The organism is Ensifer sp. 1H6, assembly GCF_001976035.1.
Lineage (GTDB): Bacteria > Pseudomonadota > Alphaproteobacteria > Rhizobiales > Rhizobiaceae > Ensifer > Ensifer canadensis.
Map to the genome: position 1 here is coordinate 1 of NZ_MOAI01000034.1, position 57,671 is coordinate 57,671.

Consider the following 57,671-nt stretch of genomic DNA (forward strand, 5'->3'; position numbering starts at 1 on the left):
GTATCTACGTGCAGGACAAGGTCTATGATGCCTTCTCCGACAAGCTGGCGGCGGCCGTTGCCAAGCTCAAGATCGGCAATGGTCTCGACCAGGGCGTCATCCTCGGCCCGCTGATCGACAAGGCGGCACTGGAGAAGGTGGAAGAGCATATCGCCGATGCCACCGCCAAGGGCGCGCGCGTCATCCAGGGCGGCAAGCGCCATGCGCTCGGCGGCACCTTCTTCGAAGCAACGGTTCTGGCCGATGTCACCCAGGCGATGGCAGTCGCCCGCGAGGAAACCTTCGGCCCGGTCGCGCCGCTGTTCCGCTTCAAGGATGAGGCCGATGTCGTCGAACAGGCCAATGACACCGAGTTCGGGCTGGCCTCCTATTTCTATGCCAAGGATCTGGCGCGGGTGTTCCGCGTGGCCGAGGCGCTGGAATACGGCATGGTCGGCGTCAACACCGGGCTGATCTCCACGGCGGAAGCACCGTTCGGCGGCGTCAAGCTCTCGGGCCTCGGCCGCGAAGGTTCGAAGTACGGGATCGAGGAGTTTACCGAGATCAAATATGTCTGCCTCGGCGGCATCGCCTGACGCATTTGCAGTCCGATACAATCTGATCGCGAAACCGGCCGGAAAGCTCTGGCCGGTTTTTTCGTTTGCCGGTACAGAAGTTGACGTCGTGAAAAGAGGAGATGACGCGATGCCGGCACCAACCAACCCCTTCAAGGCCGCCCTTCGCGAGCAGCGCTTTCAACTCGGGCTTTGGGTCGCGCTGGCGAGCCCCTATGCGGCCGAAGTCGTCTCCAACAGCGGTTATGACTGGCTGTTGATCGACGGCGAGCATGCGCCCAACGACCTGCCGCTGTTGTCGGCGCAGTTCCGGGCAGTGACGGCATCCGCCAGCCACCCGATCGTTCGCCTTCCTGTCGGCGATACCGCGCTGATCAAGCAGATCCTCGATGTCGGCGTCCAGACGCTGCTGATCCCGATGGTCGAAAGCGCCGAGCAGGCCAGGGAACTTGTTCGAGCAACCCGCTATCCGCCGCATGGCATTCGCGGTGTCGGCGCGGCACTGGCGCGTGCATCGCAATTCGGCCGGATAGCCGACTATCTCCACACCGCAAATGACCAGATCTGCCTTCTCTTGCAGATCGAGAGCCGCGCCGGCCTGGCGGCGATCGATGAGATTGCCGCTCTTGAAGGCGTCGACGGCCTGTTCATCGGACCGTCGGATCTCGCCGCGGATATGGGCTATCTCGGCAGCCCAGGACACCCGGATGTACGGGCGGCGATTGTCGATGCCTTCGCGCGCATCGACAAGGCCGGAAAAGCGCGCGGAATCATGACGCTCGATCTCGCGCAGGCACGCGAGTATCGCGATCTCGGGGCCGATTTCATGGCGATCGGCACCGATGTCACATCCCTGGTTCGGGCGACACAGGCGCTGCGCCAGGAATTTACCGACGAGCAGGGGCATAAACCCGACAAGCTGGAAGCCGGCTACTGATCGCAGATCGCGCTGAGCATCGGCATGGCAACTTCAGGGCTCCAGCGCCGGAGCTCGGCAATCCGTCGCACGATCTTTTCAGTGTGATGGTTGGCGATATCGCCCATGCGATGGTCAAGGAACGGATTTCGGAAGCGGTCGAGCGTCGTTGCGACATAGGCACTCGCCTGTCGCCCGAGGCCCTTGGCGGCAAAGGCAGGAACGACTTCTTGTGCGTAGATATCCTCGAGCCGCCTGGCGACGTCCGCATCGGCAAGGATCTGCCGGACTGTTTCGTCGGGATCGCGGCCCTGCCTCAGCCAGATATCCGCGAGCACCGTGTGGCCGAGGTTGAGGATATGAAGCTTCAATTTTTCGTAGTGCGTCAGGTCGTCGACCAGTATCACGCATTCGTGCGCGCAAGGCGCTCTCAACCCCCGCTGTTTCTCGATCGCCCATAAAGCGTAGGGTTCGGCCACGGCGCCGGCGGGCTCGATCGGTTCCGAGACGATCCGGTCCACCAGCGTGTTGGCCCAGATTATCGCGTTCGCCAGCCAGAACACGAATTGCGGGTCGCCGAGGCGCTCGCGCGCGAGCTCCAGCACGATGGCTTTCAGCACGTCGCCATTGCGCGACACCAGTTCGCACGGAAGGATGGTCAGCGGTTTGCCGCCGGCATCGAAGCGGGCTTTCAAAAGCAGGAGAAGTTTGCCGGGAAAAGACAGCGGCACGTATGTCGACAGGTCGTCGCCGGAAACGTCGTAGCCGGTATCACCGGTGTTCGAGATCAGGAATTCGGCCTCGTCCGCCACGATATGGCAAACAGCATCCCAGTTGTCGTTTGTTGACACGGCCCGGACGACGCTCTTGACCCGCTCGATCTTGTCCACCGGCTTGCCGTCGGCAAGGCCACGGATCATCACGGGATAACCATCGGGTTGCGTCAGTGCCACCAGGCGTCCCGACCGTTCCGCTGAGCCGGTCGTCTGTACCACCGTGATCCGCCCCGGTGCTTCCTGCCTTTCCAGCGCCTCGCTGATGAAGAGATCGGCATGCGCCTGAAGAAAGCGGCTCGTTCCAAACTGCACAAATGGGGTCTTCATGCCGGTGCTCCGGTAGCTGGCTATGGAATGGATTGCAGCAGGGTCTCGCGTGCCGAGCGCAGGTGTCGCCGGCAGGCTTCCTCGGCACGTTTTGGATCGTGAGACCTGAGCGCTTCGATGTAAGCAAGGTGCTCTTCAAGCGCGCGCGCATTTCGCTGCCGCGCGTTGGTCTTGTTCCATTGGTAGTGATAGTGGAACACGATCGAGATGATGTCGTAGAAATCGACGATGAAACGATTGCTCGACGACTTGTGCACCAGGAGGTGGAAGCGCTCGTCGAGTTCGGAGAATTCCTTGTAGCGGTTGTCGATGTCGGCCAGGATTTCGTGGTGCAGCGCCTCGATCCTGTTCAGCTCCTGCCAGGCCGGATGGCTGTCCGGCAGCGCAACGAAACTTGCAGCCGAGCGAAGCTCGAACATCTCGCGGACCTCGGTCAGTTCCAGCGCAAACTCGCGGGTGAAACCTTTGAGGATCCAGTGGCTGTTCGGTCGCTTCTCGATCAGCCCGAACCGGCTGAAGCGGATCAGGAACTCCCGCACGCTCGTGGTACCGGCGCCGATCTCGCGTGCCAGCTCCAGTTCGTTGATCTGCATGCCAGGCTCGGCGCCGCCGGCCAGAATCCGGCGCATGAAGCTGCGCTCGATGATCTCGGCCAGCGAATCCGTTTCCTCCGTCGGGAAATAGTCGTCCGGTTGCGGCTGGCGCAGCACGATCTTCTTGCGCTTGTCCCAGGTGATCAGCTTCGCCTCTTCGAAGCGGCGGAGAATGGCACGCACCGTCGTCCGGCTCACGCCGAGCACCTGACCGAGTTCCGGCTCGGAGGGCAGGGAAGATGTCTCCGCCAGCACTTTCAGGCAGCGGTTATAGGCATCCTTGAAGACGGTGTTCTGTTTTGCCATTGCCAGGATCCGGACGGTTGGGGTTGCGCGAGCGATGAGCCGCTGATCGGAAGATCAGCTTTCGTCGGCCGCCGATCTAACCTGCCGGCGCGCGCTTGTCTTTGGCTCTCGCACCAAAATCATGACGTTTCTCCCCTGTTGCTGCTGTGCCTGCGGGCGGGCGGCGCTGTCTCGTTTCATAATACCCATTGACGGCGATCTGTCTATTGTGGATAAAAGACAAATAGACCCTTCTCAAAATCGCAGCAGTTTTCACGGAGAAATTCAGAGTGTCTGTGCCGTCTTCAATCCTTCTGGCTCCTGAGGACAATGTGGCCGTGGCGACGTTGGCAATCGCTGCCGGCGAGGCCCTGCCGGGCGGAGTTCGCACCGCCACGAAGATCGATCTGGGGCACAAGGTCGCCATACGGCGGATTCGTGCGGGCGACCCCGTGGTCAAATATGCCCAGGCGATCGGACGCGCGACCAGCGATATAGAAGCCGGCGAGCATGTCCATTCCCACAACCTCTCCTTCGATCAGGATCGCTTGGCCATCAGTCCACAAGGCGCGCCGGAAGAGGCGAGCGCCGCCGACAGGGCGCGCACCTTCATGGGCTATCGGCGCAAAGACGGACGGGCGGCGACGCGCAACTATATCGGCATCATTGCCAGCGTGAACTGTTCCACCACCGTCTGCCGGGCAATCGCCGAGGAGGCCAACAGACGCATCTTGCCGAAATATGATGGCATCGACGGATTCGTGCCGATCGTGCATGACCAGGGTTGCGGCATGTCTTCGACCGGCGACGGCATGATGAACCTGCACAGGACCTTGGCGGGCTACGCGCGCCACGCCAATTTCGGCGGGGTGCTGATGGTCGGGCTCGGCTGCGAGGTCAACCAGTTGACGCTTTACGGGCAGAGCGGAGCCGGGCAGGAAAAGCGCCACTTCAACATCCAGGAGGCCGGCGGATCCCGACGCTCGGTCGAGCGTGCACTCGGCATCCTCGATGAAATTGCCGAGGAAGTCGGCAGGCAACGTCGCGTCGCCATTCCGGTCAGCGAAATCATCGTCGGTCTGCAATGCGGCGGCTCGGACGGGCTGTCTGGCATCACCGCTAACCCGGCGCTGGGAGCGGCGGTGGATATCCTGGCGGCTGCCGGTGGTACCGCCATCCTTTCCGAAACGTCAGAAATCTACGGCGCCGAACATCTGTTGCGCAGCCGTGCCGCCAGCGCGGCGGTCGCCGCAAAGCTCGACGGGCTGATTGTCTGGTGGGAAAACTACGTCGCGCTGCATGGTGCATCGCTCGACAACAATCCTTCGCCGGGCAACAAACGCGGTGGCCTCACAACCATTCTGGAGAAGTCGCTGGGTGCGGTCGCCAAGGGCGGGCGCTCACCGCTCAATGCGGTTTACGGCTATGCCGAACGCGTCACTGAACACGGGCTCGTCTTCATGGATACGCCCGGCTACGATCCGGTGTCGGCGACCGGCCAGGTGGCCGGCGGAGCCAATGTCATCGCCTTTACCACCGGCCGCGGCAGTTGTTTCGGCTGTCGGCCGGCACCGTCGATCAAGCTGACCAGCAACACCGCGCTGTTCCGCGCGATGGAAGAAGACATGGACATCGATTGCGGCGTGATCGCATCCGGCGAGGCGACGATCGCCGACCTCGGTCGCGAGATCTTCGATCTCATCATCGATACCGCTTCGGGAAAGAAGACCAAGAGCGAACTCTTCGGCTACGGCGACAACGAATTCGTGCCCTGGCATCTCGGGGCAACACTCTGATGATGTGAGCTTGCGCATCCTAGGAGGGAGGAGACAGGGAATGCAGACGAGAAAGATCGGTCGAACCGACCTGCCGGTGACCGAATACAGCTTCGGCGCCGCCGGACTTGGGGGGCTCTACCGCGAATGCACGCGCGAAGCGGCGATCGAAACGCTGGACGCCGCTTGGGGCTCTGGTTTGCGCTATTTCGACGTCGCACCCTATTACGGGCTCGGTCTTGCAGAGCGGCGGGTCGGCGATTTCCTGCGCGACAAGCCGCGCGGTGACTATGTGCTGTCCACCAAGGTCGGACGGCTGCTGCATCCCGTGCCTGAAGGCGCCGTGCCGGACTATTCCTACGTCAAGGCGCTGAACTTCGACGTGCGTTACGACTACAGCTACGATGCCATCATGCGTTCGGTGGAATTCAGCTATGCGCGCCTCGGCCTCAATCGCATCGATATCCTCTATGTCCATGATATCGGCGTCTACACGCACGGTGTCGCCCGCAACGCCGTCTATCTCAGGCAATTGCTGGATTCCGGCCTTAAGGCGCTGGAGGAACTAAAGGCTGGTGGCGTGATCGCGGCCTATGGGCTTGGCGTCAACGAGGTTCCGGTTTGCCTGGAGGTGATGCGCCGTGCCGACATCGACTGCATCCTGCTTGCGGGGCGCTATACGCTGCTTGATCGTTCCGCAGTCGCCGAACTCCTGCCGCTCTGCGAGACAAAGAAGACGTCGCTGATCGTCGGCGGTGTGTTCAACTCGGGCATCCTGGCGACTGGCCCGGTCGATGGCGCGCATTTCGACTATATGCGAGCAAATGCCGAGGTGCGCGAAAAGGTCGGCGCGATGGAACGCATTGCCCGGGAGCGTGGTGTGCCGTTGGCCGCTGCCGCCATGCAGTTCCCGCTCGACAATCCGGTGGTTGCCTCGGTCCTGCTTGGGACAGCGAAACCGGAAAGCTTGAGGCGCAACATCGATGCGCTGCGGCATCGTATGTCAAAGGACGATTTCTCGGCTTTCGAGCCCTACACGCTTGTGGCGCCGGAGCTTGGATTGGAGGCAGTCCGGGCCTGATGCTTGAGGGTGCCGAGCCCGCGGGTCCTTGCAGGCACAACCCGAATTTCACATAACGAAACGTAATCTGGGAGGAGACAGTGCAGTCACGTAAATCGCAGCAACGACTGCTTGCAAAGCGGACAGCGTTGTATTAGCGTTTCAATATGTTTTTTATCGATAAAAGATCGATATGCAAGCACCTGGCGAATCGATCTCCATAAGGTGGAACGAGGTGCACTGAGAGGAGAACCCCAATGAGCATAGCCAAGCACATTCTTTCCCGCCGTGCCTTCACTGCCCTGGCCGGCGCGACGATGATCGCCGCGATGGCACCCGTCGCGTCCTTCGCGCAGGATGTCACGATCCCGATCATCGTCAAGGATACCACGTCCTTCTACTGGCAGATCGTGCTGGCCGGTGCGCGCGCGGCCGGCAAGGATCTCGGCGTCAACGTTCCCGAGCTCGCGCCCAGTCCGAATCCGATATCAACGGTCAGATCAGCATCCTCGAAAACGCCGTTGCCGGTTCTCCGGCTGCCGTGGTGATCTCACCAACCGAGTTCAAGGCGCTGGGCAAGCCGATCGACGAAGCTGCCAAGGCGGTTCCGATCATCGGCATCGACTCCGGCGCCGATTCCAAGGCGTTCTCCTCGTTCCTGACGACCGACAACGTTCAGGGTGGCAGGATCGCGGCCGATGGTCTGGCTGCAGCGATCAAGGAAATGTCGGGCAAGGAAGAAGGCGATATCGCCATCATCACCAGCCTGCCCGGCGTCGGTTCGCTCGATCAGCGCCGCGAAGGCTTCCTCGACCAGATCAAGACGAAATATCCGGGCTTCAAGGTCGTGGCCGACAAATATGCCGATGGCCAGGCAACCACCGGTCTCAACATGATGACCGACCTGATCACCGCCAACCCGAATCTCGTCGGCGTCTTTGCCTCCAACCTGATCATGGCACAGGGTGTCGGCCAGGCGATTGCCGAAAACAAGCTCGGCGACAAGATCAAGGTGATCGGCTTCGATAGCGACGAGAAGACTGTCGGCTTCCTCAAGGAAGGCGTGCTGGCCGGCCTGGTCGTTCAGGATCCCTACCGCATGGGTTATGATGGCGTGAAGACGGCGCTTGCGGTCTCGAAGAAGGAGAAGGTCGAAGCCAATGTCGATACCGGCGCCAATCTGGTGACCAAGGCCAACATGGCTGAACCGAAGATCGACGCACTGCTGAACCCGAAGGTCAATTGACGGCAATCGGCGGCAGGCGCGAGCATTGCCTGCCGCCGAGAATACGGTTGCCAGCGGCCGGATACGAGGACCGGCCGCTGGCAGTCTGTGCGATTGGGAGGAGTGCGCAGATGCCAGGTCTCGATGAGGTCAGCGATAACAAGAGCGACGGTTTGAGGACGGCTGCCCGCCACCCAGTGCCGAGGGGCGAACCGATCCTGGAAATGCGCGCGCTTCAGAAGAAATATGGCGCCGTCGAAGCGTTGAAGCCCGCCTCCATCACCTTTCTATCAGGAGAAGTTCACGCCATCGTTGGTGAAAACGGTGCCGGAAAATCGACACTGATCAAGCTTTTGACCGGCGTCATCCGGCGCACGTCTGGCGAAGTCTATTGGTGCGGCAAGCCGGTCCAGCTCGACAATCCTCAAGAAGCGATTGCGCGCGGAATCAACGCCGTGCATCAGGAGGTGGTGCTATGCCCGCACTTGAGCGTCGCCGCCAACATGTTCCTCGGCGACGAGATCAACAGCGCCGGCCTGATGCGCAAGCGCGCCATGACCGAGGCGGCCCAGAGCGTCCTTGACGATCTCGGTTTCAACCTGCCGGCCGCGGCGCCGCTCGGCAGCCTGACGATCGGCCAGCAGCAGTTGGTCGCGACCGCTCGCGCCGCCATGCGCGGCACCCAGTTTCTGATCTTCGACGAGCCGACCGCCTATCTGACCCGTCAGGAATCCGCGCAACTGTTCCGACTCATTCGCCGGCTACAGGGCGAAGGTGTGACGATCGTCTATATCAGCCACCGCATGGAGGAAGTCTTCGAGCTGGCCGATCGTGTGTCGGTGCTGCGCGACGGCACCCACGTCGGCACGCGAAAGATCGGCGAGACCAACGACGCCGAACTGATCACCCTGATGATCAATCGCACCATCGAGCAGATCTACCACAAGGAACACTTTCCGGCCGGCGAAGTGATCGTCGAGACCCGGGGCTTGAGCGGCCCCGGTTTCGCGGATGTGTCGCTGACCGTTCGCGCCGGCGAGATCGTCGGCCTCTACGGTCTGATCGGTGCCGGACGCAGCGAGTTTGCGCTCGGCCTCTATGGTCGCCATGCATCGACTGCGGGCGAGGTCTACTGGCAGGGGCGCAAGGTCAATATCGCCAACGAGCGGATCGCGATAGACCTCGGCATTGCGTTGGCACCGGAAAGCCGGCGCGATCAGGGCCTCTGCCTCAATCTGCCGATCGGCCTCAACATCAACCTGCCGATCTTCAGTCGGCTGACGCGCGGGCTGACGATCAACCGTCAGAAGGAAATCGAGAATGCGGATCGGCAGATCAGGGATTTGAAGATCAAGACGCCATCGCGCCGCGTGCTTGTCTCGGCGATGTCCGGCGGCAACCAGCAGAAGATCGTCATCGGCAAGTGGCTGAGCCACGGCGCCAAGCTTTTCATCTTCGATGAGCCGACGGTCGGCGTCGACGTCGGCACCAAGGCGGAAATCTACCGGTTGTTCGCCCGGCTTCTGGAAAACGGAGCGGGGATCATCCTGATCTCCTCCTACCTGCCTGAAGTCTACGAACTGTCCGATCGCCTGCACGTGTTTCGCCGGGGACGGCTGGTCGCCAGCCACGACTATCACGCGGCAAGCCACGAGGAAGTGCTGACACAGGCGATCGGTGTCTGATCGCGACAATGACAATCAAGAAGAAGCAGGAGGACGACGATGAGTGCTGATACGGTCGACAGCGGAGCCGGCCCCGCGCCGCGGAAAGGCGTGAGCATCCTGTTCGGGCTCACGCTTCTCGGGCTCCTGCTTTTCCTCTGGCTGCTCTTGGGGCTTGCCACCAACAGTTTCTGGACGCCGAACAACATCAGCAACCTGTTGCGCCAGGGCGCCATGACGGCGATCCTTGCGGTCGGCCAGACCTTCGTCATCATCACTGCGGGCATCGATCTTTCCGTGGGTGCCGTTGTCGGCTTCACCAGCGTGATCGTCGCCTGGCTGCTTGCCGCCGGCGTGCCGCTCTGGATTGCGATCATCCTGACGCTCGCCTTCGGCGTGCTGATCGGCGCCTTCCACGCCTTCGGTATTGTCCGCATGGGTCTGCCGCCGTTCATCATCACGCTTGCAACCCTGACCTCGCTGCGCGGCATCGGACTGTTGATCACCAATGGCTCGACGATCTCGATCACCAACGAGGCCTTCACCAATTTCTCCCGCGCCAACTTCCTCGGGGTACCCAGCCTGTTCTGGATGGTGATCGTGGTGGCGATCCCGGCCTATGTCTTCCTGCACTTGAGCCGCTTTGGCCGCTATCTCTTCGCCGTCGGCTCCAACAGTGAGGCGGCCCGCCTTTCCGGCGTCAACGTGCATCGCACGATCTATCTTGCCTATATCCTGTCCTCGACCTGCGCGGCCTTTGTCGGCCTGCTGCTCGCCTCCCGCATCGGCATCGGCAACGCCACGCAAGCCGAAGGCTGGGAGCTGCAGGCGATCGCCTCGTCGGTCATCGGCGGCACCAGCCTCTTCGGCGCGGTCGGCTCCGTGCACGGCCCGCTGCTTGGCGCCTTCATTCTCGCCACGATCAACAATGGCGCCAACCTGCTCAACGTCAATTCGTTCTGGCAGCGCATTATCACCGGCGTGCTCATCATCGTGATCGTCTATTTTGATCAGCTCAGGCGGCGCGGCGCGCGCTAGGCGCCGGCCCTGACAACATGCGGAAAATGACATGAAAGCCGTCCTCTGCCCGGAACCCGGCCGCCTGGAGATTGTTGAACGCGCGCCCGCGCCCGCCCCATCGGCCGGGTGGGTGCGGGTTGCCGTCAGCCATGTCGGCATCTGCGGCACCGACTACCACATCTTCGCCGGCAAGCACCCGTTCCTGGAATATCCGCGAGTGATGGGGCATGAGATCTCCGCGACGGTAATTGCCAACGGACCGGCGACGACGATCGCGCCGGGAACGCCTGTGGTGGTCAACCCCTACCTTTCCTGCGGCGACTGTGTCGCCTGCCGCCGGGGGAAGCCGAACTGCTGCACGGCGATCAAGGTGCTCGGCGTCCATACCGACGGAGCCTTCTGCGAGGAAATCCTCGTTCCCGAGGGCAATCTTTATCCGGCGATCGATCTGTCGCCAGAGGCGGCAGCGACGGTGGAATTCCTCGCTATCGGCGCCCATGCCGTGCGCCGGGCTGCGGCCCCTGCCGGCGTTCGTGCTCTGGTGATTGGCGCCGGGCCGATCGGGCTTGGAACCGCCATCTTCTCGCGCATCGCCGGCCATGCGGTGACGCTGATGGATACCAGCATCGAACGGCTGGCGTTTGCGACCGACCGGCTCGGTTTCGGTTCCGGCATCGTTGCCGACGAAGCGTGCGTTCGGCGCGTCGCCGAGGCGACCGGGGGCGATGGTTTCGATGTCGTCTTCGATGCCACCGGCCATGGCGGTTCGATGGAGGCTTCCTTCGGCCATGTGGCTCATGGGGGAACACTGGTGTTCGTCAGCGTCGTCAAGGACAGCATCCGTTTCTCCGATCCGGAATTTCACAAGCGGGAAATGACGTTGATCGGCAGCCGTAACGCCACGCGCAAGGATTTCGACCATGTCGTAAATTCGATACGCGAGGGGCTGGTGCCGGTGGAGCGGTTGATCACCCACCGAACGACGATGGACGCGGTGGTCCACGATCTGCCGCGCTGGGCGCATGAGAAGTCGGGCCTGGTCAAGGCGATCGTCCGGATAGCGGCGGCGTGACGACCCGTTCTGCTGCGATGCGAGAAAGCGGATCGGCGGCCAGATATCGAAAGCCGGCCGGAGAAAGTAAGACGCCTTCGCCGAAATCCGCGATTTTTGACGAAAACGCGACTTTTCGGCCAGCTCCGAGCAAGTCCGTTTGTTAATTGTCAGTAATCCGGGCGCATTCTCGCAGAAGTCGCTTGTCTAGAACCGAAACGGGTATACTTGTTGCAGTGCACAAGAAACATGGTAGTCTGGCAGGGATTGCGGACACCAAGACAAACAATCGCAAGCTTGCGTCCGACTGGGAGCGGCGTTGTCGTTGATTGAACCAAGGGGTACGCTTCCTATGTTCTACCAGCTCTATGAATTGAATCATGCCATGATGGCGCCGTGGCGAACGGCGGCGGATGCCATGCGGCTTGCTTTCAGCAATCCGATGAACCCGATCTCGCACACCTATTTCGGCCGCGCGACGGCGGCTGGCCTCGAGGTCTTCGAGCGGTCGACGCGCCGCTACGGCAAGCCGGAATTCGGCCTTCCCGAAACGCTGATCGACGGCGAGCCCGTTGGCGTTCACGAGCGCATCGTCTGGCGCGAGCCGTTCTGCAATCTGATCCATTTCGAGCGCGCGCTTCCCAAGGGGCGGGCTGCCGATCCGAAGGTGCTGATCGTCGCGCCGATGTCGGGCCATTATGCCACGCTCTTGCGTGGAACCGTTGAGGCCCTGCTTCCCCATTCCGACATCTACATCACCGACTGGATAGACGCGCGCATGGTTCCCTTGAGCGAGGGCACCTTCGATCTCGACGACTACATCGACTACGTCATCCAGATGCTGCACTTCCTCGGACCCGACACCCATGTCATCGGCGTCTGTCAGCCCGCCGTTCCGGTGCTTGCCGCCGTCGCCCTGATGGAAGCGGCTGATGATCCGCTGTCGCCGGCGTCGATGACGCTGATGGGTGGGCCGATCGATACGCGCATCAACCCGACAGCCGTCAATCTGCTGGCCAAGGAACGGCCGATCGAGTGGTTCCGCGACAACGTGATCATGCCGGTGCCGTGGCCGCAGCCGGGCTTCATGCGCATGGTCTATCCCGGCTTCCTGCAACTCTCCGGCTTCATGTCGATGAACCTCGACCGGCATCTGATCGCCCATAAGGAATTCTTCGCCCACCTGGTGAAGAACGACGGCGATGCGGCCGAGAAGCACCGGGATTTCTACGATGAATATCTTGCGGTGATGGATCTGACGGCAGAGTTTTACCTGCAGACCGTTCAGGTCGTCTTCATGCAGCATGCCTTGCCCAAGGGCGAGATGATGCATCGCGGTCGCCGGGTTGATACCACGGCGATCAAGAAGGTGGCCCTGCTGACGGTCGAAGGCGAGAATGACGACATTTCCGGTCTCGGCCAGACGAAGGCGGCGCAGACGATCTGCACCAACATCCCCGAGCACATGCGGATGCACTACATGCAGCCGGACGTCGGCCACTACGGCGTCTTCAACGGTTCGCGTTTCCGTCGCGAGATCGCGCCGCGCATCGTCGCCTTCCAGCGCGAGCACGCACGCCACGCAAAGCCGGTAAAGCAGCTGATCAAGGGCGGCAAAACCGCCTGATCCCCGTAAAATGCGGGCTTTTGCCCGCTTAGAGTCAAGGGTTTGTCCGATTCCGGGGAAGGGCGTCTTGTAGTCGAAAGCCCGCCTTCCCACATCGTTTTCACCGGGCCGCAATGGGTGGCCCGGGTGATTGCGAGGAATCCTGAAGATGAACCAATCTGCATTGATCCGTCCGGATTGGACGCCCGCGACCATTGCATTGATGGTGCTCGGTTTCGTGGTCTTCTGGCCTCTCGGCCTGGCCATGCTCGCCTACATCCTCTTCGGCGAGAAACTGAAAACGTTCAAGAAGGACGCCAACAGCACGGTCGATGGCATGTGCTCCGCCTTCAAGCGCGGCAATCGCGCCAACTGGACGCAGCATCATCGCACCGGCAACGTCGCCTTCGATGACTGGCGCCAAGCCGAGCTTACCCGCCTCGATGAAGAGCGTCGCAAGCTCGATGAAATGCGCGAGGAATTCGATTCCTACGTGCGCGAGCTTCGCCGCGCCAAGGACCAGGAAGAGTTCGACCGCTTCATGCGCGAACGCCGCAACGGCGGTTCCGGACCGGTAGCCCCGTTCGAGGCAAACTGAGTGACGAAAAAGACATCCGGTGTTTCACATGAAACGCCGGATGTCGCGATCAGCGATGCGGGCCACGTGTCTCTCTCGATGAGAAAACGGGCCGATCCTTATCGATCATCAGGCGCTTCGATCATCAGGCACTGGCAATTCCCTGGATCGTTGATGCCTTAGGGAATTATGCATTAGCCGAAAAGACCGCGAATCGGATAGAAAGCCGTCATGTTCCCTTCTTTCACGCGGCGGCGCATTCCCCCGGCTCCTGTCGACACGACCCGAGAAATCGAAGTCGCGGGCAAGATGCTTCCGCTAACCATCCGCCAGAATTCGCGCGCCACACGAATGACGCTGCGCATCGAGCCCGGCGGTCGGGCGCTGAAGCTGACGGTTCCGCAAGGGCTGGCCGATCGGGAGGTAAACGCCTTCCTCAACCGCCATCAGGGCTGGTTGATGACAAAGCTGGCGCGGTTTTCCGGCGAAAGCCAACTGGAAGAGGGCGGCTCGATCCTGATCCGCGGTATCGCGCATCGGATCGAAAGGTCAGGAAAAATCAGAGGTTTGACCGAGGCAATCATCGTCGGCGAAGACGCGATATTGCGTGTCAGCGGCGGCGAGGAACATCTGCGCCGCCGCATCGTCGACTTTCTCAAGAAGGAAGCGCGGCACGATCTCGATCGCCTGGTCGCGGTCTATGCCGGCCGGATCGGCCGGCGGCCCAAATCGCTGAGCCTGAAGGACACGCGCAGCCGCTGGGGCTCCTGTTCGGCCGATGGCGCCCTGAGCTTCTCATGGCGCATCGTCATGGCGCCGCCGAAGGTCATCGCCTATCTCGCAGCACACGAAGTCGCGCATCTCCAGGAGATGAACCACGGCCCTCAATTCTGGGCGCTGTGCGAAAAGCTTTGCCCCGACACCAACGATGCCAAGCGCTGGCTAAGGCGCAACGGCACGATGCTGCACGCCATCGACTTCGACTGATTTGCTTTGGAATTAGCCGCGGCTGGGGCCGGCGAGTGCCGCCTGAATTTTCTCGTCTGTCTTGTACTGGCTAAGCGCATAGACCGACCAGATCGCTGCCGGTACCCAGCCGATCAGGGTAATCTGCAGAATGAGGCAGATGATGCCTGCAAAGGGACGGCCGATGGTGAAGAACTGAAGCCAGGGAAGAATGAGGGCAAGCAGCAGACGCATTCGTCTCTCCGTTGTGATAGAATGCATATGGTGAGCGCACGCCGACACCGCAATGCCGCACCCTCTGGACGACGGTGTGCAGGGTGGTTTTTGGCTCGACTCCAGCGACATTTCATGCAAGGTCGCTTCTCATGAAAACCGAAGTGAAGATATGCGGGCTGAAGACCGCGGAAGCGGTGGATCGCGCAGTTGCGCTCGGCGCAACGCACACGGGGTTCATCTTTTTCGCCAAGAGCCCGCGCAACCTGGAACCCGATGACGCTGGCCGCCTGGCGGACAGAATCCGAGGCAAGGCGAAAATCGTCGCCGTGACCGTCAATGCCGACAATGACGATCTCGATGAAATCGTCGCCGCGCTTAATCCGGACATTCTGCAGCTGCATGGCAGCGAGACGCCCGACAGGGTGCTCACCGTCAAGGCGGTCTACGGCCTTCCGGTGATGAAGGCCCTGTCGATCCGCGACGCCGACGATCTGAAAAAGGTCGAGCCCTATATCGGGATCGCCGACCGCTTTCTCTTCGATGCAAAGCCCCCAGCAGGATCGGAATTGCCCGGCGGCAACGGTGTTTCCTTCGACTGGAAGCTGCTCGATGCGCTTGACGGCAGCGTCGATTACATGCTTTCCGGTGGTTTGAACGTGAACAACATCGGTGAGGCCCTGGCGCAGACGCGCGCCCGCGCCATCGATACCTCCTCCGGCGTCGAGAGCGCGCCGGGCGTCAAGGATCTGAAGCTCATGGAATCGTTTTTCGATGCCGTTCGCCAGGCGGAGGCGGTTACGGCACGGTCAGGGAGCAAGACGTGAACGAGGCGCCAAAACTGAATTCCTTCCGGGCGGGCCCTGACGAAGACGGCCGTTTCGGCATTTTCGGTGGCCGCTTCGTTGCTGAAACCCTGATGCCGTTGATCCTCGATCTGCAGGCCGAGTGGGACAAGGCAAAGAACGATCCGGCCTTCAAGGCCGAACTCGACAATCTCGGCGCGCATTATATCGGTCGCCCGAGCCCGCTCTATTTCGCCGAACGGCTGACCGCAGAACTCGGCGGCGCCAAGATCTACTTCAAGCGCGAAGAGTTGAACCACACCGGTTCGCACAAGATCAACAATTGCATTGGCCAGATCCTGCTTGCCAAGCGCATGGGCAAGACGCGCATCATCGCCGAAACCGGCGCCGGTCAGCACGGCGTGGCCTCGGCCACCGTCGCCGCCCGCTTCGGCCTGCCTTGCGTCGTCTACATGGGCGCGACCGACGTCGAGCGTCAGGCGCCGAACGTCTTCCGCATGAAGCTTTTGGGTGCCGAGGTGAAGCCGGTGACCGCCGGCAACGGCACGCTCAAGGATGCGATGAACGAGGCGCTGCGCGATTGGGTTACCAATGTCGACAACACCTATTACCTGATCGGCACGGCTGCCGGTCCGCATCCCTATCCGGAAATGGTCCGCGACTTTCAGGCCGTCATCGGCCAGGAGGCGAAGGAACAGATGCTTGCGGCCGAAGGCCGGCTGCCCGATCTCGTCATTGCTGCCGTCGGCGGCGGTTCCAATGCGATCGGCATCTTCCACTCGTTCCTTGACGACGAAGGCGTGAAGATCGTCGGCGTCGAGGCTGGCGGCAAGGGGCTCGACGGCGACGAGCATTGCGCGTCGATCACGGCCGGTTCGCCGGGCGTGCTCCACGGCAACCGCACCTATCTGCTGCAGGACGGCGACGGACAGATCAAGGAAGGCCACTCGATTTCGGCCGGCCTCGACTACCCCGGCATCGGCCCGGAACACTCCTGGCTCAACGATGTCGGCCGCGTCGAATATGTGCCGATCATGGACCACGAGGCGCTGGAGGCATTCCAGATGCTGACCCGCCTTGAAGGCATCATCCCGGCGCTGGAGCCCTCGCACGCCTTGGCCGAGGTCATCAAGCGTGCGCCGAAGATGGGCAAGGACGAGATCATCCTGATGAATCTCTCCGGTCGCGGCGACAAGGACATCTTCACCGTCGGCAAGATTCTGGGTATGGGGCTATAACGATCATGACCGCACGCATGGACAGAAAGTTCGCCGATGTGGCGTCGGAAGGACGTCCGGTCCTTGTCACCTATTTCATGGGTGGCGACCCCGATTTCGAAACGTCCCTTTCCATCATGAAGGCGCTGCCGAAGGCCGGTGCCGACGTCATTGAACTCGGCATGCCGTTTTCGGACCCGATGGCCGACGGACCGGCGATCCAGCTTGCCGGCCAGCGCGCGCTGAAGGGCGGCCAGACGCTGGCAAAGACGCTGGAGATCGCTCGCCGTTTCCGCGAGGAAGACCAGCGCACGCCGATCGTGCTGATGGGCTACTACAATCCGATCTACATCTACGGCGTCGATCGCTTCCTGACGGATGCTTTGGACGCAGGCATCGATGGCCTGATCGTTGTCGATCTGCCACCGGAGATGGACGATGAACTCTGCATCCCCGCCTTGCAGAAGGGCATCAGTTTCATTCGCCTGGCGACGCCGACGACGGATGACCGTCGTCTGCCGAAGGTTCTCGAAAATACCTCGGGCTTCGTGTACTACGTCTCGATGAACGGCATCACCGGCTCGGCACTGCCGGATCCGTCGTTGATTGCCGGTGCCGTTCAGCGCATCAAGGCCCATACGAAACTGCCCGTTTGCGTCGGTTTCGGCGTCAAGACGGCGGAACATGCAAGAGCCATTGGTGCTTCCGCCGATGGCGTCGTCGTCGGTACGGCGATCGTCAATCAGATCGCGTCGAGCCTGACCGAAGAGGGCAGGGCAACGGACGCGACGGTACCGGGTGTCGAAGCGTTGGTAAGGGGCCTTTCGGCTGGCGTGCGGTCCGCACGGCTCGCAGCAGCCGAATAATTGCCTATATTAGCGCGCACAACCCGAAGAAAATCTTCAGGAGTCTATAAGTGAACTGGATCACAAACTACGTTCGGCCGAAGATCAATTCGATGCTGGGCCGCAGGGAAGTTCCGGAAAATCTCTGGATCAAGTGCCCGGAAACCGGCGAGATGGTGTATCACCGCGATCTCGAGGAAAACAAATGGGTCATCCCGCAATCCGGCTTCCATATGAAGATGCCGGCCAAGGCGCGACTGAAGGATCTGTTCGACGGTGGCATCTATGAAGCCCTGCCGCAGCCCAAGGTGGCGCAGGATCCGTTGAAGTTCCGCGACTCCAAGAAATACTCCGATCGCCTTCGTGACAGTCGCGCCAAGACCGAGCTGGAAGATACGATCGTGGCCGGTGTCGGCCGCGTCCAGGGCGTCAAGCTCGTCGGCGTCGTGCATGAGTTCAACTTCATCGGCGGTTCGCTCGGCATGGCCGCAGGCGAAGCGATCGTGAAGGCCTTCGAGAAGGCGATTGCGGAGAAGTGCCCGCTGGTCATCTTCCCGGCCTCCGGTGGCGCCCGCATGCAGGAAGGCATCCTGTCGCTGATGCAGCTGCCGCGCACGACCGTTGCGGTCAACATGCTCAAGGAAGCGGGCCTTCCCTATATCGTCGTTTTGACGAACCCGACCACCGGTGGTGTAACCGCCTCCTACGCCATGCTTGGCGATGTCCATCTGGCCGAACCCGGCGCCGAAATCGGCTTTGCCGGCAAGCGCGTGATCGAGCAGACCCTGCGCGAAAAGCTGCCGGAAGGCTTCCAGACCGCGGAATACCTGCTGGAGCACGGCATGGTCGACATGGTGGTCAAGCGTCATGACATTCCCTCGACGCTGGCCCGTGTGCTGAAGATCCTGATGAAGAAGCCGGCCGATGCGGTAAAACTCAACGGCGGCGGTGCAGAACCAGCGGCTTTGCCGGTTGCGGCAAGCGCATAGCATACGATCCTATCGGGGCAGGGCGAGATGACAGCGGTGGAAGCCAGCGAAGCAGGCTATGAGATCGAAAAACTCCTTGCCTTGCATCCGAAAGGCTTCGACCTGTCGTTGGACAGGATAACCCGGCTTCTGGCCGCGCTCGGCAATCCGCAGGATCGGCTGCCGCCGATCATTCACGTGGCCGGCACTAACGGCAAGGGCTCCGTCACCGCATTCTCGCGGGCGGTGCTTGAAGCCGCGGGCTTGAGCGTTCACGTCCACACCTCGCCGCATCTGGTCAACTGGCACGAGCGCTATCGGCTTGGCGTCAAGGGTGGCAAGGGCAGGCTCGTCAGCGATCCCGTGCTTGCCGATGCGGTTCGGCGCGTCGCGGAAGCCAATGGCGGCGAGAAGATCACCGTCTTCGAAATCCTGACCGCCGTTACCTTCGTTCTTTTCGCCGAACACCCGGCAGATGTCGCGATCATCGAGGTCGGTCTCGGTGGCCGCTTCGACGCGACCAATGTCATAACCCGCCCTGCGGTCTCCGTGATCATGCCGATCTCGCTCGATCACCAGGCCTATCTCGGCGACCGGGTCGAACTGATCGCAGCGGAAAAAGCCGGCATCATGAAGCGTGGCTGCTCCGTCGTCATCGGCCAGCAGGAAGAAGAAGGCGTCCGCGACGTCCTGACCTCGACCGCCGAGCGTCTCGGCTGCCCGATGTCCGTCTACGGGCAGGACTTCATGGCGCATGAGGAATTCGGCCGCCTTGTCTATCAGGACGAGCGGGGTCTGTCTGACCTTCCCCTGCCGAAGCTGCCCGGCCGTCACCAGTATGCCAATGCAGCCGCGGCCATCCGCGCCGTCCGCGCCGCCGGTTTCGACGTGCCGGATGCGGCCATCGAGCGCGGTGTCGCCGGCGTCGAGTGGCCCGGACGCTTGCAGCGTCTTGCCGGTGGCAAGCTTGGTCACTACGGCCCGCAGGATGCGGAAATCTGGGTCGATGGCGGGCACAATCCCGGTGCCGGCCAGGTGATCGCCGAAGCCATGGCGAATTTCGAGGAGCGGGAGTCCCGCCCGCTGTTCCTGATCATCGGCATGATCAGCACCAAGGATCAGCTCGGTTACTTCCGCGCCTTCCTTGATCTGGCCGAACAGGTCTTCACGGTGCCGATTCGTGGCTCCGATGCCGGTCTGGATCCGGTGGCCCTGGCGCAGGACGCGGCCTCGGTCGGCTTCGAGGCGTCCGCCGTGTCATCGGTGGCCGAAGCGTTGACCGTCATCGCCAATCTCGTCGACGAAGACCCGATGCCGCCACGCATCCTGATCGGCGGTTCGCTCTATCTCGTCGGCGACGTGCTTGCCGATAACGGTACGCCACCGAAGTGATCGGTTGCCTGCGACAAGGATCGCAACAGGCCGCCATTTGCGCTGGCGCCCGAAAATTGGCAGCCGGGCAATTTCCTCTAGAGCATTTCCAGGAAAAGTGCGAAGCGGTTTTCCGTCAGGAAATGCGTAAAAACAAAGAGATAGAGCGTTTGTGCGGTTCCGCATAAATCGGAAACGCTCTTGACAAGAAAAAAGCCCGGCAAGCCGGGCTTTGAAGTCACTTCGATGTGGTGGCCTTAAGCGGCCGCAGTCGAAATCCAGGACGTCAGGGCCGTCTTCGGAGCAGCGCCAACCTTGATGTCGGCAACTTCACCGGCCTTGAACATCGCAAGCGTCGGGATCGAGCGCACGCCGTATTGCGCGGCCAGCTCCGGGTTCTCGTCGATGTTCAGCTTCACGACCTTGACCTTGCCGGCGAGCTCGTTGGAGATTTCCTCAAGGCTCGGCGCGATCATCTTGCACGGGCCGCACCATTCAGCCCAGAAATCGACAACCACCGGCTCGGCGGCGTTCAGCACTTCCTGCTGAAAATTGGATGTATCGACTTTTACAGTAGCCATCGGCTGCTCCTTGCGTTCGAAATGTCGGTGTCCAGATGTTGTGTCTCATGTGAGGCTGTCCCACTGGATTTTCAATATCGGGTATCTCACTTTGTCGCGAGGTCTTCAAGGCTCCTGTCCAGTGCCGCATCCTCGAGCACGTGGATGACGGGGCCTTCGGTGAAGATCAACGCACACTGGAAGCGGTGCGCGGGATAAAGTGGCCGCAGCAGCTCGCGATAGATCGCAAGCTGGGTTTTATAGGCGGCGGGGACGTTGTCGGCTGACGCGGGCACGCTGCGATTGGTCTTGAAGTCGGCAATGGTGACGACGCCATCCGCCACCGACAGCCGGTCGATCCGGCCGGAAACGGCAAATTCGCGGTTTGCGAGCTTCAATGTGCCCATGACCGAGACTTCTGCGCGGCTGGCGCCGGAAAAGAGCGCGCGCAGGTCACCACGATCGAGGACCTGCAGGACGGCATCACGCAGGCGCTTGCGTTGCGTTTCGGGCCAACGCGGCACCGAGCGGGCGAGATATCGGTCGGCCGCCGCCAGGCGCTCGGACGGGGCGATCGACGGCAGCACCTGCAGCAGCCGGTGCAGGATGGCGCCGCGCAGCATCGAGAAATTTGCTGGCGTTTTCACGGAAAACAGCGCCGAGCTGACGATCATGTCGCCGTCGTCCTCATCGACCGCAATGCCGACGCCCGATGGGCTCAGCGGCCGCGGCAACCGCCGTGGCGGCGGCAGCGGCGTCGAAAGAGCAATCGGCAGGCCGGTCTTCGCGGGGGCCATGAGGTCCGATAGCTCGTCACCTGACGGCACTTCGCGCGGCACATGCGTTTCCCGCCAGGAGTGCCCTGGCCATTCTTCGTCACCCGCCTTGAAGGTGACAGGGGTGCAGCGACCATTCTCGTCCTGCGAAAGGCTCGCCTGCACGATGGCGTGCCAAGTGTCCGCACTTGGCCGCTGCCCGCGATACCCGCAGACGACCAGCCGGTCGGCAGCCCGGGTCATGCCCACATAAAGCAGCCGGCGGTATTCTTCCTCGGCCAGCGTCTTCAGCCGGTCGCTGTCGGCGGCGATGAGTGAATTCGAAGCCGAACCGGGCGCCCGCCAGACGGGCAGCGGGTAGCTCGAGCCATCGGCGAGTGGCATCTCGAGGAAGCGAAGATCGGGCACGTGCTGGGAGTTGAAAGGCTTGCCGCCGCCGTCGACCAGAAACACCACCGGCGCCTCCAGCCCCTTGGCCGCATGCACCGTCATGATCCGGACTTCGTCGCGCTCCTTGTCCTGCTCGCGCTTGACGGTCGGCGCCTCGATTTCGAGCGTCGAGACGAAAGCCTGCAGGCCGGGCAGGCCGCTTCTTTCGTGTTCGAGCGCAAAGGTCAGGAACTCGTCGAGAATGTCGCTCACTTCGCTGCCGAGCCGGGCGAGAAACGCCGCGCGCCCACCATGAACGCCAAGCACGCGGGCATAGAAATCATGCGGGGCCAATTGTTGAGAAAGGGCGGCATAACGAAGAAGCGCCTTGACGGTTCCCTCATGTGGGGAGCCTTCGATGGCGCCGGATTCCTGCAGCCTCTGCCAGAGGCTAGCGCCTTCGTCCCGTCGGGCAGCGAGTTCGAAAAGCATGTCTTCGTCGAGGTTAAACAGCGGGCTCTTTAACAGCGCCGCGAGCGACAGGTCGTCCTCCGGCAGCAGCATGAAGCGCCCGAGCGCCAGCAGGTCCTGGATGGCGATATGGCTCGTCAGAACCAGCCGGTCGGCACCGGCGACGGGGATGTCGCTGCGCCGCTTCAGGGCGCGGGTCAGCGCATTGACAAAGGCGTCGCGCTTCCGGACGAGCACGATGACATCGCCCGGGCGCATGGCGCGGCGCACGCCCTTTTCGATGATGGTCTCGCGCCCGATCCAGCTATCGAGTACGGCGGCAATGCGCCGTGCCAAAATGTTGACCGGTGCCGTTTCCGGCGTGGCATCGAAGGGGGCCGTCCATTCGTCGTCGGTCGCCGTCGGCTCGGCCGCGATCACATCCCAGATGTCGACGGCGCCGGGATGGCCGATGCGGTTCGAGGCGTGCACGACCGCTTCGTTCCGGGCGCTCAGCCCACGCGCATGCGCCGGGTTGGCAAAGACGGTATCGACGGCGGAGAGCACGTCGACGGTGGAGCGGAAGGAGAGCTGCAGGCGGATCGGACTGAACGCCTTGCCGCCGTCTCGCACGCGCCGCTCGGTCTCGATGCTTTCGCGCGAGAAACGCTCGGGGCGTGCGCCCTGGAACGAGTAGATCGATTGCTTCTCGTCACCGACGGCAAACATGGTGCGCTCGTTGCCGCGCGCACTGTCGCCCGAGAAGAATTCCGCCGCCAGCGCCTGGATGATCGTCCATTGCGTCGGGCTCGTATCCTGGGCTTCGTCGACAAGGATATGGTCGATGCCCTGGTCCAGCTTGTAGTGAACCCAGGCGCTGACGTCGCCGCGCGCAAACAGGCTTGCGGTGCGATTGATCAGGTCCTCGAAGTCGAGCTGGCTGCGGGTGCGCTTCAGCGCTTCATAGTCGTTGTTGAGCCGATCGGCGAGCGTCAGCGCCGAGAGTGTCGCCTCGTACATCTGGATGATGCTCAGCCGGTCGGCGCAGGCGACGACATGATCGCGGGCGGCTTCGACCAGCTCAATCAGATCCGGCGCGGCCTGGAGCATGGCCTTGTTTACGAAGGCCGATTCGGCGCGCGGCTTGCCGGTGCCGGTAAAGAACAGCTCCTGCAGCCCCTCGTATCGGGCCATCGGATCGACAAGCTTCGCCGTTGCGCGAAGCCCCTCGGCGAAATCGAGCACCTTGGCGCCGCCGGCGCTGGCAGCCAATCCAAGGTAGCGTTCGAGGGCCGGGCCGTTAAGGCCGGGAAGCGGCCAGACGCTTTCGAGGATGCGCTCGACGCTGTCTTCAGGTTCAAGCCTGAGTGCCGCGTGCAGTTGCACGGCGACGCCGCCATGGAGGTCAGCATGGTCGAGAAATGCCTGTATCGCCGTGCGGTTGGAGACGATCGCACCCAGCAGTTTTTCAAGCCCGGTGTCGTCGGCAAGCTCGAGCACGGTGGCAAAGGCATCGGCAAGCGGTGCATCGCCGTCAGCCGTTGTCGCGGTCAAGAGGGCACGGCGCGCGTCTGCCAGCAGCACGGCCGCCGCCCGGTCGTCGAGAACCGAGAAATGCCCGGCAACGTTTGCCTCGAGCGGAAACTGGTGCAACAGCGCCTCGCAGAAGGCGTGGATGGTCTGGATCTTCAGGCCACCCGGCGTTTCGAGCGCGCGCGCAAACAGCCGCCGCGCCTCCTGGAGCTTCAGCCGCGAGGGCAACTCGCCCTCGATGGTTTCGATCCGCTTTTCCAGCGCCTCGTCGTCGAGCGTCACCCATTCGGCAAGGCGTTCGAACACGCGGTTCGACATTTCCGAAGCCGCCGCCTTGGTATAGGTCAGGCACAGAATGGCCGAAGGCCTGCAGCCCGCAAGCAGCAGCCGGATGACGCGCTGCGTCAGAACGTGGGTCTTGCCCGACCCGGCATTGGCTGAAACCCAGGCGGAGCGAGCGGGATCGGAGGCGAGCGACTGCCGGCGCGACGTCCAGTCGAGCCAGGCTTCGGGCGTCCTTTCGTCGGGGCCGGCGCTTTCATCCCTCATCGCTGTCATCCTCGCTGTCGGCTGTCGACCATTCCGCAACCCGGGCCAGATGGTCGTATTCACCGCCGTAGTCGCGTTCCTTCTGCACGATCAGTCGTGAGGCAAAGCCATGTCTGCCCGACATCAGGGCGGTCAGCAGCTTTCTAAGCTCAGTCAGGGCGTCGTCCGCCAGCTGATCGGCCGATTTCGTTTCCTTGGCGCGGCTGTTTTCGTTGTTGACGGTCTCGACCTTGAAGCGGGAGCCGGGCTTCAACCGGACATAGAGCAGCGATTGCGGGTGGCCGGGACCCATGCCCTTGAACGCACCGGCTTTCAGCGCTGCCGCTTCCAGCGCCAGCTGCGGATCGAGCAGCACGCGGGCTTCCTTGATCGACGGGCTGGAGCCGGTCTTGTAATCGATGATTTCCACCGTCCCGTCGGTCATCGTGTCGAGCCGGTCGGCGATCCCCGTCAGGCGAATATCCACCACCCCGATCTCCATCGATGCCGCAACTTCGGTCAACGGCTTGCGGATAAACCGCGCACGCTCCCGTTCCCAGGCGACGAACGCCTTGCCGACCGCTGCAAAGCGTGGCCGCCATATGGTGTCGATATGGGCGGGCAGCCGTTCTTCGTCGAAGGCTTCATTGAGCAGGCGGCCCATCGCCTCTTCTGCAGCCGCGGACAGGATGTCGAAGCCGCCGCGCACGAAACGATCGACGATGCGGTGATAGAGCGTGCCGCGTTCTGACGCGCCCGGATCGCGATTGAACGGGTCGAGCGGATGCAGACGCAGGATCCGGCGCGCGTAGATCGAATAGGGATCGCGGCGAAGCCGCGAGACTTCGCTGAACGAATATTTGCGTGGCTGCAGGTCGACCGGCGGCTTGGGTGCCGGGCGCTCGGCCAAGGCCTGACACCCACCCTTGTCGAGCATCCGCGCCCACAGGAGATAGTCGCTGCCGTTCGATCGCAGGTTCTCTGCCAGCCGCTTGCCGCCCAGCGCCAGCAGCCGCTGCAGCCATCGCGATGCGACGGTCGGCGCCGATCCCTGGCGCATCGAGCGGGTGAAGATCAGCTTGCGGGTGCCGCACGCCATCTGGAAGTCGTGGGCGAGCTGGCCGATGCGGCGTTCGGGCGGCTCGAGGCCGATCCCGGTTTTCATCGTTCGGGAAAGGAAGGGATCATTGGCGGTTTGCCCCGGCCAGTTGCCTTCGTTCATGCCGCCAAGCACCACGAGATCCATGCTCTGCAGGCGCGATTCCAGCGCGCCGAAGATGAAGACGCGGGGGTGGCGCATCGAGCGCGGCTTGACCGCCTCACTGGCGGCAAGCGCCTCCATGATGTCGCACCATTGCGGTCCGTCGGCATCCATCTGGCCTTCGGTCTCGATGATGCCGCGCAGCAGCGTCGCCAAGGCTTCGCCTGCCTCGCCGGACCATAGACCGCTGAGGTCGGCGCGCTCGTCGCCGCAGACGGCCTCCAGCGCCTGGCCGGTTCGTGTCGCCCATTCGGCAAAGGTAAATATCTCGGAGAAGGGGCGGCGGCCATGGCTGCGCCGCACCAGCGCGCCGGCGAGTGGGTCCGTTGCCACCTTTACCCGCGCTGCGAGGCCCCTCGCGGCGAGAATGTCGTCCTCGGTAATGCCGATCCGCCATTCCGGGGGATGGCGGTCCGTCCTGTGATGGCCGGCTGCCTGTTCGAGCAGCGGCACCAGAAGCGAAATGTCGGCGATATCGGTGCCGCTGCGCAGCGCCAAGCGCTCCAGCACATCGGCGCTGCGGCGCATCTCCGCCTGCGGCAGGCCGAAGCGGGCTAGGGGATGCTTGAACAAAGCGACCAACGGTACCGGATCGCCGGGCCTAAGACTTGCCTCCAGCAGAAGCCGCATCAGCGTGCCGGCAGGCGTAGAGGCGAGCGGCGTGCCGGCGGAATCGTCGGCCTCGATATCGAAACGTGCCAGCTCCGCGCCGACACGGCGCGCAAGATTGCGGTCGGGGGTGATCAGGGCCGCCTGGCTGTCGTCGCTTCCCTCAAGCGCCAGCCGCAGTGCGATCGCGATCGCCGTCGCCTCCTCGCGCTCATTGGCGGTTTCGATCAGGGCGACGTCGCCAAAGGCCCGTTGCAATGTTTCGGGCTTAAGTTCGTTGCGGGTTTCAGTCCAGCCATTCGTCGCCTTGGCGGGCAAAAGCGCATGCGACAGGATTTCGCTGCGATCGATGAGCCCTGCATCGGCCTGGTCGAGGGTCGGGATATCGCGGCGTTCCACCTGCATGCGTTGCAGCAGGCGGTGAAAGCCGTATTGCGGGTGGCTGCGGCTGGCCGGATCGGATCTGCCGCCGGTGACGGTCTCGCCGACGATCATGCCCCATTCGGCGTCGGTCATCGTCTGGTCGAGCCCCGGCAGCACGATCGTGCCGTTGGACAGCTTCTGAACCGCGGCAATCAGGGCGGCCGTCGCCGGGATGGAGCCGGTCGAACCGGCAATGACGATCGGCCCTTGAAGCGCGCCCGCGGCAATGCGCTGGGTCTCGGCCTGCAGGATGGCGTTGCGATGTCGTGCCGGCGAGGATTGTTTGAGTTCTTCCAGCCGCTCCGGCCAATAGGTGCGGGCGATTTTCAGGAACTCGAGCGTCAGCTGCCACCACAGCGCATGTTCGCCGGCATCGAGACTGTCGAGCTGCTCCCAGTCGAGTTCTTCCGTCTCCATCGCATCGATGAGTTCGGCCAGATTGCGCGCCAGCCAGATGGCGTCCGCCGGGCTTGCGGGGGCGATCAGTGGGCTTTCCGCGTGAATGTCGAGCACCACCTTCGGCAGGCGGTTTCGCCAGGCAAGGATAAGCCGGCCAAGTTCGATCAGGCGGGCGGTGCCGGGAAGGGGCGGCGCCAGGTCCAAGATCGCCGGCACTTCCGCATCGAAGAAGCCGCTGTCGTCATCGGTTTCGCCGAGTGCCCGGATCGTCGGCAGGATTGCCGAACGGCCGCCGAGCAGATCGACGAATTCGGAGCGCAGCACGCGGGCGGACCGACGCGTCGGGACGAAAATCGTCACGCCGGCAAGCGGCAGCGGATCCGCGGGATCGTAGCGAAAATCCGGCGTCAGCGTCCCGTCGCAGAGTTTGCGCGCAAGTGTCTTCAGGAAGGGCAGGCCCGGCGGAATCGTAAAGACGTTGGTTCCGCGATAGGACATGCTCATCCTTCCGGCTGGTAGCGGCGGATCGCGGCTTCAGCGTCTTCGATCGCCTCTGGCGTGCCCACAGTCATCCAGTGGCCGTCGAGCACGATGCCGAACAATCGGCCTTCGGCGATCGCCCGATCGAAATAGATGTTCAGGTTGAACGCATCATCCGGCGCGTCGGCAAACAGTTTCTTGTCGAGCGCGATCGCGCCGGCATAGACCACGGGATTGTCCATGCCCTCGGCATAGCGGACCAGACGGCCGTCGGTGCCGAGCGAAAAGTCCCTCTTGCCGTTGTGCCCGGTCGTATCCTCGTCGCGCACGCAAAGCAGTGCCATGTCCATGCGCTGCGGATCGAAGAAGCCGGCGAGCCGCTCGAGATTGCTGGGCTTGCCCGCTTCCTCGCCAACCCAGAAGAGATCGGCGTTCATCACCAGAACGGGGCCATCGGCAAGCAGCTTCAGCCCCTTGACCAGGCCACCGCCCGAATTCATCAGCGCATCGCGTTCGTCGGAAATCACGATTTCGGGCGCCGGGCGCTGCGCCAGATGTGCTTCCATCTGGTCGGCGAAGTGGTGGACGTTGACGGCTGCCCTGGTGACGCCGGCGTTCACCAGCAGATCCAGAACATAGTCGATCATCGGCTTGCCGGCGATCTTCACCAGTGGCTTCGGGATGGAGTTGGTGATCGGGCGTAGACGGGTACCGAGGCCCGCCGCGAGCACCATCGCATTGCTGATCGACATTGCTTCTCTGTCAGTTCGCTGATTCTGGCACGATGATTCCCGTCTTCATACACCAGTCGCGCAAGGGTTTCAGCGCTTCGTGCATGAGAGCGACTTCGAGATAGGCGAAAGTGCGCGGCATATGCTTCATATAGCCGGGTTTGCCGTCGCGCTGCATCAGCCGCACCCAGATGCCGACGAGCTTGCAGTTGCGCTGCGCCGACATCAGATGCCAGTCGCGAAGGAACAGGGCCTCGTCGAACGAACCGGCAGCGCGGCGGTCGCCGAGATAGGCATCCATCATGCGGCTTGCCAGTGCCGGTTCGATCGTCACCCGAGCGTCCTGCACCAGTGACGCCACGTCATAGGCCGTCGGGCCAATCATCGCATCCTGGAAGTCGATCAGGCCGACACGCTGGAGACCCTCGTGCTCGGGACGCCAGATGATGTTCGGCGAGTGAAAGTCGCGCAGGAGCAGGTTCTTCTCCGACGTCGCGATGAGGTCGATGAGGTCGTCCCAGATCGCCGCGTATTCCTGCTTTTCCTGTTCCGTCGCCGGCTCGCCGCGTTTCCACGGCAGGTACCAGTCGGTGAGCAGCCGGGTCTCTATCTTCATCGCCCTCCGGTCGAAATCAGGGATATGGTGCTCTACGCCGCCGGAGAGCGCGATGTCACGCCTTGCCGGGGTGGCGTGAAGTCGGGCGAGCAAGCGCGCGCTTTCGACGTAGCGTGCCTCGATCGGCTTCCCGGCCTCGTCGAGTACTCCTTCGGAGCCGAGGTCCTCGATCAGCAGAATTCCCTGGTCGAGATCGCGTGCGTAGATCACAGGTGCTGCAAAGCCCCGTTCTCTGAGGAGCTCGTCGATGGCGACGAAGGGGATCACATCTTCGGCGATATGCGCGAGTTGCTGGTAGTACCTGCCATCCTGGAGGATCGGACCGGGCTTATGCCGCGCGGCATCCATCAGGATCCGGCTCGGAAGGCCGTCTCGGCCGTCGACCCGTTCGTATGCTCGCACCGAGGCATCGCCGCTCAGGTGACGTCGGCGCGCGTCCGCAAATCCGTTACCTGCGAGGAAATCGCGGATCGCCAGCGAGCGGGTAATGCGCTGCAGGGCATCTTCGGGGCCGGCGATGCTGGCGGTTCGTCCGGCCGCCTCATGGGTGATCTGCAGCACGATCCTGTCGGAAGGCAACGCCCCGTCGGCCCTCTCCGGCCATTCGACCAGGCAGACGCCCAGAGACAGCGCCTCGTCGAAGCCCAGCTCATCGAGTTCGCTGGCATCTGCCAGCCGATAGAGATCGAAATGCGCCACGGGAATGCGCAGGTCGTAGCTCTGCACCAGCGTAAATGTCGGGCTCGGGACTTCCAGCCCGTCGTCATCGGCGACGGCGCGCAGGAAGGCGCGTGCCAAGGTCGACTTTCCGGCCCCAAGATCACCCGAGAGAGCCAGGCAGTCGCCGACTTTCAGCGCCAGAGCCAGGTCTTCGCCAAGCTGGATCGTGGCTGCCTCGTCCTTCAGGAAGCGTTCGATCGGCTTCATTATTCCGCCGCGACGATCTTCGGGACCTCTGCCGAAGGGATACGGCAGCTGACCTCGGTGCCTTCGCCCTCACGGCTGCGGATCGACACGGTGCCGTGGTGAAGGCTGACGAAGCTCTCGACGATCGACAGGCCAAGGCCGGCGCCGCCGCGCTGACCGTGGCTTTCGAAGCGGTTGAACACCGTATCGAGCACGTCCTGGGGAATGCCCGGTCCGCTGTCCGAAACGGAAAAGACGAAGTCTCCACCGTCGCGCCGGCACGAAAGCTCGATGACACTACCGTCAGGAGCAAAGTTGGCGGCGTTGGTGAGCAGCTTGACGAAAATCTGCTTCAGCCGCTGCTGGTCGGCGACCATGCGTCCGAGGTTGTCGGGTGCCGCAACGCGCAGTGTGACGCCGCCCTCGACCAGTCGGTCAGCCATCTGATGGGCGATGTCGTCGAGGAAGTCGGTAAGATTGATTTCCGACATGTCGAGCTCGACGATGCCGGCGTCGACGGTCGCAAGATCGAGAATGTCGTTGACGATGGTCAAAAGCAGCGACGAGGACGTGGCGATGTGATCGACATATTCCGCCTGCCGATCGTTGAGGTCACCAAAGGCAGGCGTCTTCAGCAAATCGGCAAAACCGATGATGTTGGTAAGCGGCGAGCGCAGCTCGTAGGACACGTGATGAACGAAGTCGTTCTTCAGCGCATCCGCCTTGCGCAGCGCATCGTTCTTCTCGGTCAGTGCCCGTTCGACCCGCACGCTGTCGGTGATGTTGACGAAGGTCAGCATCGTCTGGGCGTTTGGCAGCGGAATGACGGCGTAGTCGAGGATCAGCCCGGTTCGAAGTTCAAGAATGCCTCGACTCGAGGGCCGTTCGTCGTCGAAACTGGTGATGATATGGGAGAACCGCTTCCAGCCGTCCGGCTGGTCGTAGGACATGAGGCAGGCCTGCTCGATCGCGCGGATATGCGTGCCTGGCTTCGCCTCGGTCTCGTTGATGCCCCAGGTCGCGCGAAAGGCCGGGTTGGAAAGCCGGATGCGGCCATCGGGACCGAACACCGCAACGCCTTCGGCCAGATGGTCGATCGTTTCGCCCTGGACCTGGACCAGCGTGTTGTAGCGGGTTTCCAGATCGACCTTCTCGGTTAGGTTCTCGAATACCCACGTGACGCCGCCTTGCGGCCGTGCCGTTGCGAATACCCGTAGCGTCTGGCCGTTCGGCAGGTGCCAGAGGTCGGATTGCGTATCGAGCGCCTGGTAGACGGAGAGCGCGTTCGCCTTCCACTGTTTCCAGTTGAGCTGTTCGGGCAGCTGTCCGCCCGAGCGCAGACGGTCGAGCACTTCGCCATTGTCCGGCTTGCGCTCGAGGAAGCCCATGTCCAGGTTCCAGAGGCGCTGGAAGGCCTGGTTGTAGAATTGCAGGCGCTGATTGCCGTCGAAGATTGCGACCGGCGTTGCGAGATGGTCAAGCGTTTCCGCGTGGCTCTTGAGCGTGCGATTGAGTTCTTCCCGCACAGCCTCGACGCCGGAGACGTCGATGGCAATGCCGGTCGTTCCGGCCGGGCTGCGTGCGTCGACGACGTCGAAGAATGTGCGGTTGCCCTTGACCACGGTCGACAGCTTGTCTCGGAATGGCGTGTCGAAGGTCGAGACGGCGCGTATTTTTTCGCGTGCCACGGTCGCCAGCAGTTCACGGCCCTCGGCGATGGCTGCAGCGACGTTGGGGGCTTCCACGGCGTCGGCATAGGCCTCGTTGACCCAGCTCAGCGCTCCATCGGTGCCGCGCTGCCAGACCGGCAGGTCGATCGCGTCGAGCAGGGTGCGGAAGGACGTCAGCGAGTTGTTGAGGCGATCGCGTTCGAGCTTCAGTTCAGCCAGTTCAGCCCGCATGTTGTTAAGCGCGATGAAGCGCACAAAAGCGCGTCCGCCGGAAACGCGGCCTTGTGCCTCCAGGACTTCGTTGCGCGTCGTTTCGAGCACCAGATCGAAGCTGCGTGCCTGCGTGCGCAAGGCGTCGATCGCCTTTTCGAGCTCGCTGGCGGAATTCGCCTTAATCCAGCGCCCAAAGGCCAGGAACTCGCGATCGTCTGCAGGCGCGCCGGTTTCTGCCGGCAACTGGCCGAGCAACTCGGCCCGCTCGGCAAGCCCATCCCAGATGACGATGCGGCGGTTCTTGTCGGCAATGAGCGCCTGGAAGCGCGAGAGGCGCTGATTGGCGTCCGAAAGGTCGGATCGCAGCTCGCGGTTTTCAGCCTCGATATTGCCGCGCTGGCGGATCAGCCAGATTGCCGAGATCATCGCCGCGGAAATGACGCCGATGAGGACGGAGAAGGTGATGACCTCCGACGAACCGAAGATATTCGCCTTCTGCGCCGAGACCTGGGCGACCGCATCGGTCGCAGCGAAAAGCGCCGTGCAAGCCATCAGGCGGCGGAGATATACCGGACCTTTGCGGCGACCGCCCGATGAGGTTTGTTGTGCTGTTGTCATGGCGCTGCCGTCCCCGTCTGCCCGAAGGGTGCTGCCGGCCCTGTAGTGCCATGCGCAGTTCCGGCGATACCCGGTTGAAGGGTTCGCGTCAGTTCTGATTGCATCCCCGGTCTGTCTCCGTCTGTTTGCCGCTTGCCGACAAGACATCCCACTCGCAATGCCCGAAGGTCCGCACCGGCATCACGAATCAATGGGTTAGAGCATACTTCGTTGACGAATCGCCGGGAAGGGAGCTGCCCAAAAAAGAGGCCGCGCTCTCTTGTCAAGAACGCGGCCACAACATGTTGTGGATTGCCCGGGTAACGATTAGTACCGGTAGTGTTCCGGCTTGAACGGACCCTGCTGGCCGACGCCGATATAGTCGGCCTGTTCGCGCGACAGCTCGGAGAGCTTCGCGCCCAGCTTGTTCAGGTGCAGGCGGGCAACCTTCTCGTCGAGCGCCTTCGGCAGAACGTAGACTTCGTTCTTGTAGTTCTCACCCTTGGTGAAAAGCTCGATCTGAGCCAGCACCTGGTTGGAGAACGAAGCGGACATCACGAAGGACGGGTGACCGGTGGCGTTGCCGAGGTTGAGCAGGCGACCTTCCGACAGAAGGATCATGCGGTTGCCCTTCGGGAACTCGATCATGTCGACCTGCGGCTTGATGTTCGTCCACTTCAGGTTACGCAGCGCGGAGACCTGAATTTCGTTGTCGAAGTGGCCGATGTTGCCGACGATCGCCATGTCCTTCATCTCGCGCATGTGGTCCATGCGGATGACGTCCTTGTTGCCGGTCGTGGTGATGAAGATGTCGGCAGACGAAACAACATCTTCGAGCTGGACGACTTCGAAACCGTCCATGGCTGCCTGCAGGGCGCAGATCGGGTCGACTTCCGTGACCTTTACGCGGGCGCCAGCGCCGCTGAGCGAAGCAGCCGAGCCCTTGCCGACGTCGCCGTAGCCGCAGACAACGGCAACCTTGCCGGCCATCATCACGTCGGTGCCGCGGCGGATGCCGTCAACCAGCGATTCCTTGCAGCCGTACTTGTTGTCGAACTTCGACTTGGTGACGGAATCGTTGACGTTGATTGCCGGGAAGGGCAGCAGGCCCTTGGCCTGGAGCTGGTACAGACGGTTGACGCCTGTCGTCGTTTCCTCGGTCACGCCCTTGATGGCGTCACGCTGCTTGGTGAACCAGCCCGGCGAAGCCTGGAGGCGCTTCTTGATCTGCGCGAACAGGATCTCTTCTTCTTCCGAACCCGGGTTGGAGAGAACGTCCTCGCCGGCTTCGGCGCGGGCGCCGAGCAGGATGTACATGGTCGCGTCGCCACCGTCGTCCAGGATCATGTTGGAGACGCCGCCGTCGGTCCACTGGAAGATCTTGTCGGTGTAGGTCCAGTATTCTTCAAGCGTTTCGCCCTTGACGGCGAAGACCGGGATGCCGCTGGCAGCAATTGCTGCGGCTGCGTGGTCCTGGGTCGAGAAGATGTTGCACGAGGCCCAACGGATGTCAGCGCCGAGAGCCGCGAGCGTCTCGATCAGCACGGCCGTCTGGATGGTCATGTGCAGCGAACCGGTGATCCGCGCGCCCTTCAGCGGCTTGGAGGCGCCGAACTCTTCGCGGCAGGCGATCAGGCCCGGCATCTCGGTTTCGGCGATCGTGATTTCCTTGCGTCCGAAATCGGCAAGACCGATGTCGGCGACGATGTAATCCTGAGTGGTGGTCATGAAATTCTCCAGGCTGATCTCTTCAAGCCGCTCTGGCCCTCTGGCCATCCGGCGGCACGACTATGCCTCCCGCGCATGTCATCGCGGTGAGAGTGCGATCGATCTATCAGGAATCCTGGGGCAGGGCAACCTCGATATAAAGAAGTCTTTATATCTTTATATTGTCGGTCACATTTCTTCGCCGAACTTGTCGCGCACAAGCGCGTCGAGCGCATTCAGCGCTTCTTCGGCCTGCGCACCGCTGGCGGTGACGCAAACGCTTGAGCCGGTGCTGGCGGCCAGCATCATCAGGCCCATGATCGAGGTGCCCCCGACGGTGCTGCCGTCCTTCGACACCGTGATTTCGGCATCGTAGGCCTCGACCGTTTGTACGAACTTCGCCGAAGCGCGGGCGTGGAGGCCGCGTTTGTTGACGATGAGGAGCTCGCGCGTCAGCAACATGTCGGTGCGATGGTCCATCATTTTCCACTCAGGACGCGGCTGGCGACGTTGATGTATTTGCGTCCCGCCTCGGAAGCCTCCAGCAGGGCCTTGTCCATGTCGCTTTCGCCACGCACGCCGGCCAGCTTGATCAGCATCGGCAGGTTGACGCCGGCGATGACTTCGACCGTGCCGCTGCGCATGACCGAGATGGCAAGATTGGAAGGCGTGCCGCCGAACATATCGGTGAGAATGATGACACCGTGGCCCTCGTCGACATTGGTCACGGCGTCGAGGATATCCTGCCGACGCTGATCCATGTCGTCCTCGGGGCCGATGCAAACGGTCTCGATAGCTTTTTGCGGACCGACAACATGCTCGAGCGCGTGCCGGAATTCCTCAGCCAGCTTGCCATGGGTGACAAGCACAAGTCCGATCATGGGTATCTTTTCTCCGACTGCACGCGCAATTCACTGATGGTCAGATATCGCAATGCAGCAATTTCGTCCACCTGTTGGGGCGGCCATCTTGGCAAGGAAAAGGCGAAGTGCAAGCCAAAAATGCCGAAAAACCAGCCCAGTTGCCTGCAACTATAGCTAAAATCCTAATTTTTCGGGTAGCAGCACACGCAGAACAGCAAGCACGTGTACGCCGTTTTCAATGGGGACGCGAACAATTGGCAGGCTGCCACCGCCGGGTAGGGGAAGTTCCTCGTTTTCCGGCGGCATGCGCGGATCGAATGGCGCGTTGACGGGCAGGATTGCCCAATCCATTACCGCTGCATGCACCGTCTCGAGCCTGGCAATGCCGGCGCCGCGGATCTCTATCAGGCCTTCGATCGACGCGGGGCAACGGGCGATTATTCGGCCCTGCTCCATTGACAGGTCGACACGATCGTCGGCGACCAGTGCCGCAAAGTGTCCCATCTGCTGTGCCGCCGAAATACAGGCGAGCGCCAGCCGCGATTTGCCGATGCCGGAAGGTCCGGTTACCAGAAAGCCGGTCGTGCCGAGAACCATTGCCGTGCCGTGAATGTTGTGCCGCGGCGTCACGCGTGCGGCTCGGCGGGCAGGGAAAGCACGAAGCGGGCGCCGACGATCCGCCGATCCGGACCCATGATGTTCTCGGCCTTCAGCGTGCCGCCGTGCGCTTCGGCAATCTGCCGGGAGATGGACAGGCCAAGACCGGAGTTCTGGCCGAAGTCTTCGCCTTCCGGCCTGTCGGTATAGAAGCGTTCGAAGATCCGGTCGATGTCTTCTGCCTGGATGCCGGGACCATTGTCCTCGATATAGACGAGGCAGCGCGACCGGGAGCGCGTCAGGCGCACGACGATGCGGCCGCCCTGTTCGGGTACGAAGGAGCGGGCGTTTTCGATCAGATTGGTGATGATCTGGCCGATGCGCAGTTCGTAGCCGTTGATGGCGAAGCGCGCCTTGGGGCTGTCCTTGCGGTCGATGACGAAATCGAGCAGCACCGGCTTCTTCTTGCTGCGGATCTGGCGCGAGATATCGACGAGGTCGCCCAGCAGTTTTTCGAGGTCGATCACCTTGGCGTCGCTACGCGCAAGCTCGGCGTCAAGACGCGAGGCGTCGGAGATATCGCTGATCAGGCGGTCGAGGCGACGAACGTCATGCTGGATGACGTCCATCAGCCGCTTCTTCGATTCGTCGGTGCGGGCGAGCGGAAGCGTTTCGACTGCGCTGCGCAGCGACGTCAGCGGATTCTTCAACTCATGGCTGACGTCGGCGGCGAAATTCTCGATCGCCGCGATTCTGTCGTAGAGTGCGGTCGTCATCTCGCGCAACGCGACGGAGAGATTGCCGATCTCGTCCTGGCGCGACGAGAAATCAGGAATTTCCTCGCGCTCCTTGGCACCGCCGCGACGCACCCGGATGGCGGCGGCCGAAAGGCGCCGCAACGGATTGGCGATCGTCGACGACAAGAGCAGCGACAGAATGACGTTGACGAGGGCGGCTACCCCGAACACGCGGATGATGGCGAGGCGTTCGGCATGCACGATCTTGTCGATATCGCCGGCCTGGGTGGACAAGAGCAGCACGCCGAGAACGGCGCGGGACCGCTGCACTGGCACGGCGACCGAGACGATGAGCTCGCCCTTTTCGGTCACGCGGCGCACCGCACCACGCACGCCGGTCAGCGCGTTCATCACTTCCGGATAGATCGATCCGTTGCCGCCCGGCGGCTCCTTGTAGAGCGGCAGGTCGCCCGACTGCAGCAGGCGGTTGATCCAGCTTCCGAACTTTTCCTCGATACCGGTGGCTTCGGGATCGACGGGCGGCAGGTCGAAGCGCAGCACCTGGCCGCCGCTATAAAGGTGGCGCGAATCGAGCAGCAGATCCGCATCGGCGTCGAACAGGCGCGCGCGGGTGCGGGTCGGCGAGATCAGCCGCCTGAGCACCGGAGCCACCCGTTCCTGGATGATGGGGAAATCGAGGTCTTCGTCGCTCGGCAGCGGCGTGATGCTCTGGCCGGCCTGCAGCTCCAGCAGTTTTTCAGGATCGATGGTGATCGAATTGGTGTCGACGGAGGCGGAAGCCGAAATGGCGCCGGCGATGATTTCGCCCTGGGTCAGCAGGCTTTCGACGCGGGCGTCGATCAGCCCTTCGCGAAACTGGTTGAGATACATGATCCCGCCGACCAGAACCACGAGCGCAACGAGATTGAAGAAGACGATCCGTCGCGTCAGGCTCGAAAAGACGGCGTTGCCGAACAGGCGGCGAATCAGCGTGAACGAATAGGCCCAGCGCCGGCCTTTCGCCGATGTCCGTCCGTCAAGTTCATCGACATCGCCTTGCAAGACTTCCACCAAGTCTTTCCGCTCCCGCAGCGGGAGTATCCCCGCCGTATCTTCTGATTGCGACCAGGCGTCACCCGGATGTCGGGTTTCGCAGATCCGCGGATGTTCTTTCTGGTCTTCGGTCTCGTGGATCCGATGCCACCGGCCAAGCCAAGAGGCGGGTCAAAGCCTGCCGCCATCGCGTCGGTTCTGAATGCTCCACAAACGACGCGATGGCAAGTGCTGAGACCCCGCGTCGCTTCAGGCCATCTCGCGGAAGCGGTAGCCGACGCCGTAAAGCGTCTCGATCATGTCGAAGTCATTGTCGACCATCTTGAACTTCTTGCGCAGCCGTTTGATGTGGCTGTCGATGGTGCGGTCGTCGACATAGACCTGCTCGTCATAGGCGGCGTCCATCAGCGCGTCGCGGCTCTTCACCACGCCCGGGCGCTGGGCGAGGGAGTGAAGAATGAGAAACTCGGTCACCGTAAGCGTGACCGGCTCGTTCTTCCAGGTGCAGGTGTGGCGCTCCTGGTCCATGGCCAGCTGCCCACGCTCGAGCGAGCGCGAGGGCGTGTCGGAAGTCTTGGGTGTTCCGGCGGTGCCGCCGGCTGCAGCCGCTTCGCGGTTGGCCGCCCGGCGCAGGATCGCCTTGACGCGCTCGACCAGCAGGCGCTGGGAGAACGGCTTGGTGATGAAATCGTCCGCACCCATCTTCAGGCCGAAGAGCTCGTCGATTTCCTCGTCCTTGGAGGTCAGGAAGATCACCGGCAAATCCGACTTCTGACGCAGGCGCCGCAACAGCTCCATGCCGTCCATGCGCGGCATCTTGATGTCGAAGATCGCAAGCTGCGGCGGTCGGGCCAATAGGCCTTCGAGCGCCGAGGCGCCGTCGGTATAGGTCTCGACCTTGTAGCCTTCAGCTTCAAGCGCGATGGATACGGACGTCAGGATATTCCGGTCATCATCGACAAGCGCGATGGTCTGCATCGTGTTCAACTCCGTCATTTGAGGCCGATCGCCGGTTTCGTCTCCGAATCTGCGGCAACCGCGAGTCACGGGTGCGTTACTTGAGTATAAAGGTGGAACAAATTGTGGCGAAGCCCAAAATGCGCTCAAGCGTACACTCCGTCGCCCAGAGGCAGATATGGCGCAGGGAACTCGGATTCAACCGATTAAAAAAACGATAATTTTCTTTAAATCGATTAATATACTGAAATCATTATTCTTTTTTTGACGTCGCCTTGTTTTTGAGAGAGCATGCAAGTATGTTCCGGCCAGATTTAACGCCAATGGCCAAACACGAAGGAAGCTTGACCATGGAGCAACTCGGCACTCGCAATGCAGCGAACGGCTTGGAAAAACTCGGCTTTACGGATCTCGATGTGGTCCGCTACAACCTCGAAGCCCCAGAGCTTTATGAAGAAGCCATTCGCCGCGGCGAGGCTCAGCTGACGGCGCACGGCGCGATCGTTGCGCGCACCGGTCAGCACACCGGCCGCTCCCCGAAGGACAAGTTCGTCGTTCGTGATGCGTCCACCGACGATCAGATCTGGTGGGACAACAACAAGCCGCTGTCGCCGGAGCATTTCGCCGTGCTGCGCCAGGATATGCTTGATCATGCCAAGGGCATGTCGCTCTATGTCCAGGATCTCGTTGGCGGCGCCGACAAGGACAATGCCCTGCCGACCCGCGTCGTCACGGAATTTGCCTGGCATTCGCTGTTCATTCGCAACCTGCTGATCCGTCCGGAGCGTGGTGCGCTGGCTTCCTTCCTGCCGAAGCTGACGATCATCGACCTGCCGAGCTTCAAGGCTGATCCCGAGCGGCACGGCTGCCGCACGGAAACGGTCATTGCCTGCGATCTGACCAACGGTCTCATTCTCATCGGCGGTACGTCCTATGCCGGCGAGATGAAGAAGTCGGTATTTACCGTTCTGAACTACCTGCTGCCGAAGAAGGGCGTCATGCCGATGCACTGCTCGGCCAATGTCGGCCCTGAAGGCGATACCGCCATCTTCTTCGGCCTGTCGGGCACCGGCAAGACCACGCTTTCGGCCGATCCGACCCGCACGCTGATCGGTGACGATGAGCATGGCTGGGGAGAGCAGGGCGTCTTCAATTTCGAAGGCGGTTGCTATGCCAAGGCCATCCGTCTCTCCGAAGCGGCCGAGCCGGAAATCTTCGCGACGACCCGCCGCTTCGGCACCGTCATGGAGAACGTCGTTCTCGACGAACGCCGGGTTCCCGATTTCGACGACGGTTCGCTGACCGAAAACACCCGCTGCGCCTATCCGCTCGATTTCATCCCGAATGCCAGCGAAACCGGTACCGCGCCGCAGCCGCGCACGATCATCATGCTGACCGCCGATGCCTTCGGCGTGATGCCGCCGATCGCCAAGCTGACGCCGGAACAGGCGATGTATCACTTCCTGTCTGGCTACACCGCCAAGGTCGCCGGCACCGAGAAGGGCGTCACCGAGCCGGAAGCAACGTTCTCGACCTGCTTCGGCGCGCCGTTCATGCCGCGTCACCCGTCGGAATACGGCAACCTGCTGAAGGATCTGATCGCCAACAACGGCGTCACCTGCTGGCTGGTCAACACCGGCTGGACCGGCGGTGCCTATGGCGCCGGCAGCCGCATGCCGATCAAGGTGACCCGCGCCCTGCTCGCGGCAGCCCTCGACGGTTCGCTGAACGCTAGCGAACTGCGCACTGACGCGAACTTCGGCTTCGCCGTGCCGGTTTCGGTACCGGGCGTCGACGACGGCATTCTTGATCCGCGCTCGACCTGGGCTGATGGTAACGCCTATGACGCTCAGGCCCGTCGCCTCGTCGATATGTTCGTCGCCAACTTCGCCAAGTTCGAAGACCATGTCGATGGCAGCGTCCGCGATGCAGCTCCCGGCACGAAGATTGCCGCCGAATAAGCATTGCTGGCTATGATTCACGTGAAACCCGGCCTCAATGGCCGGGTTTCACTTTTTGTGGTTGCTTGTTTTCAAGCGGTTCGCTCTGTGCGCTGCAGCGCACGCGTCAAATGTGACGCGCAAAGGACGCTGTAAGGCTCGAGATCTGCTGCATAATTTTCTCCGTAAATCGATTCCGGTTTTAGGAATTATGCAGTAGAAAGCGCCAGGAGCGATCATGGCCAGCGACCCTTTATACATCAACGAACAGATCGTTATCGCCGGGTGGGAACTCAGCGAGCAATTCGTGCTGGCTGGCGGGCCGGGTGGACAGAACGTCAACAAGGTGTCGACGGCCGTTCAGTTGTTCTTCAATGTCCAGGCCTCGCCCGCGCTCACCGATCGCATCAAGGCCAACACCCTGAAGCTCGCCGGTCGCCGCGCCTCGAAAGACGGCGTGTTGATGATCGAGGCCAGTCGCTTTCGCAGCCAGGAGCGCAACCGCGAGGATGCCCGTGAACGGCTGAAGGAGATGATCCTGAAGGCCGCGGAGCCGCCGCCGCCACCGCGCAGGAAGACCAAGCCGACACGCGGCTCGATCGAGCGCCGACTGAAGGAAAAAACCGGTCGCGGCGAGACCAAGAAGTTGCGCGGCCGCCCGACTGGCGAGTGACTTGCGGTTGCGGATTCTTTTCGGCTGTCCCTTGTCTTTTGTCGCCAAGCGCCCTCTCTTATCGCGCAGGAACTTTTGCAGAAGGAGAAATCCATGGGCCTTTTCAGTTTTATCAAGAACGCCGGCAAGAAGTTGGGCATTGGCGGTGACGACGATGCGCCTGATGCCGACAGCGTCCAGAAGGAACTCGCTTCGCACGATCTCGGCACCAAGGACGTCCAGGTCGAAGTCGTCAACGACAAGGTGGTGCTGAAGGGTGTCGTCAAGGATCAGACGGCGTTCGAGAAGGCGGTCGTCGCCGTCGGCAACACGCTCGGCGTGTCTTCGGTCGAAGCGTCTGAGCTGAAGGTGGCGGATGCCGGTGCAGCGCCCGCGCCCGCCAAGGCCCCCGTCTTCTATACCGTCAAGAAGGGCGACAACCTCTGGAAGATCGCCGAGGCGCAGTACGGCAAGGGCAAGGGCGCCAAGCACACGGTCATCTTCGAGGCAAACAAACCGATGCTGACCCATCCCGACAAAATTTACCCCGGTCAGGTGCTGCGCATTCCGGATCTGGATGCCGCGTGACAGCCTTGTCGATGCGTGCATTTTCGAGCGTCGTTCTGGTGGTCGCAAGTCTTGGACTTGCCTCCGCCGGCACCGCGCAATCGCTGCGTGAGCCGGCTAAGGGTAGTTCGGAGCGTGCAGCGATCCTTGATGCCTTGCGGCCTGCCGTCGAGGCGGAGATGCGCGGTTCGGTTGAATTCGTCGTCACGACGATGCGAGCGGCGCCGAACTGGGCCTTCGTCCAGGTCGAGCCGCAACGTCCGGGCGGCGGCAGCATCGATCTCGCGCAGACCGGGTTTCGCGACGAGGCCGACATGATGGATGGCTTGACGGTGTTCGCGCTCGTCAGCTTCCAGGGCGGTCGATGGAATCTGGTGGATCACGTCGTTGGTCCGACGGATGTCGCCTATGCCGGCTGGTCTGAGCGCTACGGCGTCCCGGCAAAACTGCTCGGGCTTGAGGAGTGAGGGCAACCTCATGCAGGTTCTCCCGAAAGGAATAAAACACATCCCTGGCTTTCTCGACCGGGCCCGTCAGGAGCAGATCGTTGAAGCGATCAGGGGCGTGGTGCACGAAGCGCCGCTGTTCGTGCCGGCGATGCCGAAGACCGGTAAGCCGATGTCGGTGCGCATGACCAATTGCGGCCCGCTCGGCTGGGTGACCGACCGCGAGAAGGGCTACCGTTATCAGCCGCAGCATCCGGGGACGGGCAGGCCGTGGCCGCCGATGCCGGATGTTCTCCTTGAAATCTGGAATGCGGTTTCGGCCAGCGACAAACGGCCGGAAGCATGCCTGGTGAATTTCTATTCCGACGAGGCCCGCATGGGTCTGCACCAAGACAGGGACGAGCGCGATCTGGAAACATCAGTCGTCTCGATTTCCCTTGGCGATAGCTGCCTGTTTCGGGTCGGCGGCAGAGAGCGCGGCAGCCAGACCATATCCTTCAGGCTCGAAAGCGGCGATATCGTCGTGCTCGGCGGCGAGGGGCGTCTGGCCTTCCACGGTGTCGACCGGATCTATCCGAACACATCGACGCTGCTCAAGAACGGTGGCCGACTCAATCTGACGCTGCGCCGGGTGAACCCCTAAGGCATGTCGCGTCAAAATAGAGCGGCAGCCTTCGCGTCACGCCCACATTTTCCGCGAAGCCATCGCTGCGTATTCTCGGGTCGCACGCATGTTGCACGCTCAAAGCTTGCGCAGCGCCACCTTCTCGGTGAGGTGGTTGGGGCCTTTCTGCAGGATGAGGTCGGCGCGCGGCCGCGTCGGCAGAATGTTCTGGTGCAGGTTCTTCAGGTTGATGTTGTGCCAAAGTCCTTCGGCGATCGCGCGCGCCGCATCCTCGCTGATGGTCGCATAGCGGTGGAAGTAGGATTCCGGATTCTTGAAGGCCGTTTCCCTGAGGCGCATGAAGCGGCTGACATACCAGCTGTGGATCAGGCTCTCCTCGGCGTCGATGTAGATCGAGAAGTCGAAGAAGTCCGAGACCATCGGCACGATCTTGCCGTCGGCGGGCAGGTTGCGCGATTGCAGGACGTTGATGCCTTCGAAGATCAGAATGTCGGGCCGGTCGATGACCGTGTACTGGTCCGGCAGCACGTCATAGGTCATGTGCGAATAGCTCGGTGCCTTGACATTGGGCTGGCCGGCCTTGATCGCCGAGAGGAACCGCAGCAGCGCGCCGAGGTCGTAGCTTTCCGGGAAGCCCTTGCGATCCATCATGTTTTCGCGCTGCAGGACGGCGTTCGGATAGAGGAAGCCGTCCGTCGTCACCAGATCGACCTTCGGGCTCGACGGCCAGCGCGACAGGAGCTGGGCAAGGATACGTGCGGCCGTCGACTTGCCGACGGCGACCGATCCGGCAATGCCGATGACGAAGGGCGTCTTCGTCTCGCCGGACATGCTGAGGAAGCGCTTGCGCTGCTCGAACAAAAGCTGGGACGATTCCACATGCGCGGACAGAAGCCGCGACAGCGACAGGTAAATCTGCCTGACCTCGCCGAGGTCCACCGGGTCGTTCAGCGAGCGCAGACGCTGCACTTCGTCTGCCGTCAACGTCAGGGGCGTGTCCGCGCGAAAGCGGGACCACTCTTCGGCAGAAAACAGATGATAGGGCGAATAGTCCCGGTTCTGGAGATTGTCCGGGAGATCGACCGTTTCGATGTCTTGCGCAGCTAGGGTCATGGATCCTGCCGATTAGCCTTTTCCTGCAGACCGGATTGGCTTGTCCGCCGTGCAAGTTCGTCGAGCACATCCTGCAACGGAATGTCTGCAATTTTCAATACGACCATGAGATGATAGAGCAGATCGGCGCTCTCATCGACGAGATTCTGGCGGTCGTTGCGGATCGCTGCGATCACGGTTTCGACCGCTTCCTCGCCCAGCTTCTTGGCCGCTTTCTGCTGGCCGCTTGCGACCAGTTTCGCCGTCCAGGATTCGTCCGGTGACGCTTTGGCGCGCGCGGCGACGATGGTCTCGAGGTCGGAAAGGGAGAAATCACTCATGAACGAAACCCTGAAACTCAATCGAGACGCATGGCGATGCCATGTTCGGCCATATAGCGCTTGGTTTCGCCAATGCTATAGGTGCCGAAGTGGAAGATCGAAGCGGCCAGAACCGCCGTCGCATGGCCGTCGCGGATGCCGGCAACCATATGGTCGAGCGTGCCGACGCCTCCGGACGCAATGACCGGCGCACGCACCGCATCGGCAACCGCCCGGGTGAGCGCGATATCGTAGCCGCTCTTCGTTCCGTCACGATCCATCGAGGTCAAAAGGATTTCGCCGGCACCGAGATCGACGACGCGCCGGGCAAAGTCCACCGCATCGATGCCCGTCGTCTGGCGGCCGCCATGGGTGAAGATTTCCCACCGGTTCTCTTCGCCGTCCTTCGAGACTTTCTTGGCGTCGATCGCAACGACGATGCACTGGTTGCCGAACTTGTCGGCGGCTTCGGCGACGAACTCCGGGTTCTTCACCGCCGCCGTGTTGATCGACACCTTGTCGGCGCCTGCCAAAAGCAGCTTGCGGATATCGGCCACCTGACGCACGCCACCGCCGACGGTCAGTGGCATGAAACACTGCTCGGCCGTGCGCGCCACCACATCGAAGATGGTTTCGCGGTTGTCCGACGAGGCGGTGATGTCGAGGAAGCAGAGCTCGTCCGCTCCGGCCGCATCATAGGCGCGGGCTGCCTCCACCGGGTCGCCGGCATCGATCAGGTCGACGAAGTTGACCCCTTTGACGACCCGACCGTCCTTGACGTCGAGGCAGGGGATAACGCGGGCTTTGAGGGTCATCGGCTCATGCCTTTCTCGTGGCGCGGATCAGCGCCAGGGCTTCCTGCGGGTCGATGCGGCCATCATAGAGCGCACGGCCGGAGATCGCGCCTTCAAGTTTTGCCGCATCCGGGGCGATCATTCGCCGGATATCATCCATCGAAGCGAGACCGCCCGAAGCGATCACCGGGATCGAAACCGCATCGGCAAGCTCCAGCGTCGAAGGCCAGTTGATGCCCGTGAGAATGCCGTCGCGATCGATGTCGGTGTAGATGATCGCCGATACGCCGGCACCCTCGAATTTCTTCGCAAGCTCGATGACGCCGAGTTCCGACGCCTCGGCCCAGCCCTCGACCGCAACCTTGCCGCCCTTAGCGTCGATGCCGACGGCGACCTTGCCCGGGAATTTTCGGCAGGCTTCGATCACCAGTGCCGGGTCGCGCACCGCGACGGTGCCGAGGATGACGCGGGCAAGCCCGCGCGACAGCCAGTTGTCGATATGGTCAAGCGTACGGATGCCGCCGCCGAGTTGGACCGGGTTCTTGGTCGACTTGAGGATCGCGTCGACGGCAGCACCATTAACGGTCTCGCCGGCAAAGGCACCGTTGAGGTCGACCACATGCAACCACTCGAAACCCTGCTCCTCGAAGGCGCGCGCCTGGGCGCCCGGATCCGGGTTGTAGACCGTTGCCTGCTCCATGTCGCCGAGCTTCAGGCGCACGCATTGCCCGTCTTTCAGGTCGATAGCGGGAAAAAGGATCATGTATCTATCCGATCAGAGGTCGCCGGAGCCTTCAGGGCTTCCAACGCAGGAAATTCGAGATGAGGGCAAGGCCAAGCGCCTGGCTCTTTTCCGGATGGAACTGCGAGCCGGCCTTGTTGCCATTGGCGACGAAGGCGGTGACGGCGCCGCCGTAATCCGCCTCGGCCACAACATCGCCGGCATTTTCCGCGGCCAGATGGTAGGAGTGCACGAAATAGGCGTGCAGGCCGTCGTCGCCGGTGCGGATGCCGTCAAACAGCGGGTGCGTGCGGGCAAGCCGCAGCGTGTTCCAGCCGATCTGTGGGATTTTCAGCGACGGATCCGCCGGCCTCATTTCTACGACGTCGCCGGGGATCCAGCCGAAGCCGTGGGTCGTGGTCTTTTCCAGGCCGCGCGACGACATCAGCTGCATGCCGACGCAGATGCCGAGAAACGGGCGACCGGCCTCTTCGACGACCTCGGTCAGTGCCTGCTCCATGCCGTCGACGGCCGTAAGGCCGCGACGGCAATCGGCATAGGCGCCCACGCCCGGCAGGACGATGCGGTCGGCGGTCGCCACCCGCTCGGGCCTGTCCGTCAGGTCGATCTCTGCGTCGATGCCGGCTTCCCGCGCTGCCCGTTCGAAAGCCTTCGTTGCCGAGCGCAGATTGCCCGATCCATAGTCGATAATGGCGACGCGCATCAGCGTTCTCCGTAGGATTCAAAAAGCCCAAGACCCGGGCCGGTGTTTGCCGGCGCCTGTCTCGGCCAGTCGACAGATGGCCGCTCCGCTGCCTTTCGGTCGGCCGGGGCCACGTTTGCGAAGTAGATTTCCTCGGCGGTCTCAAGATCGCGCGCCGGCACGATCGAGCGCACCGTCCAGTTGCGGGCGATCAGGCGGCGGGCGATGAAAACAGGGCCTTCCAGCGAGACCATGAGGCCGAGCGCCAGATGCAACAGCAGCGCTGCCAGGAGGCCGCCACCGATCACCGACAGAGAGATTAACAAAATCTGCAGAACAGCAACTGCGATTCCGAAGAGCCACATGCGCTTGGCGAAAAGCCAGAGCGCCGGAAACAGAAAGGCGCCCCACGAGAAGCCGTCGGCGACGAAACGCGCTCGGTCATCGTCGGCGCGGCGCGGCGGGTCGAGGATCATGTAAGAGGCCATGGTCATCAGCCAGATAATGACCGCTCAGGCAAGCGTACCCTTGGTCGAGGGAACGCGTCCGGCCTGGCGCGGGTCGATTTCGGTTGCCGTGCGAAGCACGCGGGCGACGGACTTGAAGCAGGTCTCGGCGATATGATGGTTGTTGGCGCCGTAGATATTTTGGATATGCAGCGTGATCCCGGCATTCTGGGCGAGCGCCTGGAAGAATTCGCGCACCAGTTCGGTGTCGAACGTGCCGATCTTCGGTGAGGTAAAGGCGACGTTCCAGACAAGGAACGGCCGGCCGGACACATCCACCGCCGCGCGCGTCATCGTCTCGTCCATGGCAAGGTCGAGCGAGGCGTAGCGGGTAATGCCGCGCCGGTCGCCAAGCGCCTTGGCAATGGCCTGGCCGATGGCAATGCCAGTGTCTTCGACAGTGTGGTGATCGTCGACATGGAGGTCGCCATCGGTCTTGATGTCCATGTCGATCAGCGAATGTCGGGAAAGCTGGTCCAGCATGTGGTCGAAGAAGCCGACTCCGGTCGCAATCTTCGACGTTCCGGTTCCATCGATATTGACGGATACGGACACGGCCGTTTCATTCGTCTTTCGCGAAACTTGGCCGGTGCGGCTGGATGTGGCTTCTGCCATCAGGCTCTCCTGTATGCGCTGGAGCCGCTCCTTATCAGGGGAGGCGGAAAATATCCAGAACCGCGGCTGAGATTCGAACGATTCGGGCAGGCGCCCGATTTACGGTCAACTGCGTGGCTCACCGGGATTTGCAATCGCGTAAGGCGCACTTACATAGGCTCCAAGCAACCAGGCTCGTTCGAGCCCCCAACGCCCCTGGTTCTGGGGCCGACAGGTATCTTCAATGAGTGAACACAATCCCTACGGAACGATGCATGCGACCACCATCATCACGGTGCGCAAGGACGGCAAGGTGGTGATGGCCGGCGACGGCCAGGTCAGCCTTGGCCAGACGGTGATGAAGAGCAATGCCCGCAAGGTACGGCGTCTCGCCAAGGGCGACGTTATCGCCGGCTTTGCCGGGGCGACGGCCGATGCCTTCACGCTTCTGGAGCGGCTCGAAGCCAAGCTGGAGCAATATCCCGACCAGTTGATGCGCGCGGCAGTGGAACTCGCCAAGGATTGGCGCACCAACAAGTATTTGCGCAATCTCGAAGCGATGATGCTGGTCGCCGACAAGTCGATCACGCTGGCGATTACCGGCAATGGCGACGTGCTGGAGCCGGAACATGGAACGATCGCCATCGGCTCGGGCGGCAACTATGCCTTTGCCGCGGCCCGCGCCCTGATGGACAGCGACAAGTCGGCCGAAGAAATCGCCCGCCGGGCGCTCGAGATCGCAGGCGACATCTGCGTCTATACCAACCACAATATCGTGGTGGAGACGCTGGATGGCAACTGACCAGGTTCATGTCAGCTTCGAACGGGTGGCCGATGACCACCTGCCGATGCTGCATGCCTGGTTGAGCGAGCCGCATGTGCGGCAATGGTGGGGTGATCCGGACAAGGAAGTCGTGTTGATCCGCGACGGCTGCGCCACGGGCGAAGTGGATGGCTTCATCTTCCATGTAGCCGGCGAGCCCGCCGGCTACATCCAGTCCTGGACACCGTCCGAATATGACGAAGAGCCGTGGGCGAAGGATCTGCCCGGCGATGTCCCCGGCGTCGATATCTTCATCGGCCCGCCGGAGATGACCGGAAAAGGCGTGGCGTCGCTGGCCTTGAGGGCCTTTGCGCAGACGCTTTTTGCCGCCGGCGCACCACGGATCGTGATCGACCCCGATGCGGGCAACAGAAGGGCCGTGAGGGCCTATGCGAAAGCTGGCTTCGTGCCCTTTGGCGAATGGATAGATGCGTCCGGCCGCACACTCCTGATGGAGCTGACGCGGACCGAGTTTGAGAGGAATACATGAGTACTTTTTCACCTAGGGAAATCGTGTCGGAACTCGACCGGTTCATCATCGGCCAGAACGACGCCAAGCGCGCGGTGGCGATTGCGCTGCGCAACCGCTGGCGGCGCCAGCAGCTCGGCGACGAGTTGCGTGACGAGGTCATGCCGAAGAATATTCTGATGATCGGGCCGACCGGTGTCGGCAAGACGGAAATCTCCCGCCGTCTGGCAAAGCTTGCCGGTGCACCCTTCGTCAAGGTCGAGGCGACCAAGTTCACCGAAGTCGGCTATGTCGGCCGCGATGTCGAACAGATCATCCGCGACCTCGTCGAGGTCGGCATCGGTCTCGTGCGCGAAAAGCGCCGGGCGGAGGTCAAGGCAAGGGCGCACCAGAATGCCGAGGAGCGGGTGCTTGACGCGCTGGTCGGCGCCACGGCCTCGCCGGCAACGCGCGATTCCTTCCGCAAGAAGCTGCGCGCCAACGAACTGGACGACAAGGAGATCGAGGTCGATATCGCCGAGACCGGCGCGCCGGGCGGCTTCGAAATTCCGGGCATGCCGGGCGCCAATATCGGTGTACTCAACCTGTCGGAAATGTTCGGCAAGGCGATGGGCGCACGCACCAAGAAGGTCAAGACGACGGTCAAGGCTTCCTATGAGGTGCTCGTCAACGACGAGTCCGACAAGCTGCTCGACAACGAGCAGATCCAGCGCGAGGCGATGAGGGCGGTCGAGGACGACGGCATCGTCTTCCTCGACGAGATCGACAAGATCGCATCGCGTGAAGGCGGCATGGGTGCCGGCGTATCGCGCGAAGGCGTTCAGCGCGATCTGCTGCCGCTGGTGGAAGGCACGACGGTTGCGACCAAGTATGGACCGGTAAAGACCGATCACATTCTCTTCATCGCCTCGGGCGCCTTCCATGTGTCGAAGCCTTCCGATCTTCTGCCCGAACTGCAGGGCCGCCTGCCGATCCGCGTCGAGCTGCGTGCCCTGACCAAGGAAGACTTCCGCCGCATCCTGACGGAGACCGAGGCGAGCCTCATCCGTCAGTACAAGGCTCTGCTTGAGACGGAAGAAGTGAAACTCGACTTCACCGACGATGCCATCGATGCGCTTGCCGACGTGGCAGTCCAGCTCAACTCGAGCGTCGAGAACATCGGCGCCCGCCGGCTGCAGACGGTGATGGAGCGCGTGCTGGATGAAATCTCGTTCAATGCGCCGGATAGCGCTGGCCAGGCTATCACGATCGATGCCGAATATGTGCGCAAGCACGTCGGCGATCTCGCCGCCAACACCGACCTGTCGCGTTACATCCTGTGACGCACGCGTTGCATCCTGTAACGCGGAGGTGGCGGCAATCCTTTGCCGTCAGGCAACCGTGAAGATGCAAGGCGCTGTCTCTCGACAGGCGCCTTCATTTTTTCTAACACGGAAACCGCAATCGATCGTGGCCGGAGGCATCTTTCCGACACGATCCTGTCGTAGGAGCCGCACCGCCGGATAGGGCGTCTCCACCGTTCATAGGAAGAAGAGATCGTGCGTTTTACCGCCTGCATGCTCGCTATTGCCACGTTTTGCCTGACCGCAGGCCAGACGATGGCGGCCAATGTTGTTCCGCCGGGCAACCGGAACGTCGAACAACCCGGCATCCCGGGCGCATCCGTTCGCCGCACCAAGGCCGGCCGCACGTCCTTCGATGCCAAATTCGAGAAGGTGCGGGATCTGCTCGCCAATGACCGGCAGCTGATCAGCAAGATCAAGTCGACGTCGCGCGCCTATGGCATCGCACCGATCCACATGATCGGCGCCATCGTCGGCGAACATACCTACAATGTCGATGCCTACGATCGGCTGCAGTCCTACTACGTCAAGGCTGCAGCCTATGCCGGCAACAGCTTCCAGTTCGGCTATGACGGCGAGACGGTGGCTGAGTTCGTCGCCCGCCCGCAATTTGCCGACTGCACCGGAAAGAAGAGCTCCTATTCGCTGTGGAGCTGCCGCGAGCGGGTCTGGGACAGCGAATTCCGCGGCAAGTCCGTCGGCGGCAAGTCCTTCCCGAACAACCGTTTCAGCGCCGTTTTCTTCCAGCCGTTCTTTGCCGGCCAGACCTTTGGCCTCGGGCAGATCAATCCGCTGACCGCCCTGATGCTGACCGATATCGTCTCGAAGACGTCGGGCTACGAACGGCTCGACGAGAACAACGCCGCCGGGGTCTACGAGGCGATCATGGATCCTGATGTCTCGCTCGCCTATATGGCCGCCTCGATCCGCCACTCGATCGACGTCTACAAGTCGATCGCCGGCGTCGATATTTCAGGCAATCCCGGCGTCACCGCCACGCTTTACAATGTCGGCAATCCGGACCAACGCGCAGCAGCCCTTGCCGCCAGGAACCAGGGCGGCGAGACCCAGTGGCCCGAAGAAAACTATTACGGCTGGCTGGTGAACGACAAGCTCGTGGAGCTCGAAGGCCTGTTGTGATTCATGTGAAGCACTTTCCTTGATTGCGCCGTAAAAACCTGAAATCCTGGCGCAATCGAGAAAGGCCTATCACCATGGACATGCGTCCGGAGCCCTTCGAACCACCGGCTCCCATTCCTCGGGTCGGCGTGCCGTCCTACCTGAAGATCATCAAGACTGTTCTGCGCAATCCGCTCGAACTCTGGGGCGAGCCGTCCTACACGCTGCCGTGGATCGAGACCAAGTTCATCACGCAGCGCACCCTGATCGTCAACGATCCCGGCCTCATCCGCTATATCCTCGTCGAAAACGTCAGCAACTATGAGATGTCGAAGGTTCGGCGGCTGATCCTCCGCCCGATCCTGCGTGACGGTCTTCTGACGGCCGAAGGCGAGATCTGGAAACGGTCGCGCAAGGCCATTGCGCCGGTTTTTACCCCGCGCCACGCCAAGGGATTCGCCGGGCAGATGCTGCGCCGGTCGGAAGAGTTCGTCGAACGCTACGCGCACGCGAAGGTGAAGCCGTTCACCACCAATGTCGCCAGCGACATGACCGAACTGACCTTCGATATCCTGGCGGAAACGCTGTTTTCCGGTGAGGTCGCCGTCGAAAGGGAGGGCTTCGTCCAGAGTGTAGAAGAGCTTCTGCACCGCATGGGGCGCGTCGATCCGATGGATATCCTGCTGGCGCCGGAATGGCTGCCGCGATTGACCCGCATCGGCGGCAAGAAGGTCATGAACCGGTTCCGGTCGATCGTCTCGGAAACGATGGCGATGAGGCGCCAGCGCATGGCGACGGACCCAGCAGGCACGCCCAACGATTTCCTCACATTGCTGCTGCAGACGGAGGGCGCAAACGGCCTTTCGACGCAAGAGATCGAGGACAATATCCTCACCTTCATCGGCGCCGGGCATGAGACCACTGCCCGGGCGTTGGCCTGGACGCTCTATTGCGTCGCCAACACGCCGGCTTTCCGCGAGACGATGGAGGCGGAGATCGACACCGTGCTCAAGAGCGGTGCCGAACCGGTCGAATGGCTGAACCTGATGCCGCATGTGCTGGCGGCCTTCGAGGAGGCGATGCGTCTCTACCCGCCGGCGCCGTCGATCAATCGCGCCGCCATCGAGGAGGACGAATGGACGTCACCGTCCGGCGAGCGCGTCAGGATACCCAAGGGCATCGCGGTTCTGGTGATGCCGTGGACGTTGCACCGTCACGTGCTCTACTGGGACCGGCCGCGCGCCTTCATGCCCGAGCGTTTCCTGCCGGAAAACCGCGAGAAGCTGCATCGTTTTCAGTATCTGCCTTTCGGCGCCGGACCGCGCATCTGCATCGGCGCGACCTTCGCGCTGCAGGAGGCGGTCATTGCGCTTGCCGTCCTGATGCATCGGTTCCGTTTCGACGTCACCGACGAGACCCGGCCCTGGCCGGTGCAGAGGCTGACTACTCAACCGCGGGGCGGCTTGCCGATGCGGGTTTCGGCTCGCTGAAGGTCTTGCCGGGAATAGCCGATTGCACGCCACGCACCGGCGAATCCGCCGGCATCGGCTGCGGCAACAGCTTCGATGGCTTCTTGATGGTCTTGATCGCGGCGCAGGTCGCATCCCCGACATTGTCGCAGGGCTTGTAGACGACGATCTCGCTGCCGGCACCGTCGTCCCACACCGCCTGGATCGTCAATGTCTTGGCCTCGTTTGCGGGCAGCGAGATGTAGACATACTCGGCCGTTTCGTCGGCGGGCAGGTTGAAGGGGATCTGCGGATTGCATTTTGCCAAGGGGAAGCGCTTGTCGAGAGCGTCCGAGTTGATCGAGTAGCGGATTTCCGATAGCCGGCAATGCATCGTCTGCAGCGCGGTAAAATAGATCAGCTGCCGGTCGTCGTAGTTGCGAAACTGGATCCACCCGGTCTGCTTGTTGGCGTCGAGCATCGCCTTGTAGATCGAGACGTCGGGCAGTTGCGGCTTGTATTCCTCCTCCACGGCGTCCTGCGCGCCGCCCGGCTGGGCGAAGAGCAGACCTGCCGCAAGAATGCCGGCGACTGCCGAAGCTCTGGAAAACGTCATGCCGCACCCCCGTTCGTATCGTGTCGCTCTGCTGACTGCGAATGTCCGCGACACGATGGCCTTCTCCTCCAATATGTCATATCACCGGATCGATCCCCATTGAACCCGGCGCTACCCCGGGCCGAAACACTGGACTGGCTTGAATTGACGTCCCATTTTCTTCTCGGCATCGATACCGGCGGAACCTACACCGACGCCGTTCTCTTCAGCGAAACGGCGGGTGTCGTCGCCAAGGCAAAGGCGCTGACGACCCGCCACGATCTGGCCGTCGGGATTTCCGGCGCGGTGGAATCCGTCTTGGAGAAGGCCGGCGTCCCGGCTTCCGCCATCGGCCTCGTATCCCTGTCGACCACGCTTGCGACCAACGCGCTCGTCGAGGGCCAGGGCGGCCGTGCCGGCCTGGTGATGATCGGCTTCGGGCCAGACGATCTCAAGCGTGACGGGCTGCAGGATGCGCTCGGCTCCGATCCGGTGATCTTCCTGCCGGGCGGTCACAACGTTCACGGCGGCGAGACGCCGCTCGACATGACCGCGCTCGATGAGGCCCTGCCGACCTTGGCCAATCAGGTTTCCTCCTTTGCGATCGCCGGCTATTTTGCCGTCCGCAATCCGGATCACGAGAAGCGGGTGCGCGACCGCATCCGCGAAGTCTCGCATCTGCCGGTTACCTGCAGCCATGAGCTTTCGTCCAAGCTCGGCGGCCCGCGCCGGGCGCTGACGACACTGCTGAACGCCCGGCTCGTCTCGATGATCGATCGCCTGATCGGCTCGTGCGAGGGCTTTTTGAAGTCCCGCGGCATCGATGTGCCCATGATGGTTGTGCGCGGCGATGGCGCCTTGATCTCGGCCGAGGAGGCAAGACTTCGGCCGATCGAGACGATCCTTTCCGGCCCTGCCGCCAGCCTTGTCGGTGCGCGGCACCTGACCGGCCTCGACAATGCCGTGGTCTCGGATATCGGCGGCACGACGACGGATGTCGCGGTACTTGACCGCGGTCGTCCGCGGCTCGATGGCGAAGGTGCGGTGGTCGGCGGTTTCCGCACCATGGTCGAGGCGGTGGCGATGCGCACCTATGGCCTTGGCGGCGATTCGGAGGTCCGCATCAATGATCGTGGGCTGAAGGCGAAGATCGACCTTGGGCCGAGGCGGTTGATGCCGCTCAGCCTCGCGGCGGCGCTGCATGGCGATGCGGTGCTGTCCGTTTTGGAAAAACAACTGCGGGCGCAACATGCCGGCCGCAACAACGGCCGCCTGGCTGTTCGCACCGGTCTACCCGACCATCTGGCGAGCGGTCTGCAGCCACAGGAGCAGGCGCTCTACGAGCGCATCGGCACAGTGCCGATCTCGCTTGAAAACCTGCTGACCTCGACGCCGCAGCGGGCAACGCTGGACCGGCTGGTGGCACGCGGCCTGGTGCATATCTGCGGCCTGACGCCCTCCGATGCAATGCATGTGCTCGGCAGGCAGTCGCAATGGAGCGTCGAGGCTGCCCGTCTCGGCATCGAACTGGCAGCGCGCATCCGCGACGGCTCCGGCCAGCCGATTGCTGCATCTGCCGAGGCGATGGCCGAGATGATCGTCGATCGCGTCACGCGCCAATCGTGCGAAGTCATCCTGCAGGCCTGTCTCGGCGAAGACGGGGCAGGGGCCATCGACCCGGCGGTCTCGCAGGCAGTCGATCGTGCTCTGACCCGCGCGCCTGGTATCGTGCGGTTTTCGATCGGTCTCGATCGCCCGCTCGTCGGTTTGGGGGCTTCGGCCCCGGTCTATTATCCCGCCATTGCCGACATGCTTGGCACCGAGCCATCCATCCCTGATGAGGCCGATGTCGCAAATGCCGTCGGTGCGGTTGTCGGCCAGGTGCGGGCAACCGTCACCGTGTTCGTCACCACGCCGGAAGAGGGCATTTTCATCGTCAACGGAGCAGGGGTGAGCGAGCGTTTTCTCGATCAGGACCAGGCCTTTTCAGCGGCCCGCCGTCGCGCCGAGACGATGGCGCTTGAGGCGGCACGCACCAACGGTGCCGACGAGCCGGCTTCGATGCTGCGAGAAGAAATCGACGCTCCCGAGGTCGAAGGAAGCCGCAAGCTGGTCGAGGCACGTTTCATCGCGTCGGCGAGCGGCAGGCCGCGCATTGCCCATGGCTGATCTTTTCGATTTTGGAAATAATTCTTCGCATCCTTGCTGAATTGACAGGGAATGAATTGGTGAGAAACTGCCGGCCTTTCACGCGCGCGAGTGGCCTGTTTCAAGGAGTAAAAAGATGGACCGCATTGAGAAATACGGATTGAAGATCGATGCAGGTCTGCATGGCTTTCTGGTCGACGAGGCGATGCCGGGCACCGGCGTCGACGCCGAGCGGTTTTTTTCCGCGCTGTCGGAGATCGTCCATGACCTCGCGCCGAAGAACCGCGCCTTGCTTGCCAAGCGCGACGATCTGCAGGCCAGGATCGATGCCTGGTATCGCGAAAATGGCGCGCCGAGCGACCTCGAAGCCTACCAGGGCTTTCTGAAGGAGATAGGTTATCTCCTGCCTGAGGGCCCCGAGTTTTCTGTTTCGACTGATAATGTCGATCCTGAAATCGCTACGATCGCCGGTCCGCAGCTCGTCGTTCCCGTCATGAATGCACGCTATGCCCTCAACGCCGCCAACGCACGCTGGGGTTCGCTCTATGACGCCCTCTACGGCACCGATGCCATTTCCGACGAAGGCGGTGCGGAAAAGGGACGCGGCTACAATCCCAAGCGCGGCACCAAGGTCATTGCCTGGGCGCGCGACTTCCTCAATGCAAGCGCGCCGCTGGAAAGCGGCAGCTGGGCGGATGTTGCGTCGCTGAAGATTGCTTCCGGCAGCCTTTCGGTTGCGCTTGCGGGCGGAGCGAAGACGACGCTTCGCAACTCCGAGCAGTTTGCCGGCTTTGCGGGTTCGCACGAAGCGCCGTCGCAGATCGTTCTCCGGCACAACAATCTGCATGCCGTCGTCGTTCTCGATGCGACGACTCCGATCGGCAAGGATGACCCGGCTCATATTTCCGACGTCATTCTCGAATCCGCGATCACCACCATCATGGACTGCGAAGATTCGGTTGCGGCGGTCGATGCCGAAGACAAGGTCGTCGTATACCGCAACTGGCTCGGCCTGATGAAGGGCGATCTCGAGGAGGAAGTCGCCAAGGGCGGCCGCAGCTTCATGCGCCGCCTCAACGCCGATCGCGTCTACACGGCGCCAAGTGGGGGCACGCTGACCTTGCCAGGCCGCTCGTTGATGCTGGTGCGCAACGTCGGTCACCTGATGACGAATCCGGCTATCCTTGATCGCGACGGAAACGAGGTGCCGGAAGGCATCATGGACGCGATGGCAACCGCGCTGATCGCTCTGCACGATATCGGCCAGGGCGGCCGCCGCATGAACTCCCGCGACGGCTCAATCTATGTCGTCAAGCCGAAGATGCATGGGCCGGAAGAAGTCGCTTTCGCCTGCGAGATCTTCTCGCGCGTCGAGGCGGCACTCGGCATGCCCGCCAACACCATGAAGATGGGCATCATGGACGAGGAGCGCCGCACGACGGTCAATCTCAAGGAGTGCATCCGCGCCGCGCGCGAACGCGTCGTCTTCATCAACACCGGTTTCCTCGATCGCACCGGCGACGAGATCCACACTTCGATGGAAGCCGGTCCGATGATCCGCAAGGGCGACATGAAACAGGCCGCCTGGATCGGCGCTTACGAAAACTGGAACGTCGACATCGGTCTCGAATGCGGGCTTTCCGGCCATGCGCAGATCGGCAAGGGCATGTGGGCCATGCCGGACCTGATGGCGGCGATGCTGGAGCAGAAGGTCGCCCACCCGAAGGCGGGTGCCAATACCGCCTGGGTGCCGTCGCCGACGGCTGCGACCCTGCACGCTACGCATTATCACCGGGTCAATGTCGCCGACGTTCAGGCCGGCTTGAAGAGCCGGGCACGGGCCAAGCTCAGCGATATACTGTCGGTTCCGGTCGCGACCCGTCCGAACTGGACGCCAGAGGAAATCCAGCGCGAGCTCGATAACAACGCGCAGGGCATTCTCGGCTACGTCGTGCGCTGGGTCGATCAGGGCGTCGGTTGCTCCAAGGTGCCCGACATCAACAATGTCGGCCTGATGGAGGATCGTGCCACTCTGCGCATCTCGGCGCAGCACATGGCGAACTGGTTGCATCACGGCGTCGTCACCGAGGCGCAGGTGGTCGAGACGATGGAGCGCATGGCCGCCGTCGTCGACGGCCAGAACGCCGATGATGCACAGTATGCAGCGATGGCCGGCAATTTTGACGGCTCGATTGCCTTCCAGGCAGCGCTCGAGCTGGTGCTCAAGGGCCGCGAGCAGCCGAACGGTTATACCGAACCGGTCCTGCATCGCCGTCGCCGCGAGTTGAAGGCCCGGCTGCGCCTGATCAAGGCGGCGCCGGGCTTCATCAACGCCGGAGACTTTCCAGGAAAACTGCGAAGCGGTTTTCCGTCCGGAAACGCGAAAAACCAAAGACATAGGGCGTTTCCGTGCCTCCGTTTGGGGCGGAAACGCTGTAGATCAGAACTCGGCCCAGCCTTCGGTGGACAAGGCCGCGTTGCCCTGCACCGCATACCCAGCCGATCGTACCGCAGGCGGTCGGTTTCCGATGTTCGCGTGCTGTTGGGGCGTGACGGCGCGGGGCGGCGTCCGCCGCGCCTCTGGCTTGGCCGCGGCACGGGTTTCCCCGGAAAGTTGGAACCTTCCGATCAGGGCGCGAAGGTTCGTGCCTTCCTGGGCAAGCGTCGCCGACGCGGCATTCGCCTCCTCGACCATGGCGGCGTTGCGCTGCGTCACCTGATCCATCTGGTTGACGGCGGTATTGACCTCGGCCAGCCCTACCGACTGTTCCCGGGCCGAGGTGGCGATGGCAGCCATATGCTCGTTGATGGTGATGACGTGCGCCTCGATGGTCTTGAGCGCCTCGCCGGTGTCGCGCACCAGCCGCACCCCGCTCTCGACTTCGGAGCTGGAGCTGCGAATCAGTTCCTTGATTT

Annotated in this window: 50 protein-coding genes and 2 pseudogenes (1 of these 52 running past the window's edge); 28 read left to right on the top strand and 24 right to left on the bottom strand. The window is 62.3% G+C overall.

Going from position 1 to position 57,671, the window contains the following annotated elements; all coding sequences use genetic code 11:
- Both BKP54_RS29065 and hpaI read left to right on the top strand, forming a co-directional pair.
- The coding region (locus tag BKP54_RS29065) for an aldehyde dehydrogenase family protein (RefSeq protein WP_128090525.1) at window positions 1–575 on the top strand (575 nt) is incomplete at its 5' end.
- A gap of 109 nt (window positions 576–684) precedes the next feature.
- Entirely contained in the window at window positions 685–1,491 is an 807-nt protein-coding gene (gene hpaI / locus BKP54_RS29070; RefSeq protein ID WP_057226312.1) for a 4-hydroxy-2-oxoheptanedioate aldolase, read from the top strand.
- On the opposite strand, the gene BKP54_RS29075 is transcribed toward hpaI, so the two are convergent.
- Together BKP54_RS29075 and BKP54_RS29080 are read right to left on the bottom strand one after the other, a co-directional pair.
- On the bottom strand, window positions 1,485–2,573 hold the full coding sequence (locus tag BKP54_RS29075; protein WP_025425318.1) for a D-mannonate oxidoreductase: 1,089 nt from the start codon (window positions 2,571–2,573) through the stop codon (window positions 1,485–1,487). The two genes, hpaI and BKP54_RS29075, sit on opposite strands and share 7 nt — an antisense overlap.
- 20 nt (window positions 2,574–2,593) lie before the next feature.
- Window positions 2,594–3,472: a GntR family transcriptional regulator gene (locus tag BKP54_RS29080; protein WP_025425319.1), complete on the bottom strand. Its 879-nt coding sequence runs from the start codon at window positions 3,470–3,472 to the stop codon at window positions 2,594–2,596.
- Window positions 3,473–3,741: 269 nt separating this feature from the next.
- Between BKP54_RS29080 and BKP54_RS29085 the strand changes: the two genes are divergently transcribed.
- From BKP54_RS29085 to BKP54_RS29125, 9 genes and pseudogenes are all read left to right on the top strand, one after another.
- Window positions 3,742–5,247: an altronate dehydratase family protein gene (locus tag BKP54_RS29085; RefSeq protein WP_057206477.1), complete on the top strand. Its 1,506-nt coding sequence runs from the start codon at window positions 3,742–3,744 to the stop codon at window positions 5,245–5,247.
- A gap of 40 nt (window positions 5,248–5,287) precedes the next feature.
- Window positions 5,288–6,307, top strand: a complete 1,020-nt coding sequence (locus tag BKP54_RS29090; RefSeq protein WP_025425321.1) for an aldo/keto reductase — start codon at window positions 5,288–5,290, stop codon at window positions 6,305–6,307.
- Between the two features lie 236 nt (window positions 6,308–6,543).
- Window positions 6,544–7,532, top strand: a pseudogene (locus BKP54_RS29095) (ABC transporter substrate-binding protein).
- Between the two features lie 110 nt (window positions 7,533–7,642).
- A complete protein-coding gene (locus BKP54_RS29100) occupies window positions 7,643–9,196 on the top strand; it encodes a sugar ABC transporter ATP-binding protein (protein ID WP_057225771.1) in 1,554 nt (517 codons plus the stop codon).
- Between the two features lie 39 nt (window positions 9,197–9,235).
- Entirely contained in the window at window positions 9,236–10,213 is a 978-nt protein-coding gene (locus BKP54_RS29105; protein WP_057206480.1) for an ABC transporter permease, read from the top strand.
- Window positions 10,214–10,244: 31 nt separating this feature from the next.
- A complete protein-coding gene (locus BKP54_RS29110) occupies window positions 10,245–11,267 on the top strand; it encodes a zinc-binding alcohol dehydrogenase family protein (RefSeq protein ID WP_057206483.1) in 1,023 nt (340 codons plus the stop codon).
- Between the two features lie 331 nt (window positions 11,268–11,598).
- On the top strand, window positions 11,599–12,873 hold the full coding sequence (phaZ, locus tag BKP54_RS29115) for a polyhydroxyalkanoate depolymerase (RefSeq protein WP_025425326.1): 1,275 nt from the start codon (window positions 11,599–11,601) through the stop codon (window positions 12,871–12,873).
- A 148-nt stretch (window positions 12,874–13,021) separates the two neighbouring features.
- Window positions 13,022–13,450 (top strand): DUF2852 domain-containing protein, encoded by a 429-nt coding sequence (locus tag BKP54_RS29120; protein WP_025425327.1) that lies wholly within the window; start codon window positions 13,022–13,024, stop codon window positions 13,448–13,450.
- A gap of 210 nt (window positions 13,451–13,660) precedes the next feature.
- A complete protein-coding gene (locus BKP54_RS29125; RefSeq protein ID WP_025425328.1) occupies window positions 13,661–14,416 on the top strand; it encodes a SprT family zinc-dependent metalloprotease in 756 nt (251 codons plus the stop codon).
- A gap of 12 nt (window positions 14,417–14,428) precedes the next feature.
- On the opposite strand, the gene BKP54_RS29130 is transcribed toward BKP54_RS29125, so the two are convergent.
- Window positions 14,429–14,629 (bottom strand): YqaE/Pmp3 family membrane protein, encoded by a 201-nt coding sequence (locus BKP54_RS29130; RefSeq protein WP_025425329.1) that lies wholly within the window; start codon window positions 14,627–14,629, stop codon window positions 14,429–14,431.
- A gap of 131 nt (window positions 14,630–14,760) precedes the next feature.
- Here BKP54_RS29130 and BKP54_RS29135 point away from each other — a divergent pair, with 131 nt between their 5' ends.
- The 5 genes from BKP54_RS29135 to BKP54_RS29155 are packed head-to-tail and all read left to right on the top strand — an operon-like array spanning window position 14,761 to window position 19,836.
- Window positions 14,761–15,435 carry a phosphoribosylanthranilate isomerase gene (locus BKP54_RS29135; protein ID WP_025425330.1) on the top strand — a complete coding sequence of 225 codons (675 nt, stop codon included), beginning with the start codon at window positions 14,761–14,763 and terminating at the stop codon, window positions 15,433–15,435.
- Window positions 15,432–16,652: a tryptophan synthase subunit beta gene (gene trpB / locus BKP54_RS29140; protein ID WP_025425331.1), complete on the top strand. Its 1,221-nt coding sequence runs from the start codon at window positions 15,432–15,434 to the stop codon at window positions 16,650–16,652. Before BKP54_RS29135 ends, trpB begins: the two co-directional genes overlap by 4 nt.
- Before the next feature lie 5 nt (window positions 16,653–16,657).
- Window positions 16,658–17,497, top strand: a complete 840-nt coding sequence (gene trpA / locus BKP54_RS29145) for a tryptophan synthase subunit alpha (protein WP_025425332.1) — start codon at window positions 16,658–16,660, stop codon at window positions 17,495–17,497.
- Window positions 17,498–17,547: 50 nt separating this feature from the next.
- On the top strand, window positions 17,548–18,465 hold the full coding sequence (gene accD / locus BKP54_RS29150; protein WP_025425333.1) for an acetyl-CoA carboxylase, carboxyltransferase subunit beta: 918 nt from the start codon (window positions 17,548–17,550) through the stop codon (window positions 18,463–18,465).
- Window positions 18,466–18,492: 27 nt separating this feature from the next.
- Window positions 18,493–19,836: a folylpolyglutamate synthase/dihydrofolate synthase family protein gene (locus BKP54_RS29155; protein WP_025425334.1), complete on the top strand. Its 1,344-nt coding sequence runs from the start codon at window positions 18,493–18,495 to the stop codon at window positions 19,834–19,836.
- Window positions 19,837–20,072: 236 nt separating this feature from the next.
- Here the strand turns inward: BKP54_RS29155 and trxA are convergent, their stop codons facing one another.
- From trxA to chvI, 12 genes are all read right to left on the bottom strand, one after another.
- A complete protein-coding gene (trxA, locus tag BKP54_RS29160; RefSeq protein ID WP_025425335.1) occupies window positions 20,073–20,396 on the bottom strand; it encodes a thioredoxin in 324 nt (107 codons plus the stop codon).
- Between the two features lie 86 nt (window positions 20,397–20,482).
- Window positions 20,483–24,052, bottom strand: a complete 3,570-nt coding sequence (addA, locus tag BKP54_RS29165) for a double-strand break repair helicase AddA (protein ID WP_057206487.1) — start codon at window positions 24,050–24,052, stop codon at window positions 20,483–20,485.
- Window positions 24,042–27,221, bottom strand: a complete 3,180-nt coding sequence (gene addB, locus BKP54_RS29170) for a double-strand break repair protein AddB (protein ID WP_057225769.1) — start codon at window positions 27,219–27,221, stop codon at window positions 24,042–24,044. Before addB ends, addA begins: the two co-directional genes overlap by 11 nt.
- A gap of 2 nt (window positions 27,222–27,223) precedes the next feature.
- Window positions 27,224–27,955 (bottom strand): nucleotidyltransferase family protein, encoded by a 732-nt coding sequence (locus BKP54_RS29175; protein WP_025425338.1) that lies wholly within the window; start codon window positions 27,953–27,955, stop codon window positions 27,224–27,226.
- 10 nt (window positions 27,956–27,965) lie between these two features.
- Window positions 27,966–29,477 carry a tRNA (adenosine(37)-N6)-threonylcarbamoyltransferase complex ATPase subunit type 1 TsaE gene (tsaE, locus tag BKP54_RS29180; RefSeq protein ID WP_025425339.1) on the bottom strand — a complete coding sequence of 504 codons (1,512 nt, stop codon included), beginning with the start codon at window positions 29,475–29,477 and terminating at the stop codon, window positions 27,966–27,968.
- Window positions 29,477–31,957 carry a PAS domain-containing sensor histidine kinase gene (locus BKP54_RS29185; protein WP_057206490.1) on the bottom strand — a complete coding sequence of 827 codons (2,481 nt, stop codon included), beginning with the start codon at window positions 31,955–31,957 and terminating at the stop codon, window positions 29,477–29,479. Before BKP54_RS29185 ends, tsaE begins: the two co-directional genes overlap by 1 nt.
- Before the next feature lie 306 nt (window positions 31,958–32,263).
- Window positions 32,264–33,664 carry an adenosylhomocysteinase gene (gene ahcY, locus BKP54_RS29190; RefSeq protein ID WP_025425341.1) on the bottom strand — a complete coding sequence of 467 codons (1,401 nt, stop codon included), beginning with the start codon at window positions 33,662–33,664 and terminating at the stop codon, window positions 32,264–32,266.
- A gap of 168 nt (window positions 33,665–33,832) precedes the next feature.
- Complete coding sequence (locus BKP54_RS29195) at window positions 33,833–34,126, bottom strand: HPr family phosphocarrier protein (protein WP_025425342.1); 294 nt, start codon at window positions 34,124–34,126, stop codon at window positions 33,833–33,835.
- A complete protein-coding gene (locus tag BKP54_RS29200; RefSeq protein WP_025425343.1) occupies window positions 34,123–34,524 on the bottom strand; it encodes a PTS sugar transporter subunit IIA in 402 nt (133 codons plus the stop codon). The genes BKP54_RS29195 and BKP54_RS29200 overlap by 4 nt, the downstream gene beginning before the upstream one ends.
- A 156-nt stretch (window positions 34,525–34,680) precedes the next feature.
- Entirely contained in the window at window positions 34,681–35,103 is a 423-nt protein-coding gene (locus BKP54_RS29205; protein WP_051509138.1) for a serine kinase, read from the bottom strand.
- A gap of 29 nt (window positions 35,104–35,132) precedes the next feature.
- Window positions 35,133–36,914: a sensor histidine kinase gene (locus tag BKP54_RS29210; RefSeq protein ID WP_025425345.1), complete on the bottom strand. Its 1,782-nt coding sequence runs from the start codon at window positions 36,912–36,914 to the stop codon at window positions 35,133–35,135.
- Window positions 36,915–37,142: 228 nt separating this feature from the next.
- Window positions 37,143–37,871: a two-component system response regulator ChvI gene (chvI, locus tag BKP54_RS29215; protein WP_025425346.1), complete on the bottom strand. Its 729-nt coding sequence runs from the start codon at window positions 37,869–37,871 to the stop codon at window positions 37,143–37,145.
- Between the two features lie 329 nt (window positions 37,872–38,200).
- Between chvI and BKP54_RS29220 the strand changes: the two genes are divergently transcribed.
- The 5 genes from BKP54_RS29220 (at window position 38,201) to BKP54_RS29240 (ending at window position 42,098) form a co-directional block, all read left to right on the top strand.
- The gene (locus BKP54_RS29220) at window positions 38,201–39,811 is read left to right on the top strand and encodes a phosphoenolpyruvate carboxykinase (protein WP_025425347.1); all 1,611 of its coding nucleotides are present in this window, start codon (window positions 38,201–38,203) and stop codon (window positions 39,809–39,811) included.
- 217 nt (window positions 39,812–40,028) lie between these two features.
- Window positions 40,029–40,463, top strand: coding sequence for an alternative ribosome rescue aminoacyl-tRNA hydrolase ArfB (gene arfB, locus BKP54_RS29225; protein ID WP_025425348.1), 435 nt, complete (start codon window positions 40,029–40,031; stop codon window positions 40,461–40,463).
- A gap of 93 nt (window positions 40,464–40,556) precedes the next feature.
- Window positions 40,557–41,030, top strand: a complete 474-nt coding sequence (gene lysM, locus BKP54_RS29230) for a peptidoglycan-binding protein LysM (protein WP_025425349.1) — start codon at window positions 40,557–40,559, stop codon at window positions 41,028–41,030.
- Entirely contained in the window at window positions 41,027–41,476 is a 450-nt protein-coding gene (locus BKP54_RS29235; RefSeq protein ID WP_025425350.1) for a hypothetical protein, read from the top strand. The genes lysM and BKP54_RS29235 overlap by 4 nt, the downstream gene beginning before the upstream one ends.
- Before the next feature lie 10 nt (window positions 41,477–41,486).
- The gene (locus BKP54_RS29240; RefSeq protein ID WP_025425351.1) at window positions 41,487–42,098 is read left to right on the top strand and encodes an alpha-ketoglutarate-dependent dioxygenase AlkB; all 612 of its coding nucleotides are present in this window, start codon (window positions 41,487–41,489) and stop codon (window positions 42,096–42,098) included.
- Window positions 42,099–42,197: 99 nt separating this feature from the next.
- Here the strand turns inward: BKP54_RS29240 and coaA are convergent, their stop codons facing one another.
- The 7 genes from coaA to hisB are packed head-to-tail and all read right to left on the bottom strand — an operon-like array spanning window position 42,198 to window position 46,831.
- Window positions 42,198–43,193, bottom strand: coding sequence for a type I pantothenate kinase (gene coaA, locus BKP54_RS29245; protein WP_025425352.1), 996 nt, complete (start codon window positions 43,191–43,193; stop codon window positions 42,198–42,200).
- Window positions 43,190–43,513, bottom strand: a complete 324-nt coding sequence (locus BKP54_RS29250) for a phosphoribosyl-ATP diphosphatase (RefSeq protein WP_025425353.1) — start codon at window positions 43,511–43,513, stop codon at window positions 43,190–43,192. The genes coaA and BKP54_RS29250 overlap by 4 nt, the downstream gene beginning before the upstream one ends.
- Window positions 43,514–43,530: 17 nt before the next feature.
- Complete coding sequence (hisF, locus tag BKP54_RS29255) at window positions 43,531–44,307, bottom strand: imidazole glycerol phosphate synthase subunit HisF (RefSeq protein WP_025425354.1); 777 nt, start codon at window positions 44,305–44,307, stop codon at window positions 43,531–43,533.
- 4 nt (window positions 44,308–44,311) lie between these two features.
- Complete coding sequence (hisA, locus tag BKP54_RS29260; RefSeq protein ID WP_025425355.1) at window positions 44,312–45,049, bottom strand: 1-(5-phosphoribosyl)-5-[(5-phosphoribosylamino)methylideneamino]imidazole-4-carboxamide isomerase; 738 nt, start codon at window positions 45,047–45,049, stop codon at window positions 44,312–44,314.
- A 31-nt stretch (window positions 45,050–45,080) separates the two neighbouring features.
- The gene (gene hisH, locus BKP54_RS29265; protein ID WP_025425356.1) at window positions 45,081–45,731 is read right to left on the bottom strand and encodes an imidazole glycerol phosphate synthase subunit HisH; all 651 of its coding nucleotides are present in this window, start codon (window positions 45,729–45,731) and stop codon (window positions 45,081–45,083) included.
- On the bottom strand, window positions 45,731–46,198 hold the full coding sequence (locus tag BKP54_RS29270; protein WP_084815296.1) for a DUF2628 domain-containing protein: 468 nt from the start codon (window positions 46,196–46,198) through the stop codon (window positions 45,731–45,733). The genes hisH and BKP54_RS29270 overlap by 1 nt, the downstream gene beginning before the upstream one ends.
- Window positions 46,199–46,222: 24 nt before the next feature.
- On the bottom strand, window positions 46,223–46,831 hold the full coding sequence (gene hisB / locus BKP54_RS29275) for an imidazoleglycerol-phosphate dehydratase HisB (protein ID WP_025425358.1): 609 nt from the start codon (window positions 46,829–46,831) through the stop codon (window positions 46,223–46,225).
- Window positions 46,832–47,054: 223 nt separating this feature from the next.
- Here hisB and hslV point away from each other — a divergent pair, with 223 nt between their 5' ends.
- The 5 genes from hslV (at window position 47,055) to BKP54_RS29300 (ending at window position 52,054) form a co-directional block, all read left to right on the top strand.
- The gene (hslV, locus tag BKP54_RS29280) at window positions 47,055–47,612 is read left to right on the top strand and encodes an ATP-dependent protease subunit HslV (RefSeq protein WP_025425359.1); all 558 of its coding nucleotides are present in this window, start codon (window positions 47,055–47,057) and stop codon (window positions 47,610–47,612) included.
- Window positions 47,602–48,123, top strand: a complete 522-nt coding sequence (locus BKP54_RS29285) for a GNAT family N-acetyltransferase (protein WP_025425360.1) — start codon at window positions 47,602–47,604, stop codon at window positions 48,121–48,123. The genes hslV and BKP54_RS29285 overlap by 11 nt, the downstream gene beginning before the upstream one ends.
- On the top strand, window positions 48,120–49,424 hold the full coding sequence (gene hslU, locus BKP54_RS29290) for an ATP-dependent protease ATPase subunit HslU (RefSeq protein ID WP_025425361.1): 1,305 nt from the start codon (window positions 48,120–48,122) through the stop codon (window positions 49,422–49,424). Before BKP54_RS29285 ends, hslU begins: the two co-directional genes overlap by 4 nt.
- Window positions 49,425–49,658: 234 nt before the next feature.
- Window positions 49,659–50,585, top strand: coding sequence for a DUF1402 family protein (locus BKP54_RS29295; RefSeq protein ID WP_057225751.1), 927 nt, complete (start codon window positions 49,659–49,661; stop codon window positions 50,583–50,585).
- Between the two features lie 74 nt (window positions 50,586–50,659).
- Window positions 50,660–52,054, top strand: a complete 1,395-nt coding sequence (locus BKP54_RS29300; RefSeq protein ID WP_025425363.1) for a cytochrome P450 — start codon at window positions 50,660–50,662, stop codon at window positions 52,052–52,054.
- Here the strand turns inward: BKP54_RS29300 and BKP54_RS29305 are convergent.
- Entirely contained in the window at window positions 52,008–52,628 is a 621-nt protein-coding gene (locus BKP54_RS29305) for a hypothetical protein (protein WP_025425364.1), read from the bottom strand. The genes BKP54_RS29300 and BKP54_RS29305 overlap by 47 nt on opposite strands.
- A 144-nt stretch (window positions 52,629–52,772) precedes the next feature.
- Between BKP54_RS29305 and BKP54_RS29310 the strand changes: the two genes are divergently transcribed.
- Together BKP54_RS29310 and BKP54_RS29315 are read left to right on the top strand one after the other, a co-directional pair.
- Entirely contained in the window at window positions 52,773–54,776 is a 2,004-nt protein-coding gene (locus BKP54_RS29310) for a hydantoinase/oxoprolinase family protein (RefSeq protein WP_057206506.1), read from the top strand.
- 115 nt (window positions 54,777–54,891) lie between these two features.
- A pseudogene (locus BKP54_RS29315) lies at window positions 54,892–57,051 on the top strand (malate synthase G); the annotation flags it as partial.
- Between the two features lie 144 nt (window positions 57,052–57,195).
- Here the strand turns inward: BKP54_RS29315 and BKP54_RS29320 are convergent.
- A protein-coding gene (locus tag BKP54_RS29320) for a methyl-accepting chemotaxis protein (protein WP_057206497.1) crosses the window boundary here: on the bottom strand, window positions 57,196–57,671 show its 3' end. Its footprint extends 1,462 nt past the window's final position; only the last 476 of its 1,938 coding nucleotides appear in the window; its start codon lies off the right edge, out of view; its stop codon occupies window positions 57,196–57,198.

Bases quoted from the DNA above. Each gene is read 5' to 3' on its own strand.
- hpaI (WP_057226312.1), top strand. From the start codon at position 685: ATGCCGGCACCAACCAACCCCTTCAAGGCCGCCCTTCGCGAGCAGCGC.
- BKP54_RS29075 (WP_025425318.1), bottom strand. From the start codon at position 2,573: ATGAAGACCCCATTTGTGCAGTTTGGAACGAGCCGCTTTCTTCAGGCG.
- BKP54_RS29080 (WP_025425319.1), bottom strand. From the start codon at position 3,472: ATGGCAAAACAGAACACCGTCTTCAAGGATGCCTATAACCGCTGCCTG.
- BKP54_RS29090 (WP_025425321.1), top strand. From the start codon at position 5,288: ATGCAGACGAGAAAGATCGGTCGAACCGACCTGCCGGTGACCGAATAC.
- BKP54_RS29100 (WP_057225771.1), top strand. From the start codon at position 7,643: ATGCCAGGTCTCGATGAGGTCAGCGATAACAAGAGCGACGGTTTGAGG.
- BKP54_RS29105 (WP_057206480.1), top strand. From the start codon at position 9,236: ATGAGTGCTGATACGGTCGACAGCGGAGCCGGCCCCGCGCCGCGGAAA.
- BKP54_RS29110 (WP_057206483.1), top strand. From the start codon at position 10,245: ATGAAAGCCGTCCTCTGCCCGGAACCCGGCCGCCTGGAGATTGTTGAA.
- phaZ (WP_025425326.1), top strand. From the start codon at position 11,599: ATGTTCTACCAGCTCTATGAATTGAATCATGCCATGATGGCGCCGTGG.
- BKP54_RS29120 (WP_025425327.1), top strand. From the start codon at position 13,022: ATGAACCAATCTGCATTGATCCGTCCGGATTGGACGCCCGCGACCATT.
- BKP54_RS29125 (WP_025425328.1), top strand. From the start codon at position 13,661: ATGTTCCCTTCTTTCACGCGGCGGCGCATTCCCCCGGCTCCTGTCGAC.
- BKP54_RS29130 (WP_025425329.1), bottom strand. From the start codon at position 14,629: ATGCGTCTGCTGCTTGCCCTCATTCTTCCCTGGCTTCAGTTCTTCACC.
- BKP54_RS29135 (WP_025425330.1), top strand. From the start codon at position 14,761: ATGAAAACCGAAGTGAAGATATGCGGGCTGAAGACCGCGGAAGCGGTG.
- trpA (WP_025425332.1), top strand. From the start codon at position 16,658: ATGACCGCACGCATGGACAGAAAGTTCGCCGATGTGGCGTCGGAAGGA.
- BKP54_RS29155 (WP_025425334.1), top strand. From the start codon at position 18,493: ATGACAGCGGTGGAAGCCAGCGAAGCAGGCTATGAGATCGAAAAACTC.
- trxA (WP_025425335.1), bottom strand. From the start codon at position 20,396: ATGGCTACTGTAAAAGTCGATACATCCAATTTTCAGCAGGAAGTGCTG.
- addA (WP_057206487.1), bottom strand. From the start codon at position 24,052: ATGAGGGATGAAAGCGCCGGCCCCGACGAAAGGACGCCCGAAGCCTGG.
- addB (WP_057225769.1), bottom strand. From the start codon at position 27,221: ATGTCCTATCGCGGAACCAACGTCTTTACGATTCCGCCGGGCCTGCCC.
- BKP54_RS29175 (WP_025425338.1), bottom strand. From the start codon at position 27,955: ATGTCGATCAGCAATGCGATGGTGCTCGCGGCGGGCCTCGGTACCCGT.
- tsaE (WP_025425339.1), bottom strand. From the start codon at position 29,477: ATGAAGCCGATCGAACGCTTCCTGAAGGACGAGGCAGCCACGATCCAG.
- BKP54_RS29185 (WP_057206490.1), bottom strand. From the start codon at position 31,957: ATGACAACAGCACAACAAACCTCATCGGGCGGTCGCCGCAAAGGTCCG.
- ahcY (WP_025425341.1), bottom strand. From the start codon at position 33,664: ATGACCACCACTCAGGATTACATCGTCGCCGACATCGGTCTTGCCGAT.
- BKP54_RS29195 (WP_025425342.1), bottom strand. From the start codon at position 34,126: ATGATGGACCATCGCACCGACATGTTGCTGACGCGCGAGCTCCTCATC.
- BKP54_RS29200 (WP_025425343.1), bottom strand. From the start codon at position 34,524: ATGATCGGACTTGTGCTTGTCACCCATGGCAAGCTGGCTGAGGAATTC.
- BKP54_RS29205 (WP_051509138.1), bottom strand. From the start codon at position 35,103: ATGGTTCTCGGCACGACCGGCTTTCTGGTAACCGGACCTTCCGGCATC.
- chvI (WP_025425346.1), bottom strand. From the start codon at position 37,871: ATGCAGACCATCGCGCTTGTCGATGATGACCGGAATATCCTGACGTCC.
- BKP54_RS29220 (WP_025425347.1), top strand. From the start codon at position 38,201: ATGGAGCAACTCGGCACTCGCAATGCAGCGAACGGCTTGGAAAAACTC.
- arfB (WP_025425348.1), top strand. From the start codon at position 40,029: ATGGCCAGCGACCCTTTATACATCAACGAACAGATCGTTATCGCCGGG.
- lysM (WP_025425349.1), top strand. From the start codon at position 40,557: ATGGGCCTTTTCAGTTTTATCAAGAACGCCGGCAAGAAGTTGGGCATT.
- BKP54_RS29240 (WP_025425351.1), top strand. From the start codon at position 41,487: ATGCAGGTTCTCCCGAAAGGAATAAAACACATCCCTGGCTTTCTCGAC.
- coaA (WP_025425352.1), bottom strand. From the start codon at position 43,193: ATGACCCTAGCTGCGCAAGACATCGAAACGGTCGATCTCCCGGACAAT.
- BKP54_RS29250 (WP_025425353.1), bottom strand. From the start codon at position 43,513: ATGAGTGATTTCTCCCTTTCCGACCTCGAGACCATCGTCGCCGCGCGC.
- hisF (WP_025425354.1), bottom strand. From the start codon at position 44,307: ATGACCCTCAAAGCCCGCGTTATCCCCTGCCTCGACGTCAAGGACGGT.
- hisA (WP_025425355.1), bottom strand. From the start codon at position 45,049: ATGATCCTTTTTCCCGCTATCGACCTGAAAGACGGGCAATGCGTGCGC.
- hisH (WP_025425356.1), bottom strand. From the start codon at position 45,731: ATGCGCGTCGCCATTATCGACTATGGATCGGGCAATCTGCGCTCGGCA.
- BKP54_RS29270 (WP_084815296.1), bottom strand. From the start codon at position 46,198: ATGGCCTCTTACATGATCCTCGACCCGCCGCGCCGCGCCGACGATGAC.
- hisB (WP_025425358.1), bottom strand. From the start codon at position 46,831: ATGGCAGAAGCCACATCCAGCCGCACCGGCCAAGTTTCGCGAAAGACG.
- hslV (WP_025425359.1), top strand. From the start codon at position 47,055: ATGAGTGAACACAATCCCTACGGAACGATGCATGCGACCACCATCATC.
- BKP54_RS29285 (WP_025425360.1), top strand. From the start codon at position 47,602: ATGGCAACTGACCAGGTTCATGTCAGCTTCGAACGGGTGGCCGATGAC.
- hslU (WP_025425361.1), top strand. From the start codon at position 48,120: ATGAGTACTTTTTCACCTAGGGAAATCGTGTCGGAACTCGACCGGTTC.
- BKP54_RS29295 (WP_057225751.1), top strand. From the start codon at position 49,659: ATGCTCGCTATTGCCACGTTTTGCCTGACCGCAGGCCAGACGATGGCG.
- BKP54_RS29300 (WP_025425363.1), top strand. From the start codon at position 50,660: ATGGACATGCGTCCGGAGCCCTTCGAACCACCGGCTCCCATTCCTCGG.
- BKP54_RS29305 (WP_025425364.1), bottom strand. From the start codon at position 52,628: ATGACGTTTTCCAGAGCTTCGGCAGTCGCCGGCATTCTTGCGGCAGGT.